Genomic DNA, 56,956 nt, shown 5'->3' on the forward strand with positions numbered 1-56,956 from the left:
TCCGCGCTGAAGGGGGCGAAGTCGAAGAGGCCGATCTGCTGGCCTGGTATCAGGAGCGGGTGCCGAAATGGCAGATCCCCGACCGCATAATTTTTATCGATGCGTTGCCGGTTAGCGCCACCGGTAAGGTGCTGAAGAATCGCCTTCGTGACGAGTACGGCCAGATTTTAATGCGCGAGGAAAGATGACCACCGCTGAGTCTGTGCATTGTCTACAGCATCAGGCGGGTAGGGGGAAAAAGGCGGAACCAGGGTTCCGCCTTACGGGGTTAGCGCCCGGCTTTCAGTTTCTGGTAATACTCTTCATAAATGGCGCTGGCGCTGCCGACGTCATTTTGCCATTCGCCTTTTTCGATAGTGGCGGCATCCGGATACAGCGATTTATCGTTGGCGACTTCCGGGCTGAGCATTTTGCGCGCTGCCAGGTTTGGCGTCGGATAGCCGATAGTTTCGGCTACCTGTTTCGCGACATCAGGGCGCAGCAGGAAGTTAATCAACTTCAGCGCGCCGTCAACGTTTTTGGCATTCGCCGGAATCGACAGGCTATCCATCCAGAAAATGCCGCCTTCTTTTGGCCAAATCACTTCCAGCGGGGTACCTGCCTGACGCGCGACATAAGCGGAACCGTTCCAGACCATGCCAAGGTTCACTTCGCCTTCCATATACGGGTTTGCCGGGTTATCGGAGTTGAACGCCGCGACGTTTGGCATCAGCTTTCTCAGTTCGTTATAAGCCGCTTCAATCTCTTTTGGATCGGTGGTGTTGCCGGAATAGCCCAGTTTGCGCAGCGCCATCTGGAACACCTCGCGGGCGTCATCGGTCAGCAGCAGGCTGCTTTTATATTCCGGTTTCCACAGGTCGGCCCAACTGGTTACGGTTTTCGGGTCGATAGCATCGCTATTGACGCCGATTGCCGTCGCGCCCCAGATGTAGGGAATCGAGTAGTCGTTATTTGGGTCGAAAGGTTTGTTCAGCATCTGCGGATCGAGGTTGCTGAAGTTACTCAGCTTGCTCTTATCAATCTTTTGCAGCATGCCTTCTTTGCGCATTTTGTCGACGAAATAGGTTGATGGCACCACCAGATCGTAAGCGCCGTCTTTATAGGTTTTGAGCTTGGCGTACATGGTTTCATTCGACTCGTAGGTCGAATAGATCACCTTGATGCCGGTCTCTTTGGTGAACTGTTCCAGCAGGCCTGGCGGCACGTATTCGGTCCAGTTATAGAAGTAGAGCGTTTTGCTATCGTCCGCCTGCGCGGCGCCCATGCCCAAAGCCAGAGCGCCCGCAGCGAGCAGGTGGCGTGACCATTTTTTCATTTTAACGTCCCCTGAGTTTTATCACGTGCAATTAACTGACTGGCGATAACCATCACCAGCGAAAGAACCAACAGAATCGTCGCCAGCGCGTTCACTTCTGGCGAAACGCCGACCTTCACCATGGAGTAGATCTTCAGCGGCAGGATTTCATAACCCGGACCGGTGACAAACGAAGAGACCACCACGTCATCCATCGACAGGGTAAAGCTCAACAGCCACCCGGCCGCTACCGCCGGCAGCGCCAGCGGCAGGATGATTTTGCGCAGAATGGTCATCTCGCTGGCGCCGAGATCTTTCGCCGCTTCCAGCATGCGCACATCAAAGCCTTTCAGGCGAGAGAACACGGTCACCACCACGAATGGCAGGCAGAAGGTGATATGCGAAAACAGCAGCGACCAGAAACCCAATTGAATACCGATCAGCATAAACAGCACCAGCAGGGAGATAGCCATCACGATATCCGGGGACATCATCACGACGAATAGCATTCCGCTGACGAACGGCTTACCGCGAAAACGGTAGCGATACAGCGCCACGGCGGTGAGCGAGCCGATAAGCGTGGCGAAGGTTGCCGACAGCACCGCCATGGTCAGCGAGTGCTGGGCGGCCTGCAGCAGGCTATCGTTATTCATCAGCAGGCTATACCAGTCGGTGGTGAAGCCTTGCCAGTTAATACCAAAGCGTGAACGGTTAAACGAGTTAACGATCAGAATAATAATAGGGATGTAGAGATACGCGTAAATGGCGGTCATAAAGCCGCCGCGCAGCAGTCGACCGATCATTCCAGCTCCACCTTTTTATTCAGCAGACGCGCCGCGCGCCAGTAAATCAACAACATCAGCCCCATCACCAGCGTTAAGGTAATACTGGTCGCCGCGCCGAACGGCCAGTCGCGGATATTAAGGAACTGACTCTTGATAACGTTGCCGATCAGCAGGTTTTTGGCGCCGCCCATCAGGTCTGAGACGTAAAAGAGCCCCATTGCCGGCAGCATCACCAGCAGACAGCCGGCGATAATTCCCGGCATGGTCAGTGGAATAATGATGCGGATAAAAGTCTGCAGCTTGCTGGCGCCGAGATCTTTTGCCGCCTCCAGCAGCGGGCGATCCAGTTTCTCAATGCTGGAGTAGAGCGGCATCACCATAAACGGCAGCAAAATATAGACCAGGCCGATGATCACCGCTGACGGCGTGTACATAATGCGTACCGGCGTATCGATAACCCCCAACCACAGCAGGAACTCGTTCAGATAGCCTTTGGTACTGAGGAAAATCTTCAGCCCATAGATACGGATTAGCGAGTTCGTCCAGAACGGGACGATCAGCAGGAACAGCAGCAGCGGGCGTATCTTTTGCGGCAAGCGCGCCAGGAACCACGCGAACGGATAGCCCAACGCCAGGCAGGCGAGGGTCGCCATCAGCGCCATATTCAACGAATGCAGCAGCACATCGTAATAGAGCGGATCCAGCAGCCGCGAGTAGTTATCCAGCGTGAAGACCATTTTGACGAAGTTCGCATCGTCGCGGGTCAGGAAGCTGGTGGCGATGATCATCAGGTTGGGCAAAAAAACGAACAGCACAAGCCAACCCACGATAGTGGCGATCACCACATTCTGGAATTTACTGGTGTTCTTCATCGGCCAGCACAACCTCCCAGCTTTCTACCCAGTTAATCGCCATTTTCTGGTCGAGCGAGTGGTCAAAGTCCGGATCGTCTTCATTGAAGAATTCGCTGACCATGACCATCTTGCCGTTTTCCAGCTCAACAACCGACTCAAGGGTCATCCCCTTGTAGTTGCGCTCGCGCACGTAGCCGATAAGGCCGTCAGCTTCGCTGCCGTGATGAATTTCATCCACGCGGAGATCTTCCGGACGGAGCAGTACGTTCAGCTGTTGCCCTTTTTCAACGGCGAAGTTGACGTAGATATTGCACTCGCGGCCTTCGACGCAGGCGCGTACGCGCTGTTCATCCAGACGTTCAATGACGGTCGCGTTGAAAATGTTGATTTCACCTATAAAACTGGCGACGAACAGATTCTTCGGCTCTTCGTAGATTTCACGCGGAGTGCCGTCCTGCTCGATTTTGCCATCGCGCATCACCACAATGCGGTCGGACATCGTCAGGGCTTCTTCCTGGTCATGGGTGACGAAAACAAAAGTGATGCCGAGCTTGCGCTGTAGCGCTTTGAGTTCGTTCTGCATCTGCTTACGCAGCTTGTAGTCGAGCGCCGAGAGGGATTCATCAAGCAGCAGCAGACGCGGTTTGTTGACCACCGCCCGGGCGATGGCGACACGCTGCTGCTGGCCGCCGGAGAGTTGGTGGGGCTTACGCTGGGCAAACGCCTCCAGCTGTACCATTTTCAAAGCGTCCATCACCCGCGGGGTGATTTCTGCCGCCGGGGTTTTCTGCATCCGCAGGCCGAAGGCGACGTTTTCAAACACGGTCATGTGCGGGAAAAGCGCATAGCTTTGGAATACGGTATTGACGTGGCGGTTTTCCGCCGGAACATGGGTGATATCCTGGTCTTCAAGGTGGATACGTCCGACATCGACGCTTTCCAGACCAGCGATTAGACGAAGAACGGTTGTTTTACCGCAGCCAGAGGGGCCAAGCAGGGTGAGAAATTCACCATTATTGATGGTTAAGTTGAGATCGGAGATAACGGTCTTACCATCAAAGCTTTTGCGAATTCCCGCCAGTTGTACCAGCGGAGAAAGCGAACGCGGTTGTATATTCAATTTTTGACTCTGTCCCATGTAGACGCAACGGAAAAGGGATCGCTGCGGGGTTTGTGATTAACCACCTTTGGGGTTGCACATAATTAATAAGGGCCAGCATTTTACGGCAAACGATTGTAATCGCCAATCATTGTTGTACCGCGGTGTACCACCTTTACACATAATGCATGTGAATGTATTAAATTTTGGTTTACGGGCTAAAAATGACCTGACGCAATATTTGTCTTTTCGCCCTTATTGATAATGTTGTCACAAAAAAAGAGGGTGGCCACATGGATAAATTGCTTGAGCGTTTTCTGCAGTATGTTTCTTTAGATACGCAATCGAAGCCTGGCGTGCGTCAGGTTCCCAGTACCGAAGGGCAGTGGAAGCTGCTGCGTTTGCTGCAGAGCCAGTTGGAAGAGATGGGGCTGGTCAACGTGACGCTAAGTGAAAAGGGCACGGTGATGGGGACGCTGCCGGCCAACGTCGCAGGCGAAATCCCGGCCATCGGTTTTATTTCCCACGTTGATACCTCGCCGGATTTCAGCGGCAAGAACGTGAATCCGCAAATTGTCGAAAACTACCGCGGCGGCGATATCGCCCTCGGCATCGGCGATGAAGTGTTGTCGCCGGTGATGTTCCCGGTCCTGCATCAGCTGTTAGGCCAGACCCTGATTACCACCGATGGTAAAACGCTGCTCGGCGCCGACGATAAAGCGGGCATCGCAGAGATCATGACGGCGCTGGCGACGCTGCAGGCGAAAAAGATCCCTCACGGCGATATTCGCGTTGCCTTTACGCCGGATGAAGAAGTCGGCAAAGGCGCGAAGCACTTTGACGTCGCCGCGTTTGATGCCCGCTGGGCGTACACCGTGGATGGCGGCGGGGTCGGCGAACTGGAGTTTGAAAATTTCAATGCCGCCTCGGTGACCATCAAAATTGTTGGCAATAATGTGCATCCCGGCACGGCTAAAGGGGTGATGGTTAACGCTTTATCGCTGGCGGCGCGTATTCACGCCGAAGTGCCGGCCAGTGAGGCCCCGGAAACCACCGACGGTTATGAGGGTTTTTATCACCTGACCAGCATCAAGGGCAGCGTCGACCGGGCGGAGATGCACTACATTTTGCGCGATTTCGATCGCAAGCAGTTTGAAGCGCGCAAACGCAAAATGATGGAGATCGCCAAAAAGGTCGGTAAAGGGCTACATCCGGATTGCTACATCGAACTGGTGATCGAAGATAGTTATTACAACATGCATGAGAAGGTGATTGCCCATCCGCATGTAGTGGACATCGCGCGTCAGGCGATGGTGGACTGCGATATCGAGCCGCAGATAAAGCCAATCCGTGGCGGTACGGACGGCGCCCAGCTCTCTTTCATGGGCTTACCGTGCCCGAACCTATTTACCGGCGGCTACAACTATCACGGTAAGCACGAGTTTGTCACTCTGGAGGGCATGGAGAAAGCCGTGCAGGTGATTGTGCGGATTGCGGAGCTGACGGCAAAACGTTAAAGCCAGATCCCGGTCCTGTAGGCCCGGTAAGCGCAGCGCCACCGGGCAAAAAGAGTCCATATAAACTGAAGAGGAGGGAACCTCTGATGTCAAATTATCGCCGTAGTTATATCCCCGGCGGCTGCTGGTTCTTCACCGTAAACCTGCAAAATCGCCACAGCGATCTGCTGACACGACATATTGATCATCTTCGTGCCGCGATAGCCTGTGCTAAACGTAAAAGACCTTTCCAGATTAACAGTTGGGTTGTGTTACCTGAACATATGCACTGTATCTGGACGTTGCCGGAAGGCGATTCCGATTATTCCGGTCGTTGGCGGGAGATTAAAAAGTCTTTTACGCGTGCGTTAGCGCAAAGCCAGATTTGGCAGCCGCGTTTTTGGGAACATGCCATCCGTAATGATGAAGATTATCGGCGTCATATGGATTACGTTTATATCAATCCAGTGAAACATCGGCTTGTTGGATGCGTGAGGGATTGGCCATATTCAACGTTCCACCGCGATGTGAGGAAAGGGTTATATCCTGAAGATTGGGCTGGGGATACGGTCGAAATAGATGCCGGAGAGCGGCGGTAATATGCCGGATGGCGGCTACGCCTTATCCGGCCTACGGTACCGATGCCATTTGTCGGCCCAGTAAGCGTAGCGCCACCGGGCAGGGTGTGGGTTGATGTGGTTTGTCGGCCCGGTAAGCGCAGCGCCACCGGGCAGGGTGTCGACTCAGTCCTCGAAGAACCAGTATCCGCTGTTGACCAGCGCCGCTAGCATGGCGAGGAAAGATGGGTCTTCCAGCGCATCGCCGAAATGTTCGGCGCGCAGCGACAGATGTGTTGCCAGGGCGTCTAGCGCCGGGCGGTGCGGAGAGTCGATTTTCTCGCCGTTGACGAACACTTCGCCATCGATCCGCAGCACGCGCAGGCCGCCAAGGCGGGCGAGCTTATCGCCCTGCTGCAGCGCATCGTAAATTTCATCCGGCTGGTATGGCGGCTCCGGCGGCGCTACGTCAAGCTCGTGGCGGGATTGGGTAATGAACTCGCCAAACCACTGCTTAAAGTGTTCAGGTTGGTTAATCAGCCCCAGCATCATCTCCCGCAGGCGATCCAGTTCAACCGGCAGAATATCGGCCGGATGGTCGCGGGATGGCACGTCCGGATCGGCATAGCGCTGGCTGCCCAACTCTCGTTGCAAAATATAGTCAGCAAAACCGCTGAACAGCTCGCGGGCATTCGGCGCACGATAGCCGACCGAATAGTTAAGAGAATTTTCCAGAGAATAGCCTTCATGTGGGAATCCTGGCGGAATGTAGAGAATATCGCCAGGTTCCATCTCTTCATCGATGATGGCCTCGAATGGATCAACCTGTAGCAGATCGGGATGCGGGCAGTGCTGCTTCATCGGCACCTTTTCGCCCACGCGCCAGCGTCGGCGGCCGGTGCCCTGAATAATAAACACGTCGTATTGATCAAGGTGTGGACCCACACCGCCGCCGGGAACGGAGAAAGAGATCATCAGGTCATCGATACGCCAGTCCGGCAGGGCGCGGAAGGGATGCATCAATGCCGCCGTCGGCTCGTGCCAGTTGTTCACCGCTTGCACCAGCAGCGACCAGTTGTTCTCGCTAAGATGATCGTAGCTTTCAAATGGACCATGGCTGACCTGCCATTTTCCGTCCTGATGGCTCACCAGGCGGCTGTCGACCTCGCTCTCCATGGCCAGGCCGGCCAGTTCATCCGGGCTGATTGGGTCGATGAAATTGGCGAAGCCGCGCTTTAACACTACCGGGCGTTTTTGCCAGTAGCGTTCGATGAAGTCGGGCCAGTTAAGCGTTAATTGATAGTCCATATTTATATTCCACAGCAGGTGTCTGTCTGGGATTATAACGGATGCGGCGCCGCGGCGATGCAGGCGCCGTTAAAAAACTGTTGCGTTAGCTCTCTTTATCATCAGGAAGCTGGCGGCCAAAGATAACTTCCATGCAGGCGCCGCCGAGCAGGCTGTCGCCGGTCAGGATATCGCCGTCGTACTGTTCGACGATATCGCGGGCGACAGACAGGCCTACCCCCTGACCCGGACGCAACGTATCGGCGCGCTGGCCGCGATCGAACACCGCCGTGCGTTGGTTGCGGGGGATACCGGGGCCGTCGTCCTCCACCAGAATATGCAACTGGTTGTCGTTGGTCTGGCGTACCGAGACTTCGACAAACTCCAGACAGTACTTGCAGGCGTTATCGAGAACGTTGCCCATCACTTCCATAAAGTCGTTCTGCTCGCCGACAAAGCTTATCTCCGGCGAAATATCCAGCGTGATGTTGACCCCTTTACGCTGGTAGACCTTATTTAAAGCAGAGGTCAGGCTATCCAGCAGCGGGGCGATGGGGTGCAGTTCCCGGCTGAGAAGCGCATTGCCGCTGCGCATGCTGGCGCGGTGGAGATAGTAGCCGATTTGCTGCGAGATGCGGCTAATCTGCTCCAGCATTACCGGCTCAGCTTCGCTGACGCTGATTTTCTCGCCGCGCAACGAGCGCAGGGTACTTTGCAGCACCGCCAGCGGCGTTTTCAGGCTGTGGGTTAAGTCAGTGAGGGTGGTTCGGTATTTGTCATAGCGGTCACGCTCGCTTTTCAGCAGGCGATTGAGGTTACTGACCAGGCCGGTAAGTTCACGAGTGGTGTGAGAATCGAGCCTCTCGCGATGATGTTCTTCCAGCTCGCGGACCTCTTTCGCCAGGGATTCGATAGGGCGTAAACTCCACCAGGCGGCAAGCCACAGCAGCGGAATGACCAGCAACAGGTTGGCCGCCAGCACGTAAATAAACCAGCTCCACACCATATAAGAGCGTTTTAGCTCCACCGGAATGGTGTCGACCACCACAATACTCAATTGCGGCATCGTCGCGGTGGCTGGATAGAGATTAATCGCCACCGAGTGCGTCATCTCCGAGGAGTCGTCTTCCTCGCGGATGGCGTCAAGCTGTTCGCGCATTTCATCATTATTGCGCAGCAGCAGACTACTGCTGCCAACATCGGCTTCTATTTCATGAAAGCCGTTGCTTTTCAGCCATTCAGGTTGGATCCGCTTCACCAGCCACGGGACGTCATGCTGCGCCCACAGCAGTTTACCTTTGGCGTCGTAAATCAGCGTCACCGTCGGGCTCTGCATGTTCAGGTGTTCGGGGATATCGACATCGATGTGGTTATTTTCCCACTTCGCCAGCATGTAGAACAGGTTGCTCTCGCCGCGCAGCAGGCGGAAGGTGGTTTTATCAAAGCTCACGCTGTAGCCTACCAGCGCAACCATGCCGTACGCCAACGACAGGATCAGTACCACGGCGGCGGTCGCCAGCAGAAAGCGGACGCGCAGAGAGAGCGGAAGAATATGTCGTAACACGCTTTTCATCCGCGCAGTTCGAATAAGTAGCCCTGGCCGCGCACGGTGGTGATCACGTCCTGCGGATATTGCGCCTGGATTTTCTTACGCAGCCGCCCCATCAGCACATCGATGGTGTGGCTTTCGCGGAGTTCGGCATCCGGGTAGAGCTGCAGCATTAGCGAATCTTTGCTCACCACTTTGCCGCGGTTACGGATCAGCGTTTCCATGATGGTGTACTCAAAGGCGGTGAGCTTGATCGGCTGTTCATTGACCGATAACTCGCGGCGCGATAAATCCACCTGGAACGGCGGGATCGAGATAACCTGCGAGGCCAGACCACTATTGCGACGCAGCAACGCCTGCATGCGGGCGGCGACCTCTTCGATATGGAAGGGTTTGGTGACGTAATCATCGGCGCCAGCGCTCAGCACCTCAACTTTATCCTGCCAGCCTTCACGGGCGGTCAGCACCAGTACCGGTACCGATACGTCGTGACTGCGCCAGCGGCGGATTAGCGACAGACCGTCTTCATCCGGTAGGCCGAGGTCAACGATGGCGACATCCGGGATGTGCTCGCCCAGGTAGTAGTCTGCTTCCTTTGCATCTTCCGCAGCATCCACCTGATGCCCCAATTCCTGTAGCTGGACCTTGAGGTGATGGCGCAGCAGAGCATTATCCTCAACGACGAGTACGCGCATGCCCATTCTCCATTTCATTTTCGATTTTAATAGTTTAACGCCATTATGTGGGGCTGGGGGTAAACATTATTTAAACCAGGCGGGAGAGCGCGTTTTTCTGCGTGGAAAGTGGGGGATTGCCAGGTAGCATGCGCGAAGAGATTGCCCATGCTACCTGAGTCAGGCCGGTTACTTCAGCTCGTCGACCATGGTGGTCGCGCGGCCGATGTAGTTAGCCGGGGTCATCGCCTTCAGGCGGATTTTTTCTGCTTCCGGCAGCGGCAGGCCGTCGATGAACTGCTGCATGCCTTCGGCATCAACGCGCTTACCGCGGGTCAGTTCTTTCAGCTTCTCGTACGGTTTTTCGATACCGTAGCGGCGCATGACGGTCTGGATCGGCTCAGCCAGCACTTCCCAGTTGTGGTCCAGTTCGTCCAGCAGACGATCCTGGTTCAGCTCCAGTTTGCTCACGCCTTTCAGCGTGGATTGGTACGCGATCAGCGCATAACCGATACCTACGCCGAGGTTACGCAGCACGGTGGAGTCAGTCAGGTCGCGCTGCCAGCGGGAAACCGGCAGTTTGCTGGCCAGATGCTGCATCACGGCGTTCGCCAGGCCGAGGTTGCCTTCGGAGTTTTCGAAGTCAATCGGGTTCACTTTATGCGGCATGGTCGAAGAGCCGATTTCGCCGGCGATGGTTTTCTGTTTGAAGTGGTTGAGCGCAATGTAGCCCCACACATCGCGATCGAAATCGATCAGGATGGTGTTGAAGCGCGCCATGCAATCGAACAGTTCGGCAATGTAGTCGTGCGGCTCGATCTGGGTGGTGTACGGGTTCCATTGAATGCCAAGCGAAGTAACGAACTCTTCACTGAACTGATGCCAGTCAACTTCCGGATAGGCAGCGATGTGGGCGTTGTAGTTACCGACCGCGCCGTTGATTTTACCGAGGATTTCCACCTGATTCAGCTGACGGTACTGGCGCTCCATACGGTAGGCGACGTTGGCCATCTCTTTGCCCATGGTGGACGGGGTAGCCGGTTGACCGTGGGTACGAGAAAGCAGCGGCACGTCACGGTATTGGGTCGCCAGATCTTTAATCGCGTCAATCAGCTTGCGCCAGTACGGCAGCACCACTTCGTCACGTGCGGTTTTCAGCATCAGCGCGTGCGACAGGTTGTTGATGTCTTCAGAAGTACAGGCGAAGTGAATGAATTCTGACACCGCGTGCAGCTCGGCGATATCGGCGACTTTTTCCTTGAGGAAATATTCTACCGCTTTCACGTCGTGGTTGGTGGTGCGTTCGATGGTTTTGATACGCTCCGCGTCCTCTACGCTGAAGTCGGCAACGATTTTATCAAGGAAACCGTTTGCGTCGGCAGCAAAAGCAGGAACTTCCTTGATCGCTGCGTGCGCGGCCAGTTTTTGCAGCCAGCGGACTTCTACCTGTACACGGAATTTCAGCAAACCGAATTCGCTGAAGATACCGCGCAGCGCGCTGACTTTATCGCCGTAGCGGCCGTCTACGGGGGAAACGGCGGTCAGTGAGGATAATTCCATAAATCATAACTCCGGGGTTAAATGAGCAAGAATTTGTTTTGCCTGGTTAACCAGACGATTGCGAGAAAACATGAGCTGCAGACGTCCGCCGCCAACCTGATGCCAGAGCACGGCGGAACGAATGCCGGCGAGCAGGGTAGAGCGTACCTTCGCCTGAACCTGCGGGCTTTGCAGCACGGCAGGGGAACCTGTGACCTGAATGCGCGGCCCCAGCGGACTGATGACGTCAACGTAAATGCCGGCCATCGCGCTGAGCAGCGTTTCAGATTGTAGATCAAAATGTTCTAACTGACGGCGCAGGCCGCCGATGCGGTTGCCGAGGGTATCCATCGCCCCTTTGCTGGCGGCGAGTTTACGTTCCAGCACCATCAGGCTTAATGTGTAGCGGGTGAGCTCCGCGTTGAGGCCCTGACGGCTGCTGGTATTCAGCACGCCGAGCAGAGTCTCAAGCCCGAGACGAAGATTGGCTTCACTCCCACCGAATACCGCCAGCGTTGAATCCGGGTCGAGATCGATGATGCTGTTCAGCGAAACGTGCAGGGCGTCGCTGTCGCAATGCCCCTGATGCGCCAGTTGCTGAACCAGCCGCGCCGCCTGGCATACGCCCGCCAACGCCAGAGTGATGTCATAATAATTCTTCGCCACGCTTACTCCTTGTAACCCGCCGGGCGTTAATCAGGCATCCGGCGGAAAATGGTCGATCAAGACGCCAGCGGCAGACGCTGTTCGATAATTCCGCCGCCGAGACACACTTCGCCGCTATAGAAAACAGCCGACTGTCCCGGCGTCACGGCGGCGACGGGTTCATCAAAGATAACCTCGATGCGGTCGTCATCCAGCGCCTTCACGGTGCAGGGGATGTCGGTCTGGCGGTAGCGGGTTTTCACCGTGCAGCGAAGGGTGCCCTGCAGCGGCTGACGATCGACCCAGTGTAACTGCTGGGCAATCAGGCCGACGGACATCAGACGCGGGTGATCGTGACCCTGGGCGACGATCAGCACGTTGTTTTCCACGTCTTTATCGACCACATACCACGGATCTTCGCTACCTTCTTTGGTGCCGCCGATGCCGAGCCCTTTACGCTGGCCGAGGGTGTGATACATCAGCCCCTGGTGTTCGCCGATCTCATCGCCATCGACGGTGATGATTTTGCCCGGCTGCGCAGGCAGATAGCGGCCCAGAAAGTCGCGGAATTTACGCTCGCCGATAAAGCAGATGCCGGTAGAGTCTTTTTTCTTCGCGGTGATAAGATCCAGCTCTTCGGCGATTTTACGCACCTGCGGTTTTTCCAGCTCACCGACCGGGAACAGACTTTGCGCGATTTGTTCGTGGCTGAGGGTGTAGAGGAAATAGCTCTGGTCTTTGTTACCGTCGAGCCCGCGCAACAGTTGGCTTTTGCCGTTGACATCGGCGCGGCGCACGTAGTGACCGGTGGCGATGTAGTCAGCGCCGAGGTCTTCTGCGGCGAACTCAAGGAAGGCTTTGAATTTGATCTCTTTGTTGCACAAGATATCCGGGTTCGGCGTACGGCCTGCTTTATACTCTTCGAGGAACAGCTCGAAGACGTTATCCCAGTATTCTGCGGCAAAGTTGACGGTATGCAGTTCAATACCGAGCTTATCGCAGACGGCTTGCGCGTCGGCGAGGTCGGCAGCGGCGGTGCAGTATTCCTCACCGTCGTCTTCCTCCCAGTTCTTCATGAACAGGCCTTCCACCTTATACCCTTGCTGTTGCAGAAGGTAGGCGGAAACAGAGGAATCGACGCCGCCGGACATGCCGACGATCACTTTTTTTGGACTTTCTGACATTGGAATACTCACCACATTGAACTTCAAGGCGGCGTATTCTAGCACGCGTCAACCGTTCAGGCACCCCCTGTGAACGGCCAGTTAAATTCCGCAATCAGCGACAGCGGATGCCGCGGATCCTGCTGATAGCTGCGAATGCTTTCCGCCACCAGCGGCGAGCGCAGGTTTTTAGCGTTAAGAATTTCCTCAGCGCTGAGCCACAGACAGCGATCGATGTCGCTGTCGTGCGGTTCAGTAGCGCACGTATCGTTAAGCTCAATGGCAAACAGGAAGCGCAGGAATGGCGTATTATCCGGGGCCTGCCACTGGTGCATGCGGATGAAGTGCTGCGGCGCGGCGCGAATACCGGTCTCTTCCCACAGTTCGCGCTCGGCGGCCTGCGCCAGGGTCTCATTGGCCTCAAGATGACCGGCTGGCTGGTTCCATAGCGCTTTGCCGTTAATCGTCTCTTCAACAATCAGGAATTTGCCTTTGGCGTGTACCACGCAGGCGACGGTGACGTGCGGTTTAAACATCGAGCTTCCTTATGAATGCGGTTATTCGGTTTGACGCCACTCGCCGTTGGCTAAACCATCAAGCGTATAGCCGCCCATGGCGTAGCGAATTAGCCTTAGCGTCGGAAAACCGACGTGGGCGGTCATCCGGCGAACCTGACGGTTGCGTCCCTCATAGAGGGTGATTTTTAGCCAGCGAGTGGGAATCGATTTACGCTCGCGAATCGGCGGATTGCGCGGCCAAAGCCAGGCGGGTTCATCCACCAGCTCCACGCCGGCGGGTAGGGTGGGTCCATCGTTTAGCGTCACTCCGTCGCGCAGCGCGCGGATCGCTTCTTCTGTAGGTTCGCCTTCCACCTGAACGAAATAAATCTTGCCGGTGCGCTTGCCGGGCTGGGTCAGTTTTGCCTGTAGCGCGCCGTCGTTGGTCAGCACCAGCAGACCTTCGCTGTCGCGGTCAAGGCGACCGGCAGCGTAAACGCCGGCGACAGGGATAAAATCCTTCAGCGTGCGACGCCCGGACTCGTCGGTAAACTGCGGCAACACATCGTAGGGTTTATTGAACAAGATCACAGTTTTAAGCTGGCGTTCTTTACGTTGTCTGGTCACTTGTTGTGTGCTGAATCGCTCAACGCGATGTTTTCTAAATGAAGTTTTCTGCATGGTATTTTCAGGCTCTCTCAATTGCCGCATTATAGCCTAATTACGAATGCCTTTCATGGACGCAAACATTCAGGTAGTATTGACATGCTCATTACAAATTATTAACAAAAAATTGCTCAAACCGATTCGCAATACAGGCAGGAAGGCAACACGGACGCGAATCTCCGGTTAGCGGGGCAACCCGGTACTCAGGAGTAGGCCGACTAAGCCAACACCAGGCTCGCGTGAAGAGGGAAGAGCAGAACCAGAAGCGCTCGAAGGAGAGGTTAATGGAAAGCAAAGTAGTAGTTCCGGCGGAAGGTCAGAAAATCACCCTGCAAAACGGCAAACTGAACGTCCCTCATAACCCGATTATCCCGTTCATTGAAGGCGACGGTATCGGTGTTGACGTTACCCCAGCGATGCTGAAAGTGGTTGATGCCGCCGTTGAGAAAGCCTATAAAGGCGAGCGTAAAATTTCCTGGATGGAAGTTTACACCGGTGAAAAATCTACCCACGTTTACGGCCAGGATGTCTGGCTGCCTGCTGAAACCCTCGATCTGATTCGTGATTACCGTGTTGCTATTAAAGGTCCTCTGACGACGCCAGTTGGCGGCGGCATCCGTTCTCTGAACGTGGCGCTGCGTCAGGAGCTGGATCTCTACGTTTGCCTGCGTCCGGTACGTTACTATCAGGGCACCCCGAGCCCGGTTAAACACCCGGAGCTGACCGATATGGTTATCTTCCGTGAAAACTCCGAAGATATTTATGCGGGTATCGAGTGGAAAGCAGACTCTGCCGAAGCTGACAAAGTTATCAAATTCCTGCGCGATGAGATGGGTGTGAAGAAAATTCGCTTCCCGGAACATTGCGGTATCGGCATCAAGCCGTGCTCTGAAGAAGGGACCAAACGCCTGGTACGCGCCGCTATCGAATATGCGATCACTAACGATCGTGATTCCGTGACCCTGGTGCACAAAGGCAACATCATGAAGTTCACCGAAGGCGCGTTCAAAGACTGGGGTTACCAGCTGGCTCGCGAAGAGTTCGGCGGTGAGCTGATCGACGGCGGCCCGTGGGTGAAAATCAAGAACCCGAACACCGGCAAAGAGATCGTGGTTAAAGACGTGATCGCCGATGCGTTCCTGCAGCAAATCCTGCTGCGTCCGGCTGAATACGATGTTATCGCCTGTATGAACCTGAACGGCGACTATATCTCTGACGCCCTGGCGGCGCAGGTTGGCGGTATCGGTATCGCGCCGGGCGCCAACATTGGCGACGAGTGCGCGCTGTTCGAAGCCACCCACGGTACCGCGCCGAAGTATGCCGGCCAGGATAAAGTGAACCCAGGTTCCATCATCCTGTCTGCAGAAATGATGCTGCGCCACATGCAGTGGTTTGAAGCCGCAGACCTGATCGTTAAAGGCATGGAAGGCGCCATCGCCGCCAAGACTGTGACCTATGACTTCGAACGTCTGATGGAAGGCGCTAAACTGCTGAAATGCTCTGAGTTCGGCGACGCGATCATCAAAAACATGTAATCCATTTTTCTGGATTAATGCGAAACGGGAGCCTAAGGGTTCCCGTTTTTATTTGTTGTGTACCGGGTTATCCATAATTAAATAACAGTGAGCTATTCATGCCCGCTGCCGCTTGCTACGGTAAATCATCCATTGGCTGTATTTATTGCCATATTTTTCCTGGTTTTTTCAGGTTATTATTATTAGAGGTGATATTATGAAAAAGATTATTCTGACCCTGGTATTAGCATCAGCAAGTATTTCTGCCTTCGCGGGTTACCATCCGGTCGCAAGGACCGCAGCTGTAGCCTCAGCCGATCATCCGGTGGCGGTCGCGGCGGCAACCAGTGATAATGGCAACCATCCGGTGGCGCGCACCGCGGCTGTCGCCACAGCGGACCATCCGGTGGCGGTGGCGGCGGCAACCAGCGATAACGGTCGCCATCCTGTGGCGCGTACCACGGTTGTCGCTTCAGCGGATCATCCGGTCGCGGCGGCGGCAGTGACCAGCCATTAATAATCATCTTCCCGGCGCCACGCCGGGATTTTGCCCCCGCCCACCTCAGCGCATCGATTTCCTTTCCTGCTCCGTTTTACGCTATATTGGCGCTATTATCGTAAATTATCTATTTATCACAGGTAACATCTGCCATGGCTTTGATCCCCAAAAACTACGCCCGCCTGGAAAGTGGCTATCGCGAGAAGGCGCTTAAAATTTATCCATGGGTATGCGGACGCTGCTCGCGCGAATTTGTCTACTCCAACCTGCGTGAACTGACGGTACATCACATCGATCACGATCATACCAATAACCCGGAAGATGGCAGCAACTGGGAGCTATTGTGCCTCTATTGCCACGATCATGAGCACTCCAAGTACACTGAGGCCGACCAGTACGGTACCAGAGTGGTGGCCGGTGAAGATGCGCAAAAGGATGTCGGTGAAGCCACCTACAATCCTTTTGCCGATTTAAAAGCCATGATGAACAAGAAGAAGTAGTCACGCTTCGTCGTAATTGCACACCGCCTGGCGGTTAATTAACACCCAGGCGCAGGGCTAAAGCCTGCGGGTAGGGATCAAAATAGTTTTGCGTCTGCAGATAGCGATCAGGATACTCGGCCAGGTAATGCTTAAGCAGCGTAAGGGGCGCCAGGATTGGGAGCAGCCCCGCGCGATAATGCAGTATCACGTCACGCAGCTCGCCGCGCTGGCGGCTATTCAACCGTTCGCGGAAATAGCCCTGAATATGCATCAGCACATTGGTGTGGTTTTTCCTGGAGGCGGTGTTTTTCAGGATCGCCATCAGCTTATCGCGGTAGGCGACGAAAAAGGCATCCAGGTCTTGCCATTGATGCATCGACGCGACGAAAGGGCCAATTTCTCGATAGCCGGCATGATGATGCGCCAGTAGCTGCAGTTTATAGCGGCTATGAAAATCCATTAACGCCCGACGGGTCAGGCCATTGCCCCGCAGCGTATTCAGTTCATGCAGGGCGAAAAGACGCTCGACAAAATTCTCTCTTAACTGCGGGTCGTGCAGTCGTCCATCCTCTTCTACCGGCAACCACGGATAGGCTTCCATCAACGCGTGGGTAAACAGGCCGGTTCCTTCTTTGCGCCCGCGGTTGCCTTTTTCATCATACAGGCGCACGCGTTCCATGCCGCAGCTCGGTGATTTGGCGCAGACGATAAAACCTGCTAATTCGCCAAGCCCAGGCAGGTAACCGGCGGTAAAGTCCGCCATTTTGCCCGTGACATCGTCATGCGGCTCGCTGCTAAAACGCATCTGAATCTCACCTTCGTCGGTCCGCACCAGGCGCAGAGCCGGACGAGGAGAGCTGAGACCGATGGCCATTTCCGGACAAATGGGTTTGAAGGTTACCCACGGCGCCAGTTCATCCATCGCAAATGGCAATCGTTTATGTCCGCCATCAAAGCGCACGGACGAGCCGGTTAAACAGCCGCTGATGCCAATGACAGGTTGCTTATTCATGGCGTACTCCTCGCTTTGTTCTCACTGGATGGGCCATCGCGCAAAAACGTTTAGCCCGATACATTAAACTTACACAATCACGTATTTTTGTCCAAGTTTTTGGCGTGCTTTTTTAGCGGAGAACATGGCGTAGGGGAGCAAAGCTTTTTTACAAGAAGATAACGTCCAGAGAAATAACCAATTGACGCCAGAGATCTATCTGTCTCTGGCGTGCGGCGGTGAGCTGGCCCGTGGTCACCAGCAACCAGTGGCGTTGAGGAAATATTTCCGGGGCCAGCGCGGTGGACGGCATCGGTAGCACATCGATGCGATGACCTTGTCCGGTACGCATGAGCGCTTCCAGCCAGATTTCACATGGGTCGCTCAGGTGCCAGCCGGTAATCAGAGAGTTATCGCCCGGCGCGCGTTTATCGCCTTCAAGACAAAAAGAGGTGTAGGAGATAATGATGCCGTCGAGGATCTCACGTAGGGTCTGCATCGCCGGCACATTAGCCGATACTTTACTGCGTAACGGGCGCAATACGTTGGAAACCAGCTCAGGGCGGGGATTTTCCCGACCGGCATCGTAGATCAGCTGGCGCAGGGATTCGATTTTTCCCTCTTTCAGCCGCTGCAGCATATTGTCCTGCAGGACAAGCCAGTTATCACCAGGGCCGGCGTCAGGACGGGTCAACAGCGGTTTAACCTGGCTTACAGGCACGCCTTTTTTTACCCAGTCGAGAATTTTTAGCGCCAGTTGGACATCATCATCGTTATAGAGGCGGTGGCCTCCATCGGTACGTTCGGGTTTTAGCAGGCCGTACCGGCGTTGCCAGGCCCGCAGCGTGGTCGCATTGATGCCGCAAAGACGGGAAAATTCGCCGATGGAGTAGGACATTCCGTATACCTGATAACAGAGATTGTTTTTAATATACTACGAATTACGGTCGGTTGAATGCCATGCTGCTGGTAATAAAGCGCTAGTCTTATGCTTTAAAATCAATACTGGTATTTTTAAACGTCTGATAAGCGTCATCATCCGGCGCGGCGGGAATGTCTGCTTGCATAAATGCGGCTACAACAGTGTTGCATAGTTCTTCATCACCCTTTTCCACGGTAGCGGAATTTACGGTGCCATCACGCTGCAGCGACAAACGAATCCGACAGGTTTGCCCGGGATACTCCACGGAATCAGGCATTTTTGCCCTGATGGCGGTCATTATCTGTCGGGCGTAGGTAGCCCGACTTGATGGTTTCGACGAAGGGAGGCTGGCGAACAGATCGTCTACTTCAGTGGCGCTCGCCGCCGCGCGCGGCGTGGGCTGATGATGGTGACAACCTGCCAGCAGTAAAGGGAACAATAACAACACCAACGGCGATTTGTTCAGCATGGTAACGCGTCCTTGTTTGTTTGGTATGGGCCAATCATAACGGTAGGCGCTACGCCCTGATAGCTGCTAAACATAGGTGCTTCTACTGTTCGCTCGCCGATTCCCTGAGGACGATTATCACGACGGTTATTACGACTGTTAGCGTAAATGCTGTGTTTCTGCGCCGCAGATACTGCGTCGCCAGGCGCCGGGCGCCTGACCATACTGGCGCTTGAAGCTGCGGTTAAAGGATTGCTGGGAGTCGAAACCCAGTGCGATCGCCACGTTTAAAATAGGCTCGTCGCTGTTGGCTAAGCGTTCGACCGATCTTTGTAGCTTATGCATGCGAATATATTCAGCGAGAGGGTAACCGGTGTGCTCCTTGAAGATCCGCTGCAGGTGCCATTTCGAATAGCCCGCACGCCTGGCAACGGTCTCAATATCCAGACGGCTCTCGAGATTGTTGTCGATCCAATCGAGTAGATCGTGAATAACCGCAGCAGTGTTCATCTTGTTGCTCCACGCAGATAATAAAAGCATCTTTAATTGTTGCATTTAAGGTGGCCCGTTTTAGCATTAATTGCAAGTTTTATTGTTGCAATTAATCCCCTGCCTGAAATGGGCTTTTTTCGATCCAGAAGAATAGCACATAAAGTGCAACAATTATTCTTGCACTTAGTTTAGCGCCTTCCTACAATCGCCGCGATAGTGTATTCGCAACTGTTACAGTTTTGTGGCGATGAACGACACAAATGGCCTCAAGCCTGCCCGGACAAAGGAAGTGGCGCAGCGTCTCCCGCAGCGTCTTGCCCGGCGGCGACAATTACCGGAATAAAAATAATGAGCCTGCAAAAAACCTGGGGAAAACGTCATCTGACTGCAGTAGGTATGGTGCTACTCTCGGCGCTGCTCACCGGCTGCGATGAAGGCGTCGCGCAAAACGCCGCGCCGCAAGCGCCTGCCGTCAGCGCCGCTGAGGTGGTGGTGAAATCCATTAGCCAGTGGGATAGCTTTAATGGCCGGATTGAGGCGGTGGAAAGCGTGCAGCTACGTCCCCGCGTTTCTGGTTATATTGATAAAGTGAATTACACCGACGGTCAGGAGGTGAAGAAGGGGGAGGTGTTATTCACCATTGACGATCGAACCTATCGCGCGGCGCTGGAACAGGCGCAGGCAACCCTGGCGAGAGCGAAAACGCAAGCCAGCCTGGCGCGAAGTGAAGCAAACCGTACCGATAAATTAATCAATACCAATCTGGTTTCCCGTGAAGAGTGGGAGCAGCGCCGCTCCGCTGCGGTCCAGGCGCAAGCGGATATTCGCGCCGCCCAGGCGGCGGTTGATGCCGCGCAGCTTAATCTGGATTTCACCAAAGTGACCGCGCCCATCGACGGCCGCGCCAGCCGCGCGTTGATCACCAGCGGTAATCTGGTCACCGCTGGCGATACCGCCAGCGTGCTCACCACGCTGGTGTCGCAAAAAACGGTTTATGTCTACTTTGACGTGGATGAGTCGACCTATCTTCACTACCAAAATCTTGCCCGTAGCGGGCAAGGGGCCTCCAGCAGTCACCAGGCATTACCGGTTGAGATCGGCCTTGTGGGCGAAGAGGGCTACCCTCATCAGGGTAAAGTGGATTTTCTGGATAATCAGTTAACGCCGAGCACTGGTACGATCCGCATGCGCGCGCTGCTGGACAATTCGCAGCGTCTGTTCACGCCAGGGCTCTTTGCCCGTGTCCGCTTGCCGGGCAGCGCTGAATTCAAAGCCACGCTTATCGACGACAAAGCGGTACTGACCGATCAGGACCGTAAATATGTCTATATCGTTGATAAAGAGGGTAAAGCCCAGCGTCGCGATATTGCGCCGGGGCGGTTGGCTGCCGGTTTACGTATCGTCAAGCAGGGGCTGAACCCTGGGGATAAAGTCATCGTCGATGGTTTGCAAAAAGTGTTTATGCCGGGAATGCCGGTTAACGCGAAGACCGTTGCCATGACCACCAGCGCCGCCCTCAACTGATCCCTTATCTGAGAATCCGCCATATGGACTTTTCCCGCTTTTTTATCGACAGGCCGATTTTTGCCGCCGTGCTGTCGATTCTGATTTTTATCACCGGCTTGATCGCCATTCCGCTGTTGCCGGTCAGCGAATATCCTGATGTCGTACCGCCTAGCGTGCAGGTGCGGGCGGAATATCCCGGCGCCAACCCGAAAGTGATCGCCGAAACCGTGGCGACGCCATTGGAAGAAGCCATCAACGGCGTCGAAAATATGATGTACATGAAGTCCGTCGCAGGCTCTGACGGCGTATTGGTCACTACCGTCACTTTCCGTCCGGGAACCGACCCCGATCAGGCGCAGGTTCAGGTGCAAAACCGGGTCTCGCAGGCCGAGGCGCGTCTCCCGGAAGATGTGCGCCGTTTAGGCATCACCACCCAGAAGCAATCGCCAACGCTGACGCTGGTGGTGCATCTGTTTTCACCCGGCGGTAAGTACGATTCACTGTATATGCGTAACTACGCCACGTTGAAAGTAAAAGATGAACTCGCGCGTTTGCCCGGCGTCGGGCAGATCCAGATTTTTGGCTCGGGTGAATATGCGATGCGCATCTGGCTGGATCCCAATAAGGTTGCGGCGCGCGGGTTAACCGCATCGGATGTGGTGACGGCGATGCAGGAGCAAAACGTTCAGGTTTCCGCCGGACAGCTGGGCGCCGAGCCGCTGCCGAAAGAGAGCGATTTTTTGATCTCTATTAACGCCCAGGGGCGTCTGCATACGGAAGAAGAGTTTGGCAATATTATTCTGAAAACGGCGCAAGACGGTTCGCTGGTGCGCCTGCGCGACGTGGCGCGTATCGAAATGGGCTCGGGTAGCTATGCGCTACGTTCCCAGCTTAACAATAAAGACGCGGTCGGGATTGGTATTTTCCAGTCGCCGGGGGCGAATGCTATCGATTTGTCTAACGCCGTACGCGCGAAAATGAACGAACTCTCCACCCGTTTCCCGGAAGATATGAAATGGGCGGCGCCGTACGATCCGACCGTGTTTGTGCGCGATTCGATTCGCGCGGTGGTGCAAACGCTGCTGGAAGCGGTAGTGTTGGTGGTGCTGGTGGTGATTTTGTTCCTGCAGACGTGGCGTGCGTCGATTATTCCGCTTATCGCGGTGCCGGTATCGGTGGTGGGCACCTTCAGCATTCTTTATCTGCTGGGCTTTTCGCTGAATACCCTGAGTCTGTTCGGGTTGGTACTGGCGATCGGTATCGTCGTGGATGATGCCATCGTGGTGGTGGAAAACGTCGAACGAAACATCGAAGAGGGGCTGGAGCCACTAGCGGCGGCGCATCAGGCGATGCGCGAAGTCTCCGGGCCGATTATCGCTATCGCGCTGGTGTTGTGCGCGGTGTTTGTGCCGATGGCGTTCCTCTCCGGGGTAACGGGGCAGTTTTATAAGCAGTTTGCGGTGACGATTGCGATATCGACGGTGATCTCCGCCATCAACTCCCTGACGCTCTCGCCAGCGCTGGCTGCGCTGCTGTTAAAACCGCACGGCGCGGCGAAAGACTTCCCGACCCGGCTTATCGATCGCTTGTTCGGCTGGATTTTCCGTCCGTTTAACCGTTTTTTCCATCGTAGCTCAAACGGCTATCAGGGGCTGGTAGGCAAAACGCTCGGGCGACGCGGCGCGGTGTTTGTGGTCTACGTCCTGCTGCTCTGCGCCGCTGGCGTGATGTTTAAAGTCGTACCCGGCGGGTTTATTCCGACGCAGGATAAACTGTATTTAATTGGCGGCGTGAAAATGCCCGAAGGCTCTTCACTGGCGCGCACCGACGCCGTGATCCGCAAAATGAGCGAAATCGGTATGAATACCGAAGGCGTGGATTATGCGGTGGCTTTTCCGGGGCTTAATGCACTGCAGTTCACCAATACGCCGAATACCGGGACGGTCTTTTTTGGTCTGAAACCGTTCGATCAGCGAAAACACACCGCAGCGGAAATTAATGCCGAGATTAATGCCAAAATCGCGCAAATTCAGCAGGGCTTTGGTTTCTCGATTCTGCCGCCGCCGATTTTAGGGCTGGGTCAGGGTTCCGGCTATTCACTGTATATTCAGGATCGCGCCGGTCTGGGTTATGGCGCGTTGCAAAACGCAGTGAATGCGATGTCGGGTTCGATTATGCAGACGCCGGGGATGCATTTCCCGATCTCGACCTATCAGGCGAACGTGCCGCAGCTGGATGTGCAGGTCGATCGAGATAAAGCGAAAGCGCAGGGCGTGTCGTTGACCGACCTTTTCGGGACGCTGCAAACTTATCTGGGGTCATCGTATGTGAATGACTTTAACCAGTTTGGGCGTACCTGGCGCGTAATGGCTCAGGCTGACGGGCCGTTCCGCGACAGCGTGGAAGATATTGCTAATTTACGCACCCGCAATAATCAGGGCGAAATGGTGCCGATTGGCAGTATGGTGAATATTAATACCACCTACGGACCGGATCCGGTGATTCGCTACAATGGTTATCCGGCGGCGGATTTGATTGGCGATGCCGATCCCCGCGTGCTCTCGTCCACCCAGGCGATGACGCAGCTGGCAGGCATGTCTAAGCAGATACTACCGAATGGGATGAATATTGAGTGGACGGATCTCAGCTTCCAGCAGGCCACGCAGGGCAATACGGCGCTGATCGTCTTCCCGGTCGCGGTACTGTTGGCGTTCCTGGTGCTGGCGGCGCTATATGAAAGCTGGACGCTACCGCTGGCGGTGATCCTTATCGTCCCGATGACCATGCTCTCCGCGCTGTTTGGCGTCTGGCTGACCGGCGGCGACAATAACGTATTTGTGCAGGTGGGGCTGGTGGTGCTGATGGGGCTGGCGTGTAAAAACGCGATTCTGATTGTCGAGTTTGCCCGCGAACTGGAAATTCAGGGCAAAGGGATTATGGAAGCGGCGCTGGAAGCCTGTCGTCTGCGCTTACGCCCGATTATCATGACCTCGATTGCCTTTATTGCCGGGACGATTCCGCTGATTCTTGGCCATGGCGCGGGGGCGGAAGTGCGCGGCGTCACCGGGATCACGGTGTTCTCCGGTATGCTCGGCGTGACGCTGTTTGGGCTGTTCCTGACGCCGGTGTTTTACGTGACGCTGCGAAAACTGGTGACGCGCGGCGAACCGGTTAGGGACGTCCTGCCTGAGTAGGTCGCTGCTAATAACAAAAAACCGCCTTTTCGTTTAAGGCGGTTTTTTTTTGCAACAAGAAAAGTTAATGCGCTTCTTTATAGCGGGCAGTCAGCTCAGGCAGCGGATCGCAGCCGCTGGTATCGGCTTTTTTGACCTCTTCCAGGGCGCTTGCCACGGTATGGCGAGCTAACACCGCGAGCGACGCCTGCTCGGCTTCATCGGCTACGGACTTAAAGTACCAGCAAGCGTTGGCGCTGATCACGCAGCGAGCCGGGACATCAGGGCGGGACGCCCACAGTTTTTTATCTTCAATAACGGAAAGATAGATATCACGCAGCGTGATTTGATCGGCAGGACGGCCAAGATGAATAGAGCCGTTGCGGCCAAGCGTGGAGACGATGATGCCGTCGCGGGTGAGCGGAACCATGAGTTTACGGATAAAGCTCGGGTTGGCTTCCAGGCCGTAGGCCAGGATCGCACTCGTCGAACGTTCACCCAATTGCTCCGCCATCGCTACGCTGAGAACCATCTGCAAAGCTGTCGGGAAGCGGTAATCTAACATTTTCTTGTCCTGGGTTGCGGTGAATCTTGTTCTTTTTGGCACCGCAGAGGTAAATAATCAGTGAGTAACACTATAACAAATACGGTAATTTTTTTGAAGCAATCTTAGCCAGGCCCCTCGCTTCCAGCCGCCAGCAGCGGCACGACGACATCGCTGATGGGGGTGGCAACGCCCAGCGTTCGGCCATAGCGCTGTACAACTCCGTTGCGAATGTCCCATTCCAGCGGACGATTGGCCTGACGGTCGGCAAGTATTGAGGTGCTTAAATCCGCCGGCGCCTGATGAAACCCATCAACAATTTCCTGCGGCACGCTATCGGCGAGTACCGCCCCTGCTGCGCGGGCCACCGCCAGACACTCGTGTAGATAGGCCAGCGCCAGCCCGGTGATGTCCTGGCGCGAAAACATCCCGGCGCGGCGATTCGCCAGCACCATCAGGCCAGCGACGGCATTTTGCAGAAGTTTCCGCCAGGCGACCGATGTGAAATCTGCCGTCAACTCAACCGCGCAGCGGGTACCGTCGAGAACCTCGGCTATTTTCTGCCCTTGCGGCGTATCGGGTAGCGTCAGGCGCGGTTTGGCGCGTAACCATACCGAAGCATCCGCCTCTCGTTGTGCCGGAAACCAGACAACCGAAGGCAATACCTTTGCGCCGTTAACATAAGGGTCAAGCAGGCTTTCTTGTTCGACACCGTTCTGTAGTGCGCAGACCACCGTGTTTTCATCGCACAGCGCGTTAAGCCAGAGCGCGCAATCCGCTACCTGGGTGGTTTTCACCGCCACAAACAGCAGCTTAACCGGGCGTTCAAGCGTATGCGGATCGGTCAATACCGGCCCTGGAATGATCACTTCGCCGTCATCCCGGCGTAAAATCAACCGCTGATGCGCGGTGCGCCCGCAGAGCAGCGGTTTGCGGCCCGCTTCATGCAGTACGGCGGCAATGGTCGTGCCGATAGCGCCAGGACCTAGCAACGCAATGGAGGGTAGATTAGGCATCATGCATTCTCCTGAATGAACCGTACTCATTAATGAATCAAATTTTCGGCAAAAGCCAGGATCAATTGCCGATATCAGGCAACACTTAGAGCAAAGGCATGGTCTACGCTGACATTGTGCTTTAAACTGCGCGCTGCAAAATTGAGTAGATAAACGATTAATCAGGCGGTAATGGCGATGAACGGTACGATCACAACGTGGTTTAAAGATAAAGGTTTCGGATTTATCAAAGATGAAAATGGTGATAACCGCTATTTTCACGTGATTAAGGTCGCCAATCCGGAGCTGATTAAGAAAGATGCGGCGGTCACGTTTGAACCTACGACCAATAATAAAGGCCTATCGGCTTACGCGGTGAAGGTCATCCCGGAAAGCAAACATCTGTATATTGCCGGTGAGCGCCTGAAGCTGACATCGATTAAGTCTTACCTGGTCTACAGTGAGGAAGTGCCAGCAGATACGCATATCGACAAGGAAAATGCGGTGCTCTCCGTGGGGCTGCTGATGAACAGCATCAAGCCCAAAGCGAGCGTGAAGCCGGGTGAAATGCGTACGCTGAAAAAGCTGGCGATCACTACCTTTCAGGGCACCACGCTCATCTTCTCTGAAGATGAAATCGACATCGACGCCACGGTGAAGCTCCTGAAAGTCTGACCCTGATTTACCGTATCCAAAACATCATTCAAACGATTGTAGAAACGACGATGACAAAACTTACCTTACAAGAGCAGATGCTGAAAGCGGGTCTGGTCACCAGTAAAAAGATGGCTAAGGTCCAGAGAACGGCGAAAAAGTCACGTGTTCAGGCGCGTGAAGCCCGCGAGGCCGTTGAGGAAAACAAAAAAGCCCAGCTTGAGCGCGACAAGCAGCTCAGCGAGCAGCAAAAGCAAGCGGCTTTAGCAAAAGAGTATAAAGCGCAGGTTAAGCAGCTGATCGAAATGAACCGAATCACGATTGCGAAAGGCCATATCGCTTTTAACTTTACGGATAATAATCTCATCAAAAACATTGATGTGGATAAAACCACCCAGGCGCAACTCATTAGCGGCCGTCTGGCGATTGCCCGCCTTGCTGTTGATAATAACGGTAAATATGAATACGCGATTATTCCCGCCAGCGTGGCGGATAAAATCGCCCAGCGCGACGCCGAGAGTATTGTGTTGAACAGCGCCCTGAGCCAGGAAGCAGAGGACGAAGACGATCCGTACGCTGACTTTAAAGTACCTGATGATTTGATGTGGTAATCAGGAGCAATGCGTTGCTGCCATTCATTGTGCGCCTTTCGTCATGGGGCGGGGGCGCAATTTCAGATACCGATCACAATTTTCCCGTTTATAAATATCCTTTCTGTCACTGAATGTTATCATCCAGCCGGTAAATACCTTTCAACTCTACCGAGGCTTTGATGCTGGAGAATGTAATCATCTGATAATCAGTTTGCCGACCTTTCAGGCCGGGCTGGTTATCACTGCGCTGAAATCGAATGCGGACACCGCTGCGTGTTTGCACGTTTTGCACATGATGATTAAACAGGTTTTCCAGTATGAATTTATCCCGTCAGGAACAACGTACCTTACACGTTCTCGCGAAAGGCGGACGTATTGCGCACATTCGCGATACATCAGGCCGCGTCATCGCCGTGGAGTGCTATAGCCGCGAAGGCCTACTGCTCAGCGACTGTACGCTCGCCGTTTTCAAAAAGCTCCGCACTAAAAAACTGATTAAATCCGTTAACGGCCAACCATACCGCATCAACACCAGCGGGCTGAATAACGTTCGCGCCCAGCCGGATAACCGCTAAGGAGAGTGACATGACCACAACTATCGATATCCCACGTATCTTTACCATCAGCGAAAGTGAACATCGTATCCATAACCCCTTCACGGCGGAAAAATATGCCACGCTTGGCCGCGTACTTCGCCTGCAGGCAGGGGCGCAGATCCTCGACCTTGGCAGCGGTTCTGGTGAAATGCTCTGCACCTGGGCGCGGGACCATGCTATCGGCGGTCTGGGCATTGATATGAGCCCATTGTTTACCGCGCAGGCTAAACAACGCGCCGCAGCGCTTGGCGTTAGCGATCGCGTCACTTTTCTCCGTAGCGATGCGGCAGGTTACGTTGCCGAACGGCAATACGATGTAGCGGCCTGTATCGGCGCGACGTGGATTGCCGGCGGCGTCGCTGGAACCGTGGCGCAGTTAGCCCGCAGCCTTAAGCCTGGCGGTATGCTACTTATCGGGGAACCCTGGTGGCGTAAGGTACCCGCCACAGAAGAAGAGGCGCGCGCCTGCGGCGTTTCTGCGGTGGCCGATTTGTTGCCGCTTCCAGCGCTGGTCGCCACTTTTGGCGAACTGGGCTATGACATTGTTGAGATGGTGCTGGCTGACCGCGAAGGGTGGGACCGTTATGAAGCCGCTAAATGGCTGACGATGCGCCGTTGGCTGCAGGCGAATCCCGACGATGAATTTGCGGCTGAGGTACGTGCGGAGCTCAATGCCTCACCGCTTCGCCACGTCACTTATACCCGGGAATATTTCGGTTGGGGCGTTTTTGCGCTGATGCAGAAATAGCGATCGTTATATTTGGTCAATTTATTTGAACTATTCTGTTAAATAAACGCCATTTATACATTTTGGTTAAGGGGTAGAGTAGGGGGAACCACCAACAGACGCGGAATATTATCTCCGCGTCTGCTGAATGTTTTGCCAAATCAGGGTCTATCCTCATGAAAAAGATTGGATTTTTGTCATTTGGCCACTGGACGCCATCGCCGCAGTCGGCGACCCGTTCCGCTGCCGACACGCTTTTACAATCCATCGATCTGGCCGTTGCCGCCGAAGAGTTAGGCGCGGACGGCGCCTATTTTCGGGTGCACCATTTCGCCCGCCAGCTCAGTTCACCGTTCCCGCTGCTGGCCGCTATCGGCGCGAAAACTAAAAAGATTGAGATTGGCACCGGCGTTATCGATATGCGCTACGAAAACCCGCTATATATGGCGGAGGATGCCGGCGCTGCAGATTTGATAGCCGGTGGGCGTTTACAGCTTGGCATCAGCCGGGGCTCGCCGGAACAGGTGATTGATGGCTGGCGTCATTTCGGTTTTCAACCGCAGGATGGCGAGTCCGACGCTGACATGGCGCGGCGCCACACTGAGGTCCTGTTGGACGTGCTGCGCGGCGAAGGTTTCGCTAAACCCAACCCGCAACCGATGTTCCCCAACCCGCCGGGATTGCTGCGTCTCGAGCCGTACTCCGCCGGACTACGTGAGCGTATCTGGTGGGGCGCTGGCTCTAATGCCACGGCGATGTGGGCGGCGAAGCTCGGTATGAACCTGCAGAGCTCGACGCTGAAAGATGATGAGACGGGCGAACCATTCCATATCCAACAGGCGAAACAGATCCGCGCTTATCGTCAGGCCTGGACGGAGGCGGGGCACACGCGTACGCCGCGGGTATCGGTCAGTCGGAGTATTTTTGCCCTGATGGACGATCGCGACCGGATGTATTTTGGCTCCAGCCGGGATAACAGCGACAGTATTGGTTTTCTTGATGAGAAAACCCGCGCCATTTTCGGCCGCAGCTATGCCGCTGAACCCGATAAGCTCATCGAGCAACTGAAACAGGATGAGGCGATCGCAGAAGCGGATACTTTATTGCTGACGGTGCCGAATCAGCTGGGCGTGGATTATAACGCTCACGTGATTGAGTCTATTCTGAAGCACGTTGCACCGGCAATGGGTTGGCGTGATTAAAAGAATGCCACGCGGGGCATTAATTGATGCTCCGCGATGACATAAAAATATTAGCTTTGTTTATCTTTTGAACAAAAAGTGTGATCTTGATCAAGCCATACCCGCGCGGACTTAAAGAATATTGCAATGCTGTAACAATATTATTCATGGCGAGGGATTTATGGCAATTAAGGACTTTTTTGTACAAACTGCACCAGGTCGGCGTCGCTATGGCGTCGCATTATTAGTTGGGGTTATTGCCGGAATTATGTCGGCATTCGTTAAGTGGGGGGCGGAAGTACCTCTGCCGCCGCGAACATTTTCCGGTGGGCGTGATGAATTTAATCCTCCTTATCTCTTTTTACGCGACTATCTTGGCATTGACCCTACACATACCGTGTACACCTTCTCTGAGCATATCATCAATCCGGTAATGGTCACGCATATCATCTTTTCGCTGGTGTTCGCGATTGGCTATTGCGTGGTGGCGGAGATATTCCCAAAAGTTAAATTATGGCAGGGAGTATGGGCCGGGATTGTCGCCACCATTGCGGTACACTGGATTTCATTTCCGCTATTAGGACTTACGCCGTCGTTATTAAACATTCCGGCTGATGAATATATTTCTGAACTGCTTGGCCATATTTTTTGGTTCTGGGCAATTGAAATGATTCGTCGCGATCTGCGTAACCGAATTACCCACGAGCCTGACGCAGAAATTCCGTTAGATGCGCGATTCAGATAATTTAAAGCCTCGCGAGTTATAAAACCTGCGAGGCTTTGAAATGAAAAATCCGCGCCGGAGCGCGGATTTTATCGTCCGGGATTAGACGTTGAACAAGAAGTTCATCACGTCGCCATCTTTAACGATGTAGTCTTTCCCTTCCGCACGCATTTTACCGGCTTCTTTCGCGCCTTGTTCACCTTTATAAGCAATGAAGTCTTCATAGGCGATGGTCTGGGCGCGGATAAAGCCTTTTTCGAAGTCGGTGTGGATTTTACCGGCAGCCTGTGGCGCGGTAGCGCCAACCGGAATAGTCCATGCGCGAACTTCTTTGACGCCGGCGGTGAAGTAGGTCTGCAGGTTCAGCAGAGCGTAGCCTGCTCGGATTACACGGTTCAGGCCCGGCTCTTCAAGGCCCAACTCGGCCATGAACTCGTCACGCTCTTCGTCGTCCAGCTCGGCAATGTCGGATTCAACGGCAGCGCAAACCGGAACCACTACGGAACCTTCTTGCTCAGCGATAGCGCGAACCTGGTCGAGATACGGGTTATTTTCAAAACCGTCTTCGTTAACGTTGGCGATATACATGGTTGGCTTCAGGGTCAGGAAGCTCAGATAGCGGATGGCGTCTTTCTCTTCTTTGCTCAGATCCAGCGCGCGCAGCATGCCCGCTTTTTCCAGCTGCGGCAGGCATTTTTCCAGCGCGGCCAGCTCAATCTTAGCGTCTTTATCGCCGCCTTTGGCTTTCTTGGACACGCGGTGGATAGCGCGTTCGCAGGTATCGAGGTCAGACAGCGCCAGCTCGGTGTTAATTACGTCAATATCTTCCGCCGGATCAACTTTACCCGCGACGTGGATAATGTTGTCATTTTCAAAGCAACGCACTACGTGGCCGATGGCTTCGGTTTCACGAATATTGGTCAGGAACTGGTTACCCAGACCTTCGCCTTTGGACGCGCCTTTAACCAGACCGGCAATATCAACGAATTCCATGGTCGTCGGCAGGATACGCTGCGGCTTGACGATCTCAGCCAGTTTGTCCAGACGCGGATCGGGCATCGGTACGACACCGGTGTTCGGCTCAATGGTACAGAACGGGAAGTTGGCCGCTTCAATACCTGCTTTGGTGAGCGCATTGAACAGGGTGGATTTGCCGACGTTGGGCAAACCGACGATACCGCATTTGAATCCCATGATTTAAATCACCTTAATCTTTGGATAATCAGTCTGTTATGAATAACAGACTGTAGAAAAGTAAATAGCTTCGCCTATTATACACGGTGTGCGGCAAAAATTCCGCACGTCGGACGCTTATTGCGCTTTAAAGGCGTGTAAACGGTTGGTAGCTTTGGTTAAACCGTCTTTCAGCCACACCTCGGTACAGCGCGCCGCTTCATCAACCGCTTCGTCAATTAGCTTCTGTTCGCTGGCCGGTGGTTTACCCAGCACAAAGCCGACAACTTTATTTTTATCGCCCGGATGGCCAATTCCGACGCGTAAGCGGTGAAAGTTTGGGTTATTACCCAGCTTGCTGATAATGTCCTTCAGGCCATTATGGCCGCCGTGTCCGCCGCCAAGTTTGAATTTAGCGACGCCGGGGGGTAAATCGAGCTCGTCGTGGGCGACCAGAATTTCATCCGGATTAATACGGTAAAAGGTAGCCATCGCGGCCACGGCTTTGCCGCTGAGATTCATAAAGGTGGTCGGCACCAGCAGACGCACGTCTTCCCCCGCCAGGTTCAGGCGCGAGGTATAGCCGAAGAATTTGCTCTCTTCTCGCAGCGGCGCGCGGTGGCGCTCCGCCAGTAAATCTACGTACCAGGCGCCGGCGTTATGGCGCGTTGCCGCGTATTCCGCTCCGGGGTTAGCCAGGCCGACAATCAGTTTTATCGTCACTTTTTATTCCTGCATAGGCGTACTTTGCCGCGTAGTGTACTGCCTGCGTCGGCGCTTGACAAAATTCTGCCAGCGAAACGCTACCGTTGCTGATAATTTCCACTTTGAACCATTAGAATTTGATGTTGTTCAGTGGCTTATTTGTAAACTTTTGTTGATCAGATGTTCCCGAATGTGATCACTCACGCAATCACTCATATCCCTATTGTCTATACTTAACCTATAAATTTTGGGGATATTCCCATGTAGCCCAAGGTCCGGAGGTGACATATGAAACGCAGAAACGCTTCGTTACTCGGTAACATACTGATGGGTTTAGGGTTGGTTGTGATGGTGGTCGGCGTTGGTTACTCTATTTTAAACCAGCTTCCACAATTTAACCTGCCGCAATTCTTTGCTCATGGCGCGGTGTTGAGTATTTTCGTCGGCGCCGTTTTGTGGCTGGCGGGCGCTCGCGTTGGCGGTCATGAAAGAGTCTCCGACCGCTATTGGTGGGTACGCCACTACGATAAACGCTGCCGTCGCGACCAGCATCGTCACAGCTAACTGAATTCAGCTCGCCGGATCTCCCTTCCGGCGAGCCTCTCCTTTATTGCGTTAATTCAATGTCCGCCAGCGCCGCGGTACGGTCCGGGTAGAAGCTCAGGCGTCCCGGAATCGGCTGGACGCCTGCGCGCGCTAAAGTACGCAGCGGCTGGAACTCAAGGTTCGATACCCGCAGCTCGCAGCCTTCCGGCAGGCGCTTCACAAAGCGCAAGAAAGCGTCAAGACCGCCGGCGTCCAGCACCGGCACCGCATCCCACTTCAGCACCACCACGCGCTTGCCTGCAATCCGGCTTTCCAAATCGGTGAACAATCCTTCCGCCGCGGCGAAGAACAGCGGGCCGATCACCCGTAGCACCAGTACATCGTCCGGCACTTCAACGTTGACCGGCGCCAGTCGCGTCATGCGCGCGATGCGGCGCATAAACAGCAGCGAAGCCAGCACGATACCGACGCTAATGGCGATGACCATATCGAACAGCACGGTCAGCGACATGCACATCAGCAGCACAACGATGTCGTCTTTTGGCCCGTGGCGTAGCAGGTTAATCACCTTATGCGCCTCGCTCATGTTCCACGCTACCATCAGCAGCAGAGCAGCCATGGCCGACAGCGGCAGCCACGAGAGCAGCGGGGCGAGGATTAGCAGCGCGAGGATCACCAGCAGGGCATGGATCACCGCGGAAATCGGCGAGGTCGCGCCGGCGCGCACGTTAGCCGCGGAGCGAGCAATCGCCGCGGTGGCGGTAATGCCGCCAAAGAATGGCGCGATGATATTGCCCAGGCCCTGGCCGACCAGCTCGCTATTCGCTTTGTGTTTGGTGCCGGTCATACCATCGAGCACCACCGCGCAGAGCAGTGATTCAATGGCGCCCAGCATCGCCATAGAGAAGGCGGCAGGCATCAGCGCGCGCAGCGACGACCAGCTCAGGGTGAACTCCGAGCCCGGCATATCCCACGGCAACACCAGCTGCGGCAGCAATTGCGGGATACCGTTGCCCTGGCTGCCATCGGCGAGGATATAGTGGAACTGCGAGCCGATGGTCGCCACCTGTCCGCCGAGCAAATTAACGATGCCCATCACCGCACAGCCCGCCAGCAGCGCCGGCAGGTGCCCCGGCAGGCGGATGCCCAAACGCGGCCAGAAAATCAGAATACCCAGCGTCACGATACCGATGGCGGCATCGCCAACGTTAATTGTCGGCAGCGCCATCACCAGCGCGCCGACTTTCTGCAGATAGTGCTCTGGGACATGCGCCATCTGCAGACCAAGGAAGTCTTTAATTTGCATGGTACCGATGGTGATGCCGATACCGGAGGTAAAGCCAAGGGTGACTGAAAGCGGGATATATTCAATCAGACGGCCAAAGCGGGCGAGGCCGAAAAGGATTAAGAAGATACCCGACATTAGCGTCGCCACCAGCAAGCCGGCCAGGCCAAACTGTTGTGACACCGGATAGAGGATCACCACGAAGGCCGCGGTGGGGCCGGAAACGCTAAAGCGCGAACCGCCGGTCAGGGCGATGACAATCCCCGCCACCGCCGAGGTGTAGAGTCCATATTGAGGCGCTACGCCGCTGCCAATTGCTAACGCCATCGCCAGCGGGATAGCGATGATCCCGACGGTTATCCCGGCGATGAGATCGCGGGTAAAGCGCGATGCGGTGTACTTTTCTTTCCAGCAAGCGTCGATGAGGGCGCGGAAAGGCATCACATGTGAGGAAAATAATCTATTCACAATAATGTTTCATCCATGAGCGCATCATCTGTCAACTGAATGGCAGGTGAAGGAGGCATTAGTCATACAAATATGAACCAGAGACAAAAAAACCCGCCGCAGCGGGTTTTTCGGCTGGGCTCGATTAGTGCTCGAACATAGCGGAAATGGATTCTTCGTTGCTGATACGACGAATCGCTTCGGCCAGCATACCTGACAGGGTCAGGGTGCGGACTTTGTCCAGCGCTTTGATTTCCGGCGTCAGCGGAATGGTATCGCAGACGACGAATTCATCAATCACAGAGTTTTTAATGTTCTGGATAGCATTGCCGGAGAAGATCGGGTGAGTCGCGTAGGCGAAGACACGTTTCGCACCGCGCTCTTTCAGCGCTTCCGCGGCTTTACACAGGGTACCGCCGGTATCGATCATGTCATCAACCATCACGCAGTCACGGCCAGCGACGTCGCCGATGATATGCATCACCTGAGAAACGTTAGCGCGCGGGCGGCGTTTATCGATGATCGCCATGTCGGTATCGTTCAGCAGCTTCGCGATAGCGCGAGCGCGAACCACGCCGCCGATGTCCGGAGAAACCACGATCGGGTTGTCCAGATTCAGCTGCAGCATATCTTCGAGCAGAATTGGGCTACCGAATACGTTATCAACAGGAACATCAAAGAAGCCCTGAATCTGTTCAGCGTGCAGGTCAACGGTCAGTACGCGGTCAACGCCGACACTGGACAGGAAGTCAGCGACGACTTTAGCGGTGATTGGCACACGAGCGGAACGTACGCGACGGTCCTGGCGGGCATAGCCGAAGTAAGGGATAACAGCGGTGATACGACCTGCAGAAGCGCGACGCAGGGCATCAACCATAACAACCAATTCCATCAGGTTGTCATTGGTGGGAGCACAAGTGGACTGGATGATGAAAATATCACCACCGCGTACGTTTTCGTTGATTTGTACGCTGACTTCGCCGTCGCTAAAACGACCTACAGCGGCGTCGCCAAGAGAAGTGTACAGGCGGTTGGCAATACGTTGTGCTAGTTCCGGGGTGGCGTTACCAGCAAAAAGCTTCATATCAGGCACGAGAAGAACCTCAGGCATGCGTCCAGTGGTGGATGAAACGGGCCATTAAACTGTGCGGGCCGGCGCCATCTCATCCAGGCGGTGTATTAAAGAGCACGATGCAACGTCTGGAACAGGGTGACGTTGTCACCGATACTCTGTTTGCCCGGCAAACTTGCCGTTATTCATGCAAAAAGCAGAATTACTTCAGTAGGGCTTGCTTCAGCGGCGAGACATTTATTCCTCGCGCAACAAAGCCTTGCAGCCATTCCGGGGCTTTTTCCAGCACCTGACGAGCGGCGGATTCGGTGTCAAATTCAGCAAACACACAGGCTCCTGTGCCAGTCAGGCGCGACGGCGCGTATTCTAACAGCCAGGAAAGCGTTGCATCAACCTCACGAAAACGTTTTCTTGCGATAACCTCGCAATCGTTGCCGAATTCACAGTTTAGTAAGGTATTAATTGACCTGCTCGGGGTATTTCGTGGTAACTCCGGATCGCGAAAAATGATCGGCGTCGGGATACTCACGCCCGGGTGGGCGACCAGATACCATTTTTCCGGCGGATCGACCGGGGTGAGAATCTCGCCAACCCCTTCGGCAAACGCCGCGTGACCGCGAACGAAAACCGGGACATCGGCGCCGAGCTGTAGCCCAAGCGTCGCCAGTTGGTCTTCGCTAAGCCCGCAGCCCCACAGATGATTGAGGGCTACCAGCACCGTCGCGGCGTTAGAAGAGCCGCCGCCTAAGCCGCCGCCCATCGGCAGGCGTTTGTCGATGCTGATATCCGCGCCGCTGCCTGCGGGGAGTTGACCGTGAGACTCCGCCGCTGCTATCAGCAATCTGGCGGCGCGGATAATCAGGTTCTCTTCATCCGGCACGCCGGCGACCGGCGTTAACAACCGCAGTTTCCCGTCGCGGCGCGGTTCAATGGTCAGCGTGTCGCCATAGTCGAGAAACTGAAACAACGTCTGCAGCGTGTGATAACCATCGGCGCGTTGACCGGTGATATACAAAAACAGATTCAATTTTGCGGGGGCGGGCCAGCGACTCATCATTTCACAATCCAGTTATCCATTTTCAGCTTGATGCGCTGGCTGCCGTTGTTGAGTTCCATATTAGACGGCAGGGCGGGTTTGGTGTCGCTGGTGTAGCCGCTGTAGGTCACGTGCCAGGTTTTACCGTTCTGCGTGTAGTTGAGTTCGCGCAGGCGGTACTGGTCATCCAGCGAATAGTCGGTGGCATCGCCCGGCAGGCCGATAATCCACTGACGCAGGCTGTTAAGCGGGATCGGCATGCCGGTCAGGCGGCCAATCATCTCTTCGGCATCGGTGGCGTTGTAGGTCTGGCCTTTGTTGTCAATCAATTGGACGCCGCCCGGCTGCGCGGTTAATGACAGTTCGGTGCTGCCAAGCGGGTTGGTCAGCAGCAGGCGGTAGCGGTCCTGGCCGGTTTGTTGCCAGAAGAAACGGGCATACACTTTCTGCTCATCGGAAAGATAGGCAAACGCCCCGCGGGTCTGGAACTGGTTAAGGTTGCGGACATCCTGCTGGTGCTGGCGCCATTGCGGGGAGTCCGGGCTTTTGCCGGGCCCTTGCGGCGGAGTATTGATTGCACAGGCGGTCAGAACGAGGCTTGCCAACGGCAGCAGGCGGAACAGTCGATTCATAATGATGACAAATCCTTGATGTCTACAGTGAAATGCGGCGACTGATGGTTCGCACACCGATTTGTGTAGCGGGTTGCAATATTAACCCTTAATGCTAGCGTCGCTGGCCGATAGCGTCTACGTTCAAGTTGTCTGAAATCAAAAAATTACCGTTAGTGGCTATTAAGCCCTGACTATTACTCCAAAAGGGGAGCGTCTCTTTTATTGAGTACGCGCATCCTGTATGATGCGCTCAGACTAACCTTAGCAACGCTGGTACTATTCCCTCACCATGACCCTTTTAGCTCTTGGCATCAACCACAAAACAGCTCCGGTAGCGCTGCGAGAACGCGTAACGTTTTCGCCGGATACGCTCGACAAGGCGCTGGAGAGCTTATTGGCTCAGCCGATGGTGCAGGGCGGGGTGGTGCTATCAACCTGTAATCGCACGGAGCTGTATCTCAGCGTTGAAGAGCAGGACAACCTGCAGGAAGCGCTGATCCGCTGGCTATGTGACTTCCACGGCCTGAATGAAGAAGACCTACGTAAAAGTCTTTATTGGCATCAGGATAACGATGCCGTCAGCCATCTGATGCGTGTCGCCAGCGGCCTGGATTCACTTGTGCTTGGCGAGCCGCAAATCCTCGGGCAGGTGAAAAAAGCGTTTGCGGATTCCAGCCGCGGCCATCTGAACGTCAGCGAACTGGAGCGTATGTTCCAGAAATCGTTTTCGGTAGCTAAGCGTGTACGGACCGAAACCGATATCGGCGCCAGCGCCGTTTCTGTTGCTTTCGCCGCCTGTACGCTGGCGCGACAAATTTTTGAATCGCTCTCCAGCGTCACGGTGTTACTGGTTGGCGCGGGGGAAACTATCGAACTGGTCGCCCGCCATCTGCGCGAACATAACGTTCGCAAAATGGTGATTGCCAACCGCACCCGTGAACGCGCCCAGGCGCTGGCGGATGAAGTCGGCGCGGAAGTTATCGCCCTCAGCGATATCGACGAGCGTTTAAAAGACGCCGATATTATTATCAGTTCTACCGCCAGCCCGCTGCCGATCATCGGCAAAGGGATGGTCGAGCGCGCGCTGAAGGCGCGCCGCAATCAGCCGATGCTGCTGGTGGATATCGCGGTGCCCCGCGACGTCGAGCCGGAAGTCGGCAAGCTGGCCAACGCCTATCTGTACAGCGTTGATGACCTGCAAAATATCATTCAGCACAATCTGGCGCAGCGTAAGGCCGCGGCGGTGCAGGCGGAATCGATCGTCGAGCAGGAAACCAGCGAATTTATGGCCTGGCTGCGCGCCCAAAGCGCCAGCGAGACTATCCGCGAATATCGTTCCCAATCCGAGCAGGTTCGCGAGGAGCTGACGGCGAAAGCGCTTGCCGCGCTGGAGCAGGGCGGCGATGCGCAGGAAATTATGCAAGATCTGGCCCGTAAGCTGACCAACCGCCTGATCCACGCTCCAACCAAATCTCTTCAGCAGGCTGCCCGTGACGGGGATGATGAACGCCTGCATATTCTGCGCAACAGCCTCGGGCTGGAATAGCGCACATTTCTCTATTTAAAGACAGGGTGAATTCACGCCTATGAAGCCTTCTATTGTTGCTAAACTGGAAGCTCTGTACGAACGCCATGAAGAAGTTCAGGCGCTGCTTGGCGACGCCGCCACCATTGCCGACCAGGACCGTTTCCGCGCGCTGTCGCGCGAATATGCGCAGCTTGGCGATGTTGCCCGCTGCTATACCGACTGGCGCCAGGTGCAGGACGATATCGAAACCGCGCAGATGATGCTCGACGATCCGGAAATGCGCGAAATGGCGCAGGAAGAGCTGCGCGATGCCAAAGAAAAAAGCGAAGCGCTGGAACAACAGCTGCAGGTGTTGCTGCTGCCGAAAGATCCGGACGATGAACGTAACGCTTTTGTCGAAGTTCGCGCCGGTACCGGCGGCGATGAAGCGGCGCTGTTCGCCGGGGATCTCTTCCGCATGTACACCCGCTACGCCGAAGCCCGCCGCTGGCGGGTCGAAATCATGAGCGCCAACGAAGGCGAACATGGCGGATTTAAAGAAGTGATTGCCAAGATCAGCGGCGATGGCGTCTATGGGCGGCTGAAATTTGAATCCGGCGGCCATCGCGTCCAGCGCGTTCCGGCGACCGAATCCCAGGGGCGTATCCACACCTCAGCCTGTACCGTGGCGGTGATGCCGGAGCTGCCGGAAGCCGAAATGCCGGATATCAATCCGGCGGACCTGCGTATTGATACCTTCCGCTCCTCGGGCGCGGGCGGTCAGCACGTCAACACCACCGACTCCGCTATCCGTATTACCCACTTGCCGACCGGTATCGTCGTTGAGTGTCAGGACGAACGTTCACAGCATAAAAACAAAGCCAAGGCGCTGTCGGTGCTGGGTGCACGTATTCGCGCCGCCGAAGTCGCCAAGCGTCAGCAGGCGGAAGCGTCTACCCGCCGTAACCTGCTGGGCAGCGGCGACCGCAGCGACCGCAATCGTACCTACAACTTCCCGCAGGGGCGCGTGACTGACCATCGTATCAACCTGACTCTTTACCGTCTGGATGAAACCATGGAAGGCAAACTGGATATGCTGATCGAACCGATTGTGCAGGAATTCCAGGCTGACCAGCTGGCGGCGCTTTCCGAGCAGGAATGATGACCTTTCGACAGTGGCTTACTCAGGCAATAGCCCGGCTCGGCGCGAGCGACAGCCCGCGTCGCGACGCCGAGATCTTACTGGGGCACGTCACCGGCAAAGCGCGGACCTGGATCCTCGCTTTTGACGAAACCGTATTGACGGCGGAACAGTTGGCGGAGCTGGAAGCATTGCTGGCGCGCCGCGCCAACGGCGAGCCGGTGGCTCATCTGGTTGGTCAGCGCGAGTTCTGGTCGCTGCCGCTGTTTGTCTCGCCGGCGACGCTGATCCCGCGGCCCGACACCGAATGCCTGGTCGAGCAGGCGCTGGTACGCTTGCCGCAGACGGCCTGCCGTATCCTGGATCTTGGCACCGGCACCGGCGCTATCGCCCTGGCGCTGGCCAGCGAGCGGGCGGACTGCAAGGTCACTGCCGTTGATTTTATGCCTGACGCCGCGGCGCTCGCCGCGCGCAATGCCGCCCATCTCGCTCTCAACAACGTGACCGTGCTGCAGAGCGACTGGTTTAGCGCGCTCAAGGGGCAGAGGTTCGCGATGATTGTCAGTAATCCCCCCTATATCGATGAAACCGATCCGCATCTTGCCGAGGGCGATGTCCGCTTTGAGCCGAGAACGGCATTGGTCGCCGCCGACCAGGGGCTGGCCGATTTAGCGCATATCATCCGTGAAGGGCGTCAGTACTTGTTACCCAACGCTTATATGCTACTGGAGCATGGCTGGAAGCAGGGCGAGGCGGTACGCGCATTGTTTAATGAAGCAGGTTATCTCGATGTCGAGACCTGCCGCGATTATGGCGATAACGAACGTCTGACTCTCGGGCGTTGGCCGCACAAGGAGCAAGCCGGCGAATGAATTTATTTACTGCAGTACTCTATTTGCATATTGCCTGCGTGGTGACATCCGTCGGGCTTTTCGTGCTGCGTTACTGGTGGACCTACAGCGGCAGCGCGATGCTCAACCAGCGCTGGGTGCGTATCGCGCCGCATTGTAGCGATACGCTGCTGTTTCTCAGTGGCGCGGGATTAATGGCGATTACGCACTATCTGCCGTTTACCGACGATGGCGCATGGCTGACTGAAAAGCTGTTTGGCGTTATCATTTACATCGCATTAGGATTTATTGCGTTGGGCCGACGTCGCCCACGCCGCCAGCAGACCCGGTTCATCGCCTTTCTGCTGGCGCTGGTGGTGTTGTTCTTCATCGTTCAACTCGCCATCACAAGAATACCGTTACTGGGGTAAGGCATGAGGTCATTAGCTGATTTCGAATTTAACAAAGCGCCATTATGCGAAGGCATGGTCCTCATTTCTGAATTGATCCGCGACGACTTTCCGACGCACTTTGTGCAGGATGAGCTGCAGCGGTTGTTAACACTGGCGCAGGAAGAGATTGCCACCTCCTGGGATCAGGAGCGTCAGCTCGACCGGCTGCTGGAATTGTTCTATCACGAGTGGGGCTTCGGCGCGTCGCAGGGCATTTATCGTCTGTCCGATGCGTTATGGCTGGATAAAGTGCTGGTGAATCGCCAGGGGAGCGCCGTGTCGCTGGGGGCGATTCTGTTATGGATTGCCCAGCGTCTGGATTTACCGGTGGTACCGGTTATTTTCCCCACGCAGATGCTGCTGCGCGCCGACCCGGAAGCCAGCGAAGAGATGTGGTTGATTAACCCATTCAACGGCGAGACGCTCGATGAACACACCCTGGAAGTGTGGCTGAAGGGGAATATCAGCCCGGTGGCAGAACTGTTCAATGAAGATCTCGATGAGGCCGATAACGCCGAAGTGATCCGCAAACTGCTCGATACGCTGAAATCGGCGTTGATGGAAGAGCGGCAGATGGAGCTGGCCCTACGCGCCAGCGAAGCGCTGCTGCAGTTTAATCCCGAAGACCCGTATGAAATTCGCGACCGCGGGCTTATCTATGCCCAACTGGAGTGCGATCACGTGGCGCTGCTGGATCTCAATTATTTCGTTGAGCAGTGTCCGGAGGATCCGATTAGCGAGATGATCCGTGCGCAGATCAACACGATTTCACATAAACAAATTACATTGCATTAGTCTGGAACCATTCCGGTTACACCCTGATAAGGCGATCTTATGAAACAAAAAGTGGTTAGCATTGGTGATATCAACGTAGCAAACGACCTGCCGTTCGTGCTGTTTGGTGGAATGAACGTGCTGGAGTCCCGCGATCTTGCGATGCGTATCTGCGAACATTATGTGACCGTCACGCAAAAGCTGGGCATTCCGTATGTGTTCAAAGCCTCTTTTGATAAAGCCAACCGTTCTTCCATCCACTCCTATCGTGGGCCGGGTCTGGAAGAAGGGATGAAGATTTTCCAGGAGCTGAAGCAGACCTTCGGCGTGAAAATCATCACCGACGTCCACGAAGCCAGCCAGGCGCAGTCGGTGGCCGATGTGGTTGACGTAATTCAGCTGCCAGCGTTCCTCGCGCGTCAGACTGACCTGGTGGAAGCGATGGCTAAAACCGGCGCTGTCATCAACGTCAAGAAACCGCAATTCGTCAGCCCGGGCCAGATGGGCAACATCGTTGATAAATTTATTGAAGGCGGGAACGACAAAGTGATCCTGTGCGATCGCGGCGCTAATTTCGGCTACGACAACCTGGTCGTTGATATGCTCGGCTTCGGCGTAATGAAGAAAGCGTCCAACAACTCGCCGGTCATCTTTGACGTGACCCACGCCCTGCAGTGCCGCGACCCGTTTGGCGCTGCTTCAGGCGGTCGCCGCGCTCAGGTGACGGAACTGGCTCGCGCCGGGATGGCGGTGGGTATCGCCGGTCTGTTCATTGAAGCGCATCCGGATCCGGATCACGCGAAATGTGACGGCCCGTCCGCGCTGCCGCTGGCTAAACTGGAACCGTTCCTGAAGCAAATGAAAGCGATCGACGATCTGGTGAAAAGCTTCGACGAGCTGGATACCAGCAACTAAGTTTCGCTGAGCTGTAAAAAAGCCTGCCGGTTTCGCCGCCGACAGGCTTTTTTTTGGGCTTTATTACTGATTACCCGGTCAGGCAAATATCGTCATCAGGTAGGCGGCGAACAGCGCCAGATGTGCCGCGCCGTTAAGGACATTGGTGCGCCCGGTTGAGAACGAAATATGGCACAGCACCAGCGATGCCACCATCACCACCATTTCCGGCGCTCCCAAACCGAAGCGGAGTTCATTGCCGGTAAGGAAAGCGATAAGCGTGACGACAGGCACCGTCAGGGAAATCGTCGCCAGCACCGAACCGAAGAACAAATTCATCGCGCGCTGTACCTGGTTGTTCAGCACCGCTTTCAAGGCGCCGAGTCCTTCCGGCGAGAGAATCAATAGCGCCACCAGGAAACCGGTAAAGGCCACCGGCGCGTTCATGCTGGTCAACAGCGTTTCCAGTGGATTAGCGTTCATTTTGGTAACGGCGATAACCGCAACCAGGTGTACCAGTAACCAGGCCGTGTGCCAGCCGCTGCTATGCGCCGAGGGCTTACCGTGATGCGGGTCGTCATCGTCGCTGTCATCTTCATGCTCGTACACAAACAGGCTCTGGTGCGTTTTGGTCTGAATGAGCAGGAATACGCCGTACATGGCGGCGGAAATCAGCGCCACCAGTAGCGCCTGGCCGGTGCTGAAATTGGCGCCCGGTAACGCCATCGGGAATACCAGTACGATAATCGCCAGCGGGAAGAGGGCGATCAGATACTGCTTGATACCAAACAAATTCATATACTGCGTGGCGAATTTACGTCCGCCCAGCAGTAAAGAGAAGCCGACCAGACCGCCGGTGACGATCATAATGATTGAATATAACGTATCGCGCATTAGCGTTGGCGCGGCGTCGCCGGTCGCCATTAATGCGGAAATGAGGCTCACTTCAAGAATGACCACTGACAGGCTCAAAATTAATGAACCATAGGGCTCGCCGAGGCGGTGAGCAAGAACGTCGGCATGGCGAACCACGCTAAATGCGCTACTCAGAATCCCGACCAGCGCCAGAATATTAATCGCAACGACCACTGGTAGTGATTGACTGCTTCCCCAGAGAAACAGCACCACCAGTGCTAAAACCGGAAAAACGAGGGAGGTCTCCTTGTGGCGGGTCTTAACCGCCTCATGTGCATGTGTCATGAACCATCTCCATTTATGCAGGTGTTATAATTATAGATAACGTAAGTTGATAAAATAACAGACATTGATAGGTTTAATTTGTATTTTTACTTAAATTTACCACTCTTGCATAAGAAATGCGTTGGTCTGCTAAAAAAGGCTGTTACGTATGTTTTATACATATTTTTCAGACGATTACTAAAATTCATTTCTCAATATTCCTGTCATTTGCCAACCCGGGAATTGTGTTCCAGACTTAGCTTTTACCCTGATTCTGGAGGTCATTATGCCTTACCGTAGTAAACAAGAACTTCCCGATAGCGTTCAGCGCGTCTTGCCGGAACACGCGCAGGAAATTTATAAAGAAGCTTTCAATAGCGCGTGGGATCAATATAAAGATAAAGCCGACCGTCGCGATGATGCCAGTCGTGAGGAGACGGCGCATAAAGTCGCCTGGGCGGCGGTGAAAAATGATTATCAAAAAGGCGATGACGACAAATGGCATAAGAAAAAGTAATCACTTTTGCGATCTAATTTTTTGTCAGCCCCCTTGTCAACGCTCCGTTAATTGCATATTGAGTAATAAAGCTGGATAATAATTCAGCAATATTCACGGATGGCACAGATTATCGCCGGGAAGCAGGCAGTGGCGGAGGTAGTAGAAAGTGTTAACTCGTGATTTCTTAATGAATGCGGATTGTAAAACGGCGTTTGGCGCGATTGAGGAATCGCTGCTGTGGTCGGCTGAGCAGCGGGCGGCCTCGTTGGCGGCGACTCTGGCCTGTCGTCCGGATAACGGTTCGGTGTGGATTTTCGGCTACGGTTCGTTGATGTGGAACCCGGCGCTGGAATACAGCGAATCCTGCACCGGTACGCTGCCGGGTTGGCATCGCGCGTTTTGCCTGCGCCTGACCGCCGGTCGCGGCAGCGCACATCAGCCGGGCAGGATGTTGGCGTTGAAGGAAGGCGGGCGTACCACCGGCGTGGCCTATCGTCTGCCGGATGAGACGCTGGAGCAAGAGTTGACGCTTCTGTGGAAGCGGGAAATGATCACCGGCTGCTATTTGCCAACCTGGTGCCGTCTTGAGCTGGACGATGGGCGTACGGTGAATGCGCTGGTGTTTATTATGGATCCGCGCCACCCACTGTATGAATCTGATACCAGCGCACAAACCATCGCGCCGCTGATAGCCCGCGCCAGCGGGCCGCTCGGCACCAATGCCCAGTATCTCTTTTCGTTGGATCAGGAATTACGCAAGCTTGGCATGCGCGACGCCAGTCTTGACGATCTGATTATCCAGGTGCGACATCTGGTCGGCGAGGCGAGCCAACCTGGGCTCGCATAAAACGCCCGGTCTACCGGGCGTGGAGATTCAGGCGGGAACGTAGCTAATGGAGTGCTCGAGGGACTGACTATGGCTGTCGATCAGCACGTTCCAGGTGCCGCTGTAGGGCACGGTGAGATAAGCGCTGTCCCTGTCCTGCACGCTAAAAATATCGGCGTGGCTGTCGCCGGCGGCCTTGGCGCTCATTAAGTGAATATGACAGCGCTCTGAACAGCGCACCACCAGCGTATCACCGCCGAATAACGTTAAACTTGCTTTTACCATTGCCATTTTCATACCCCGTTTCTGTCTCTGAATTCATCAACCCGCGCGTGATATCGTTCACACTTTGCTCGTTGCATAACACCAAAGGGGGAGCATGTGGATGATGATTTCGATCAACAAAATGGATAACGATTAAACAAAAATGACAATCTTCCTGAAAGCGTTCAGCTGGCGTACTTTTGCATCAGCAATGCCCACCAGCCTGACATTTAATCCTGTTAATGACGGTTAATTCAGAAGGTCAGCACTTTATCCGCCGCCAGCGTCCACTGCGCCAGCTCGACCAGCGTTCCCACTTCCACGCCATCTACTAATGGCAAATGGGTGATCCCGCGTCCGTCCGTACAGGTCTTGCAGAGTTTTACCGGCACATTCTGCGCGGTGAGGATCTCCAGCATCTGCTGGATGTTATAGCCTTCCGCCGGTTTCTGTCCGCGAAGCCCGGCGGTCACCGCATCGGACATTAAAAACAGCTTCAGATCGAGGTCTGACTCCTGCTCACGCAGGGCGATAGCCAGGCGCAGGCTATTAAACAAGGATTCACTGCCGTAAGCGGCTCCGTTGGCGACAATCACAATACGTTGCATAAAGACTCCTTTTATCAGGCATGGTTATTGCTTAGCTTTATCTAAAGACGTAATTCGGGAGGGGGTATGAATAATACGACCGGCATGACGCCTGAAGCAATCGGCTGGTTTCATTATGCGCGCCAGCTACAAAAACAGCAGCTCCGCAAGCTAACGCAGCAAGGGACGCTGGCGAGCGAAATAAGTGGGTTGGTCCATATGCTGCAGTGCGAGCGCGGCGCCTCCAATATGTGGCTCTCTTCCGAGGGCCGCTTGTATGACGCCGAGCGTCGGGCTGGCGGGGCGCTGGTGGACGCTCGCTTAAGCGCTTTTTATGCCGCGCTGCAACCGGCGCGGGAATCCGCCAGCAGCGCGCTGTGTTGGCGTATAGCCAGCGCGGTGTGGTATCTGGCACAGCTTCCGGCGCTGCGAGCGGCGGTGCAAGGCCGCGCGGTGGACGCTCAGGAGGCCACTCAGCGCTTTAGCCGTATTATTCGCCATTTATTGAATATTGTGCCGCAGTTGAATGACAGCATAGACGATCCGCAGATCGCCGGGCGCATGGTCGCCCTGTACAGCTTTATGCAGGGTAAAGAGCTGGCGGGCCAGGAGCGCGCGCTGGGAGCGTTGGGCTTCGCGCGCGGCCAATTTAACGGCGAGCTCCGTCAGCAGTTGGTTGACCGCATTGACGGTCAGCAGCCCTGTTTTGACAGCTTTCAGGCGCTCTCCGGTCTGCCGCGGGCGCTTGAGCTGCTGCAGGGTTGCGAAGCCGGGCGCGAGATTGAGCAACTGCGGCGCATAGCCTGTACCCGCCAGCCCTCGGCGGACGAAGGGGCCGCGGCGCAGCGCTGGTTTAGCCTGCAAACTGAACGGCTAGAGCAGATGCGCAGTCTGGAGGAGGCGTTGATTGCCGACCTGCTCAGCGCGACCCGGCAACTGCTCGAACGTGGAGAAGACGATATGCCGCCGCTGCAATGGCCTGAAGAAGAGTGCGGCGATAGCCTGACTTTGCGCCTGGATAAGCAACTGCTGCCGCTGGTCCGCCAGCAGGCGTGGGAACTTGAGCAACTCTCCGGCCAACTGGCCTCGCTGCAAGCCGCGTTTGAGGAGCGCAAGATTATAGATAAAGCGAAAGCGCTGCTGATGAGCCATCAGGGAATGCAGGAAGAACAGGCCTGGCAGGCGTTGCGTAAAATGGCGATGGATAAGAACCAGCGGATGGTCGAAATCGCCCGCGCGCTGCTGACGGTGAAAGCTCTGCTGCCGGACTCATCGTCAAATTGAATGCACAATCAGCGGGCAGGCATTGCCTGACGATGGTGCAATAGTTGACGCGGAGAGCGGTAAAACAACGTCTGGCGGGCAATAACACAAATTGGCATCCGCTTTGCATTACTGAACTTGAGTGAATCAACAATTGAGACAACGGACCAATGGCGGTCTGAAGGTCTCTGGATAAAGGCGTCCTGCGGTGCGAAAGCACTGCCGGGCGCTTTTTTTTGCGCGTTCTGGAGCGGCTATGGGCGATAAAGTTTTCATTTCACGACGGCGCTTTTTGCAGGCCGGGGCGGCGCTGAGCGGCGCTATGCTGCTGCCCGGCGTGATGCAGGCGGCGTGGGCGGCGGGTTCCGATAAGCCGGAGTTGGCCACCGTGCGGGTCGGATTCATCCCGCTAACCGACTGCGCGCCGCTGGCGATTGCGGCATTGAAAGGATTCGATAAAAAGTATGGCATCAGCCTGCAGCCAAGTAAGGAGGCCAGCTGGGCGGCGGTGCGCGATAAGCTGGTTGCCGGCGAACTCGATGCGGCGCATATCCTCTACGGCATGCTGTATGGCCTTGAGCTAGGTATTGCCGGCAAACCGCAGCAGATGGCCAACCTGATGACCCTGAACCGCAACGGTCAGGCGATCACCCTCTCTAGTGACCTACAGGCGCAAGGCGTGAGCGATGGTCATGGGCTCAAGCGGCTGATCGACCAAAAAGCGCCGGGCAGCTACACCTTCGCCCACACCTTTCCTACCGGCACCCATGCGATGTGGCTCTATTACTGGCTGGCGAACGCCGGTATCGACCCCTTCGCCGATGTGCGCATGGTTGTCGTGCCGCCGCCGCAAATGGTGATGAACATGCGCATCGGCAATATGGTTGGCTTCTGCGTTGGCGAACCGTGGAACGCGCGAGCGATCAACGATCGCATCGGCTTTACGGCGGCAACCAGCCAGCAGATCTGGGCGGATCATCCGGAAAAAATCCTCGGCGCGCGCAGCGATTGGGTGGCGCGCTATCCAAATACCGCAAGGGCGCTGGTGGCGGTGCTGCTGGAGGCCCAGCGCTGGATTGAAGCGTCTGCCGACAACACCCGCGAAACCGCGCGGATCCTCGCCAGACGGGCGTGGCTCAACACCAAAGAACAGTACCTTAGCGGGCGCATGCTTGGCGAATACGACAATGGCATCGGCAAACGCTGGCGCGACGCTCATCCCATGCGCTTCTTCCAGCAGGGGGAAGCCAGCTATCCGTGGCTCTCCGACGGCATGTGGTTCTTAACCCAATTCCGCCGCTGGGGCCTGCTGAAAAGCGCGCCGGATTATCAGGCGGTAGCGCAGCGTATCAACCGCATCGACCTGTGGAAAGAGGCGGCCCAGGCCGTGGGCGGCATCACTGCGCCAACGCAAACGTTACGCAGCAGCACGCTGCTGGACGGCAAAGTGTGGAACGGCGCCGACCCGGAAGGGTACGCCGCCAGTTTCGCCATTCAACATAAGGGGGCATGAGATGAAACCAGCCATTAACACGCAGCCGCGTGCGCAGACCTCAACCGCGCCGGGCGAAATCATTGTCCTGCCGCCGCTGCAGGTGCGCAAAGCTACGCCGTCCGCCAGGCGCTGGCTGAACGCCGCGCTGCAGCGTCTACTGCCACCGCTGCTGGGCCTGGCTCTGCTGCTGCTCGGCTGGCAGCTGGCGGCGATTGGCGCGAAAGGCTTCCCAACGCCGTTGAGCACTCTGGATTCGGCGCTGACGCTGTTTTCCGACCCCTTCTACCGCGACGGACCGAACGATATGGGCATCGGCTGGAACGTGCTGGCTTCGCTGCAACGGGTTGCGGTGGGCTTTGGTTTGGCGGCGCTGGCCGGTATTCCGCTGGGCTTTCTTATCGGCCGCTCGCTGTTCTTTGCGCGAATGTTTAATCCGCTCATCGCGCTGCTGCGCCCGGTGAGTCCGCTGGCGTGGTTACCGATTGGCCTGCTGCTGTTCCAGAAGGCGGAACCGGCTTCCAGCTGGACCATTTTTATCTGCTCTATCTGGCCGATGGTCATTAACACCGCGGAAGGCGTCAGGCGTATCCCGCAGGACTATCTCAATGTGGCTCGCGTGCTGCAGCTGTCGGAATGGACGGTGATGCGCAAAATCCTCTTTCCGGCAGTGCTGCCCGCGGTATTAACCGGCGTGCGGCTGTCGATAGGCATTGCCTGGCTGGTGATCGTCGCCGCCGAGATGCTGACCGGCGGGTTGGGTATCGGGTTTTGGATCTGGAATGAATGGAACAACCTCAATGTGGAAAACATCATCATCGCCATCGTCATTATCGGCGTTGTCGGCCTGCTGCTAGAACAGGGGCTCATATTGCTCGCCCGCCGCTTCAGCTGGCAGGAAAAATAAGGAGTCGCTATGAAACCATTAATTCAGGTACAGGCCGTCAGTCAACGCTTTAACACCGCCAGCGGCGAGTTCCTGGCGCTGCAGAACGTCTCTTTTGATATTCACGAAGGGGAAACCATTAGCCTGATTGGCCACTCCGGATGCGGCAAATCCACGCTATTGAATTTGATTGCCGGGATTACCCAGCCCACTGAGGGCGGGCTGCTATGCGATAACCGTGAAATTTCCGGCCCGGGACCGGAGCGGGCGGTGGTGTTCCAGAACCATTCGCTGCTGCCATGGCTGAGCTGTTTTGACAACGTGGCGCTGGCGGTGGATCAGGTGTTTCGCCGTACCATGAGCAAGGCAGAGCGCCGGGAGTGGATCGAACACAATTTACAGCGAGTACAGATGGGGCACGCGCTGCACAAACGGCCGGGGGAGATCTCCGGCGGTATGAAACAGCGGGTTGGCATCGCGCGCGCGCTGGCGATGAAGCCAAAAGTGTTACTGCTTGATGAGCCTTTTGGCGCGCTGGACGCGCTCACCCGAGCCCATCTGCAGGACGCGGTAATGCACATCCAGCAGGAACTGAACACCACCATTGTCGTGATCACCCACGACGTCGATGAAGCAGTGCTGCTTTCCGACCGGGTGTTAATGATGACCAATGGACCGGCCGCGACGATCGGCGAGATCCTTGACGTTAATCTGCCGCGTCCGCGTAACCGGGTCCAGCTGGCGGAAGATAACCACTACCACCACCTGCGTCAGCAGATCCTCCATTTCCTCTACGAAAAGCAGCCGAAAGCGGCCTAAGGCGGAATGATGCGGCGACTGGTAATTATCGGCAACGGTATGGCGGCAACCCGGCTGGCAGAGAAGCTGGCGGCGCGCGCGCAGGGGCGTTTCATCATCACGCTTATCGGCGATGAACCGCAGCCGGCCTACAACCGCATTCAGCTCTCGCCGGTACTCGGCGGGGAAAAAACGGCGGCGCAAATCCAACTGCTGCCGACGGAGTGGTACGCACAGCATGGTGTCCGCGTGCGGCTTGGCGAGGCGGTCAGCGAAGTGGATGTCGCCGGGCGGAGGTTGCGCGTCGGCGGCGACTGGCTGGGATGGGATGAACTGGTGTTCGCCACCGGATCGCAGCCGTTTATCCCGTCGCTGCCGGGCATTGAGCGCCCGCAGGTATTCGCCTTTCGCACCCTGGCGGATGTTAAAGACATCCTGGCAATCCCCGGCCCGGCGGTGGTAATCGGCGGTGGCGTATTGGGCGTGGAGGTCGCGGCGGCGCTGCGCCGTCACGGTGGGGAAGTGACGCTACTCCATCGCGGTAGCGGTTTGATGGAGCCGCTTACCGATGCTTTCGCTGCGGAACAGTTAAAACAACAGCTTGAGGCACGCGGCATCCGCTGCGAGCTGGAGAGCCGAATTGCCGCTATTGACGAGCAGCATGTGCGGCTGGAGGACGGGCGCGCTTTTGCCGCCAGCCGGGTGGTGTTGGCCACCGGAGTGCGGCCGGATATCCGTCTGGCGGCGCGCAGCGGCGTAGCCTGCCAGCGGGGGATTATCGTCGACCGCCGGATGGCGACCTCGGTGCCGGGGATCAGCGCTATCGGCGAGTGTTGTGAGATTGACGGCCAAACCTGGGGGCTGGTGGCTCCCTGCTTGCGCCAGGCCGATGTGTTAGTTGAACGCCTGTGCGGGGTTCCCGGCGAAGAATTCAGCTGGCAGGACGGCGGCACCCGGCTGAAGGTCACCGGTATCGAGTTTTTTAGCGCCGGTGAACAGCGGGCCGGCGAGCAGGACCAGATCTACAGCAGTTGGGACCCCATCGATCGCCACTACCGTCGCCTGTTGGTCCGCGATGGCCGGCTGCACGGCGTGCTGCTGCTGGGCGACTGTCAGCATGCGGCGCCGCTTACCGCGCTGCTCGGCAGCGATAAGTCTCCTTCAGCGGAGTGGCTTTTTGACCCTTCTATAACGCAGCCGCGGGCTGCAGGAAAAATTACGATGACTAAACCTGTATTAGTGCTGGTCGGACACGGCATGGTCGGCCACCATTTTCTTGAGCAATGCGTGAGCCGGAACCTGCACCAGCAGTACCATATCGTGGTTTTTGGCGAAGAGCGCTATGCCGCCTATGACCGGGTTCATCTCTCGGAATATTTCGCCGGGCGCAGCGCAGAGTCGCTATCGCTGGTAGAGGGAGACTTTTTTAACCAGTACGGGATTGAGCTGCGGCCAGGAGAGACGATCGCGGAAATCGATCGTCCGGCGCGAATCGTGCGCGATGCCCACGGCCATGAAACCCATTGGGATAAGCTGGTGCTGGCGACCGGCTCCTATCCCTTCGTGCCGCCAATCCCCGGTAACGATGAAGAAGGCTGCTTCGTCTATCGTACGCTTGACGATCTTGACCGCATTGCCGCCCGCGCCGCCACTGCGCAGAGCGGGGTAGTCATTGGAGGCGGGCTGTTGGGGCTGGAAGCCGCCAACGCGTTAAAACAGTTGGGGCTTAAGACCCATGTGGTGGAGTTCGCCGCCAACCTGATGGCGGTGCAGCTGGATAACGGCGGCGCGGCGATGCTGCGGGAGAAAATTCTCGATCTTGAGGTTGGCGTGCACACCAGCAAAGCGACAACGGCGATAGTGCGCACCGCCGACGGGCTGCAGCTTAACTTCGCCGATGGCGGCACGCTGCAGACCGATATGGTGGTCTTTTCCGCCGGGATCCGCCCGCAGGATGCGCTGGCGCGCGGCGCAGGCCTGGCAATCGGCGAACGCGGCGGTATCGGTATCGATGACCACTGCCGGACCTCGGACGCAGATATATTGGCGATTGGCGAATGCGCGCTGTGGGACAACAAAATTTATGGCCTGGTGGCGCCGGGCTACCACATGGCGCGCACCGCGGCTGCGCAGTTGGCCGGCGAAACCGCCCGCTTTAGCGGCGCCGATATGAGCACCAAACTCAAACTGCTCGGCGTGGATGTAGCGTCGTTTGGCGATGCTCACGGACGTACAGCTGGTTGCCAGAGCTATCAATGGACCGATGGTCCGCGGCAGATCTACAAAAAGATCGTTGTCAGCGCTGATGGCAAAACGCTGCTGGGCGGCGTATTGGTGGGCGATGCCGGTGACTACGCGACGCTGTTGCAGATGATGCTGAACGGCATGGCGCTACCGTCTCGTCCGGAAAGTCTGATCCTCCCGGCCATGGATGGGGCCACGACGAAAGCGCTGGGGGTGGCTGCGCTGCCGGATAGCGCGCAGATTTGCTCTTGCCATAACGTCAGTAAGGGAGACATTTGCCAGGCGGTCAGCGCCGGAGCGGGCGACATGGCGGCGATAAAAAGCTGCACTAAAGCGGCGACCGGCTGCGGGGGCTGTAGCGCGCTGGTCAAACAGGTGATGGAACACCAGCTTGCCGGGCAGGGCGTCGAGGTTAAAAAAGATATCTGCGAGCATTTTCCGTGGTCGCGGCAGGAGATCTATCATCTGGTACGAGTCAACCACATCCATACCTTCGATCAGCTCATTAGCCGTTACGGGCAGGGCCACGGCTGTGAAGTGTGTAAACCGCTGGTGGCGTCGGTACTGGCCTCCTGCTGGAATGAGTATCTGCTGAAACCGGCGCATCTGCCGCTGCAGGACACCAACGATCGCTACTTCGCCAATATTCAGAAAGACGGTACTTACTCGGTGGTGCCGCGGATGGCCGCAGGCGAAGTGACACCGGACGGGCTTATCGCTATCGGCCAGATCGCCAAACGTTACCAGCTGTACAGTAAAGTGACCGGAGGACAGCGTATCGACCTGTTTGGCGCGCGGCTGGAGCAACTGCCGGACATCTGGCGCGAGCTGGCGGCGGCGGGATTTGAAACCGGACACGCCTACGGCAAATCATTACGCACGGTAAAATCCTGCGTCGGCTCGACCTGGTGCCGCTATGGGGTTCAGGATTCAACGGGGCTGGCGGTAAGGCTTGAACATCGTTACAAGGGGCTGCGCGCGCCGCATAAAATCAAAATGGCGGTCTCGGGCTGTACCCGCGAATGTGCCGAAGCGCAAGGTAAAGACATTGGGGTTATTGCGACTGAAAAGGGCTGGAATCTTTACGTCTGCGGCAACGGCGGGATGAAACCGCGCCATGCGGACCTCTTTGCGAGTGACCTTGATGACGCCAGCCTAATCCGTACCGTCGATCGGTTGTTGATGTTTTATATTCGCACCGCCGACCGCCTGCAGCGCACCAGTAACTGGATGGATAACCTTGAAGGCGGCGTGGCGTATCTACGCGAGGTGATCTTGCACGATAGTCTCGGAATCGGCGATGAGCTGGAGCAGGAGATGGCGCGGGTGGTGGATAGCTACCAGTGCGAATGGCAGACCACCCTGAACGATCCACAGCGGCTGGCGCTATTCCGTTCCTACGTTAACAGCGATGAGGCCGATGAGGCGGTGCAGCGGCAAATCCTGCGCGGTCAGCCGCAGCTGGTGGCGCCGCAAGGGCTTGGGCAACCGGCCCTGCCGTCGCGGCCGTGGCAGGCGATCTGCGATCTGGACGCGATCCCGCCGCAGGCGGGGATCGGCGCGCGCCTCGGCGAGCGGCAAATTGCGCTGTTCCGCTTCGGCGAGCAAGTTTATGCGCTGGATAACCAGGAACCCGGCAGCGAGGCCAACGTGTTATCGCGCGGCATTTTAGGCGACGCGGGCGGCGAGCCGATCGTTATTTCGCCGCTGTATAAACAGCGGATTCGCTTGCGAGATGGTCGCTTGTACGACAGCGGCGAGCCGTCGGTGCGCGCGTGGCCGGTGAAGATCGAACAGGGCAAAGTGTGGGTCGGCAACCAGGCATTGCTGCTGCGCGCGGAGGCGAGCTGATGAGCGAAACCCGAACCACCTGTCCATACTGCGGCGTCGGCTGCGGAGTTATCGCCCGCGTTGAACCCAGTGGAACCGTCACGGTTCGCGGCGATGAAAACCATCCCGCTAACTTTGGCCGCTTGTGCGTAAAAGGGGCAGCGCTTGGGGAAACGACCTCGCTTAGCGGGCGGTTATTACACCCTGAAGTCGATGGCCGGGCGGTCGGCTGGCCGCAGGCGCTGGCGGAGGCGGGTTCACGTCTGCGCGACATTATTGAGCGCTACGGCCCGCAGGCGGTGGCGTTTTACGCCTCCGGTCAGCTGTTAACTGAGGATTATTACGCCGCCAACAAGCTGATGAAGGGCTTTATCGGCGCCGCCAATATCGATACGAATTCGCGGTTATGTATGTCATCGGCGGTCACCGGCTATAAGCGGGCGCTCGGCGCGGACGTCGTGCCGTGCAGCTATGAAGATGTCGAGCAGAGCGATCTGGTGGTGCTGGTGGGCTCCAACGCCGCCTGGGCGCATCCGGTTCTCTATCAGCGGTTGGCGCAGGCGAAACGCGATAATCCGCGGTTGCGGATCGTGGTGGTGGATCCGCGACGCACCGCGACCTGCGATATTGCCGACGATCATCTGGCGTTGGCGCCCGGTAGCGATGGCGGGCTATTTGTCGGCCTGCTAAATGCCATTGCCGCCAGCGGTGGAATGGCGGCGGGTTTTCGCGACCAGCGGCAGGCGCTGACCATCGCCGCGCAATGGAGTGTGGAAAAAGCGGCCGCTTTCTGCGGCCTGGCGCCGGAGCAAGTGGCTCGCTTTTATCGTGATTTTATCGCTGCGCCTCGCGCCATCACGCTGTACACCATGGGAATTAATCAGTCCGCCAGCGGCAGCGATAAGTGCAACGCGATTATCAATGTCCATCTTGCCAGCGGGAAGTTTGCCCGCCGCGGCTGCGGGCCGTTTTCGCTGACCGGTCAACCCAACGCCATGGGCGGGCGTGAAGTGGGGGGGCTGGCGACGATGCTGGCGGCGCATATGAATTTTGAGCCGCAGGACCTGCAGCGATTAGCGCGCTTTTGGGGCAGCGAGCGACTGGCGCAGACGCCAGGGCTAACCGCCGTCGAACTCTTCGCCGCGATTGGACGCGGCGAGGTCAAAGCGGTGTGGATTATGGGGACCAATCCAGTGGTCTCACTGCCCGATAGCCACGCGGTGAGCCAGGCACTGTCCAGGTGTCCGCTGGTGATGGTCTCCGATGTCGCCGCCAATACTGATACGGGGCGCTTTGCCCATATCCGCTTTCCGGCGCTGGCATGGGGCGAAAAAAACGGTACCGTGACCAACTCGGAGCGGCGAATTTCGCGTCAGCGGGCTTTTTTGCCGCCGCCGGGGGAGGCGAAAGCCGACTGGTGGATCATTTCCCGTCTCGCCGCCGAATTAGGTTATGCCCGGGCTTTTTCATGGCAACATCCGCATGAGGTGTTTTGTGAACACGCGGCGCTCTCAGGATTTGAAAATGACGGTCAGCGGGCGTTTGATATTGGCGGGCTGGCGGACCTCAGCCGGGAGGCGTGGGATGCCCTGGCGCCGGTGCGCTGGCCGGTGAGCCGCAGCACCGCGCCCTGGCGGTTAACGGAGGGCTGGCACGGCGACGGCAGGTTGCGGATGATGCCGGTGTCGCCGCAGCCGACCCGGGCGCAGACCGAGGCATTTTATCCATTAATCCTCAATAGCGGACGTATTCGCGATCAGTGGCATACCATGACCCGCACCGGCGACATACCGCGGTTGATGCAGCACATTGCCGAACCGGTCGTCGAGGTGGCGCCTGCCGATGCGCGTCGCTTTCAATTACGTGAGGGAGAACTGGCTCGCGTCTGGTCACGCCACGGCGTGATGATTGCGAAGGTGATAGTCAGCGAAGGGCAGCGCGCCGGTTCGCTCTTTGTGCCGATGCACTGGAATAATCAGTTTGCCCGCCAGGGACGGGTCAATAATTTACTGGCGGCGGTCACCGATCCGCATTCCGGGCAGCCGGAGAGCAAGCAGTCGGCGGTGGCGATAGCGCCGTGGCGGTCGGCATGGCAAGGAGAGCTCTTATCTCGCGAGTCCTTAGCGTTGCCATCCTCGCTGCACTGGCGGCGACGGGCGGTGGTAGGGCTTAGCCATTTGTCGCTGGCCGCGGATACCGGCCCGCAAAGCTGGCTGACCGAGTGGTGTCGCAAGCAGGGATGGCAGTTGCAAATTGCCGAGGGCGGCGGGCTGTGGAACCTACTGGCCTGGCACGACGGGCAATTGATGCTCGGCTGCTGGAGCGATATTAAGCCGCCGCAAATCGATGCTGAATGGCTGTATACGGCGTTTCGGACGCCGCCGCAGACCGCCGGCCTACGCCATGCGTTGCTCAGCGGCCGTAAGGGCGGCGACAGCGCGCCGCGTGGGCAGACTATCTGTAGTT

General features: G+C 56.2%; 56 protein-coding genes (2 of these 56 running past the window's edge). 29 read left to right on the forward strand and 27 right to left on the reverse strand.

What is annotated here, in order from left to right; all coding sequences use genetic code 11:
• Positions 1-188 carry the 3' portion of a long-chain fatty acid--CoA ligase gene (locus AC2CGP_RS15570; RefSeq protein ID WP_042892242.1) on the forward strand. The gene continues 1,441 nt to the left of window position 1, outside the view, so only the last 188 of its 1,629 coding nucleotides appear in the window; its start codon lies beyond the left edge, outside the window; its stop codon occupies positions 186-188.
• 80 nt (positions 189-268) lie between these two features.
• On the opposite strand, the gene potD is transcribed toward AC2CGP_RS15570, so the two are convergent.
• The 4 genes from potD to potA are packed head-to-tail and all read right to left on the reverse strand — an operon-like array spanning position 269 to position 4,071.
• Positions 269-1,315 carry a spermidine/putrescine ABC transporter substrate-binding protein PotD gene (gene potD / locus AC2CGP_RS15575; protein ID WP_015367153.1) on the reverse strand — a complete coding sequence of 349 codons (1,047 nt, stop codon included), beginning with the start codon at positions 1,313-1,315 and terminating at the stop codon, positions 269-271.
• Positions 1,312-2,097 carry a spermidine/putrescine ABC transporter permease PotC gene (gene potC, locus AC2CGP_RS15580; RefSeq protein ID WP_012968557.1) on the reverse strand — a complete coding sequence of 262 codons (786 nt, stop codon included), beginning with the start codon at positions 2,095-2,097 and terminating at the stop codon, positions 1,312-1,314. Before potC ends, potD begins: the two co-directional genes overlap by 4 nt.
• The gene (potB, locus tag AC2CGP_RS15585) at positions 2,094-2,951 is read right to left on the reverse strand and encodes a spermidine/putrescine ABC transporter permease PotB (RefSeq protein WP_047053791.1); all 858 of its coding nucleotides are present in this window, start codon (positions 2,949-2,951) and stop codon (positions 2,094-2,096) included. Before potB ends, potC begins: the two co-directional genes overlap by 4 nt.
• Positions 2,935-4,071 carry a spermidine/putrescine ABC transporter ATP-binding protein PotA gene (potA, locus tag AC2CGP_RS15590; protein WP_015705060.1) on the reverse strand — a complete coding sequence of 379 codons (1,137 nt, stop codon included), beginning with the start codon at positions 4,069-4,071 and terminating at the stop codon, positions 2,935-2,937. The genes potB and potA overlap by 17 nt, the downstream gene beginning before the upstream one ends.
• A gap of 254 nt (positions 4,072-4,325) precedes the next feature.
• On the opposite strand from potA, the gene pepT reads away from it, so the two are divergent.
• Complete coding sequence (gene pepT / locus AC2CGP_RS15595) at positions 4,326-5,549, forward strand: peptidase T (protein WP_015367150.1); 1,224 nt, start codon at positions 4,326-4,328, stop codon at positions 5,547-5,549.
• An 86-nt stretch (positions 5,550-5,635) separates the two neighbouring features.
• Positions 5,636-6,127: an REP-associated tyrosine transposase gene (locus AC2CGP_RS15600; protein ID WP_475702341.1), complete on the forward strand. Its 492-nt coding sequence runs from the start codon at positions 5,636-5,638 to the stop codon at positions 6,125-6,127.
• Between the two features lie 144 nt (positions 6,128-6,271).
• Here AC2CGP_RS15600 and AC2CGP_RS15605 read toward each other — a convergent pair whose 3' ends face one another.
• From AC2CGP_RS15605 to rluE, 8 genes are all read right to left on the reverse strand, one after another.
• Positions 6,272-7,393 (reverse strand): ribosomal protein uL16 3-hydroxylase, encoded by a 1,122-nt coding sequence (locus AC2CGP_RS15605; protein WP_015367148.1) that lies wholly within the window; start codon positions 7,391-7,393, stop codon positions 6,272-6,274.
• Positions 7,394-7,478: 85 nt separating this feature from the next.
• On the reverse strand, positions 7,479-8,945 hold the full coding sequence (gene phoQ / locus AC2CGP_RS15610; protein WP_015705063.1) for a two-component system sensor histidine kinase PhoQ: 1,467 nt from the start codon (positions 8,943-8,945) through the stop codon (positions 7,479-7,481).
• Entirely contained in the window at positions 8,942-9,616 is a 675-nt protein-coding gene (gene phoP / locus AC2CGP_RS15615; RefSeq protein ID WP_015367146.1) for a two-component system response regulator PhoP, read from the reverse strand. Before phoP ends, phoQ begins: the two co-directional genes overlap by 4 nt.
• 168 nt (positions 9,617-9,784) lie before the next feature.
• On the reverse strand, positions 9,785-11,155 hold the full coding sequence (purB, locus tag AC2CGP_RS15620) for an adenylosuccinate lyase (protein WP_015367145.1): 1,371 nt from the start codon (positions 11,153-11,155) through the stop codon (positions 9,785-9,787).
• Between the two features lie 3 nt (positions 11,156-11,158).
• Positions 11,159-11,800 carry a high frequency lysogenization protein HflD gene (hflD, locus tag AC2CGP_RS15625; protein ID WP_015367144.1) on the reverse strand — a complete coding sequence of 214 codons (642 nt, stop codon included), beginning with the start codon at positions 11,798-11,800 and terminating at the stop codon, positions 11,159-11,161.
• A 56-nt stretch (positions 11,801-11,856) separates the two neighbouring features.
• Positions 11,857-12,963: a tRNA 2-thiouridine(34) synthase MnmA gene (mnmA, locus tag AC2CGP_RS15630; RefSeq protein ID WP_015367143.1), complete on the reverse strand. Its 1,107-nt coding sequence runs from the start codon at positions 12,961-12,963 to the stop codon at positions 11,857-11,859.
• Positions 12,964-13,019: 56 nt separating this feature from the next.
• Positions 13,020-13,478: an NUDIX hydrolase gene (locus AC2CGP_RS15635; protein WP_015367142.1), complete on the reverse strand. Its 459-nt coding sequence runs from the start codon at positions 13,476-13,478 to the stop codon at positions 13,020-13,022.
• 21 nt (positions 13,479-13,499) lie between these two features.
• The gene (gene rluE / locus AC2CGP_RS15640) at positions 13,500-14,150 is read right to left on the reverse strand and encodes a 23S rRNA pseudouridine(2457) synthase RluE (RefSeq protein ID WP_032705674.1); all 651 of its coding nucleotides are present in this window, start codon (positions 14,148-14,150) and stop codon (positions 13,500-13,502) included.
• 239 nt (positions 14,151-14,389) lie between these two features.
• Between rluE and icd the strand changes: the two genes are divergently transcribed.
• The 3 genes from icd to yajD all read left to right on the forward strand — a co-directional run bounded on the left by icd (position 14,390) and on the right by yajD (position 16,618).
• Positions 14,390-15,640, forward strand: a complete 1,251-nt coding sequence (gene icd / locus AC2CGP_RS15645; protein WP_015705065.1) for an NADP-dependent isocitrate dehydrogenase — start codon at positions 14,390-14,392, stop codon at positions 15,638-15,640.
• Positions 15,641-15,836: 196 nt separating this feature from the next.
• Entirely contained in the window at positions 15,837-16,136 is a 300-nt protein-coding gene (locus AC2CGP_RS15650) for a hypothetical protein (protein WP_063443233.1), read from the forward strand.
• A 134-nt stretch (positions 16,137-16,270) separates the two neighbouring features.
• Positions 16,271-16,618, forward strand: coding sequence for an HNH nuclease YajD (yajD, locus tag AC2CGP_RS15655; protein WP_015367133.1), 348 nt, complete (start codon positions 16,271-16,273; stop codon positions 16,616-16,618).
• Positions 16,619-16,652: 34 nt separating this feature from the next.
• On the opposite strand, the gene AC2CGP_RS15660 is transcribed toward yajD, so the two are convergent.
• The 4 genes from AC2CGP_RS15660 to AC2CGP_RS15675 form a co-directional block, all read right to left on the reverse strand.
• Positions 16,653-17,612 (reverse strand): YbgA family protein, encoded by a 960-nt coding sequence (locus tag AC2CGP_RS15660; protein WP_213760084.1) that lies wholly within the window; start codon positions 17,610-17,612, stop codon positions 16,653-16,655.
• 148 nt (positions 17,613-17,760) lie between these two features.
• The gene (locus tag AC2CGP_RS15665) at positions 17,761-18,489 is read right to left on the reverse strand and encodes a MerR family transcriptional regulator (RefSeq protein ID WP_045367215.1); all 729 of its coding nucleotides are present in this window, start codon (positions 18,487-18,489) and stop codon (positions 17,761-17,763) included.
• Positions 18,490-18,577: 88 nt separating this feature from the next.
• Complete coding sequence (gene tolA, locus AC2CGP_RS15670; RefSeq protein ID WP_015367130.1) at positions 18,578-18,982, reverse strand: cell envelope integrity protein TolA; 405 nt, start codon at positions 18,980-18,982, stop codon at positions 18,578-18,580.
• 138 nt (positions 18,983-19,120) lie between these two features.
• Entirely contained in the window at positions 19,121-19,471 is a 351-nt protein-coding gene (locus tag AC2CGP_RS15675) for a helix-turn-helix domain-containing protein (RefSeq protein WP_015367129.1), read from the reverse strand.
• A 330-nt stretch (positions 19,472-19,801) separates the two neighbouring features.
• Between AC2CGP_RS15675 and oqxA the strand changes: the two genes are divergently transcribed.
• Positions 19,802-20,977, forward strand: a complete 1,176-nt coding sequence (oqxA, locus tag AC2CGP_RS15680; RefSeq protein ID WP_126027503.1) for a multidrug efflux RND transporter periplasmic adaptor subunit OqxA — start codon at positions 19,802-19,804, stop codon at positions 20,975-20,977.
• 23 nt (positions 20,978-21,000) lie between these two features.
• Positions 21,001-24,153: a multidrug efflux RND transporter permease subunit OqxB gene (gene oqxB, locus AC2CGP_RS15685; RefSeq protein ID WP_213760083.1), complete on the forward strand. Its 3,153-nt coding sequence runs from the start codon at positions 21,001-21,003 to the stop codon at positions 24,151-24,153.
• A gap of 64 nt (positions 24,154-24,217) precedes the next feature.
• Here the strand turns inward: oqxB and oqxR are convergent, their stop codons facing one another.
• Complete coding sequence (oqxR, locus tag AC2CGP_RS15690) at positions 24,218-24,697, reverse strand: efflux pump transcriptional repressor OqxR (RefSeq protein ID WP_042892257.1); 480 nt, start codon at positions 24,695-24,697, stop codon at positions 24,218-24,220.
• A gap of 104 nt (positions 24,698-24,801) precedes the next feature.
• On the reverse strand, positions 24,802-25,692 hold the full coding sequence (locus AC2CGP_RS15695) for an oxidoreductase (protein ID WP_213760088.1): 891 nt from the start codon (positions 25,690-25,692) through the stop codon (positions 24,802-24,804).
• A 171-nt stretch (positions 25,693-25,863) separates the two neighbouring features.
• Here AC2CGP_RS15695 and AC2CGP_RS15700 point away from each other — a divergent pair, with 171 nt between their 5' ends.
• From AC2CGP_RS15700 to AC2CGP_RS15725, 6 genes are all read left to right on the forward strand, one after another.
• Positions 25,864-26,346 (forward strand): cold-shock protein, encoded by a 483-nt coding sequence (locus AC2CGP_RS15700; RefSeq protein WP_015705072.1) that lies wholly within the window; start codon positions 25,864-25,866, stop codon positions 26,344-26,346.
• A gap of 50 nt (positions 26,347-26,396) precedes the next feature.
• Entirely contained in the window at positions 26,397-26,936 is a 540-nt protein-coding gene (locus tag AC2CGP_RS15705) for a DUF2058 domain-containing protein (protein ID WP_015367123.1), read from the forward strand.
• A 299-nt stretch (positions 26,937-27,235) separates the two neighbouring features.
• Positions 27,236-27,493: a YjhX family toxin gene (locus tag AC2CGP_RS15710; RefSeq protein ID WP_015705074.1), complete on the forward strand. Its 258-nt coding sequence runs from the start codon at positions 27,236-27,238 to the stop codon at positions 27,491-27,493.
• 22 nt (positions 27,494-27,515) lie between these two features.
• Positions 27,516-28,262: an SAM-dependent methyltransferase gene (locus AC2CGP_RS15715; protein WP_213760086.1), complete on the forward strand. Its 747-nt coding sequence runs from the start codon at positions 27,516-27,518 to the stop codon at positions 28,260-28,262.
• Between the two features lie 155 nt (positions 28,263-28,417).
• A complete protein-coding gene (locus AC2CGP_RS15720; RefSeq protein WP_015367119.1) occupies positions 28,418-29,443 on the forward strand; it encodes an LLM class flavin-dependent oxidoreductase in 1,026 nt (341 codons plus the stop codon).
• A gap of 160 nt (positions 29,444-29,603) precedes the next feature.
• Entirely contained in the window at positions 29,604-30,167 is a 564-nt protein-coding gene (locus AC2CGP_RS15725) for a YagU family protein (protein ID WP_042892260.1), read from the forward strand.
• 81 nt (positions 30,168-30,248) lie between these two features.
• On the opposite strand, the gene ychF is transcribed toward AC2CGP_RS15725, so the two are convergent.
• Together ychF and pth are read right to left on the reverse strand one after the other, a co-directional pair.
• The gene (gene ychF, locus AC2CGP_RS15730; RefSeq protein WP_015367117.1) at positions 30,249-31,340 is read right to left on the reverse strand and encodes a redox-regulated ATPase YchF; all 1,092 of its coding nucleotides are present in this window, start codon (positions 31,338-31,340) and stop codon (positions 30,249-30,251) included.
• A 117-nt stretch (positions 31,341-31,457) separates the two neighbouring features.
• Positions 31,458-32,042 (reverse strand): aminoacyl-tRNA hydrolase, encoded by a 585-nt coding sequence (gene pth / locus AC2CGP_RS15735; RefSeq protein WP_015705080.1) that lies wholly within the window; start codon positions 32,040-32,042, stop codon positions 31,458-31,460.
• 270 nt (positions 32,043-32,312) lie between these two features.
• Here pth and ychH point away from each other — a divergent pair, with 270 nt between their 5' ends.
• A complete protein-coding gene (gene ychH / locus AC2CGP_RS15740) occupies positions 32,313-32,588 on the forward strand; it encodes a stress-induced protein YchH (protein WP_015367115.1) in 276 nt (91 codons plus the stop codon).
• A gap of 43 nt (positions 32,589-32,631) precedes the next feature.
• Here the strand turns inward: ychH and dauA are convergent, their stop codons facing one another.
• The 4 genes from dauA to lolB all read right to left on the reverse strand — a co-directional run bounded on the left by dauA (position 32,632) and on the right by lolB (position 37,042).
• The gene (gene dauA, locus AC2CGP_RS15745; protein ID WP_213760081.1) at positions 32,632-34,323 is read right to left on the reverse strand and encodes a C4-dicarboxylic acid transporter DauA; all 1,692 of its coding nucleotides are present in this window, start codon (positions 34,321-34,323) and stop codon (positions 32,632-32,634) included.
• A 124-nt stretch (positions 34,324-34,447) separates the two neighbouring features.
• A complete protein-coding gene (prs, locus tag AC2CGP_RS15750) occupies positions 34,448-35,395 on the reverse strand; it encodes a ribose-phosphate diphosphokinase (protein ID WP_015367113.1) in 948 nt (315 codons plus the stop codon).
• 181 nt (positions 35,396-35,576) lie between these two features.
• Positions 35,577-36,428, reverse strand: a complete 852-nt coding sequence (gene ispE, locus AC2CGP_RS15755) for a 4-(cytidine 5'-diphospho)-2-C-methyl-D-erythritol kinase (RefSeq protein ID WP_484502393.1) — start codon at positions 36,426-36,428, stop codon at positions 35,577-35,579.
• Positions 36,428-37,042, reverse strand: a complete 615-nt coding sequence (lolB, locus tag AC2CGP_RS15760; protein WP_032707781.1) for a lipoprotein insertase outer membrane protein LolB — start codon at positions 37,040-37,042, stop codon at positions 36,428-36,430. The genes ispE and lolB overlap by 1 nt, the downstream gene beginning before the upstream one ends.
• A gap of 271 nt (positions 37,043-37,313) precedes the next feature.
• Between lolB and hemA the strand changes: the two genes are divergently transcribed.
• From hemA to kdsA, 6 genes are read left to right on the forward strand one after another with little or no spacing between them, the layout of a single operon-like run.
• Positions 37,314-38,570, forward strand: coding sequence for a glutamyl-tRNA reductase (gene hemA / locus AC2CGP_RS15765; RefSeq protein WP_015367110.1), 1,257 nt, complete (start codon positions 37,314-37,316; stop codon positions 38,568-38,570).
• Positions 38,571-38,610: 40 nt separating this feature from the next.
• Positions 38,611-39,693: a peptide chain release factor 1 gene (gene prfA, locus AC2CGP_RS15770; protein WP_015367109.1), complete on the forward strand. Its 1,083-nt coding sequence runs from the start codon at positions 38,611-38,613 to the stop codon at positions 39,691-39,693.
• On the forward strand, positions 39,693-40,544 hold the full coding sequence (prmC, locus tag AC2CGP_RS15775) for a peptide chain release factor N(5)-glutamine methyltransferase (protein ID WP_047041640.1): 852 nt from the start codon (positions 39,693-39,695) through the stop codon (positions 40,542-40,544). Before prfA ends, prmC begins: the two co-directional genes overlap by 1 nt.
• Positions 40,541-40,933 (forward strand): invasion regulator SirB2, encoded by a 393-nt coding sequence (gene sirB2 / locus AC2CGP_RS15780; RefSeq protein WP_047076303.1) that lies wholly within the window; start codon positions 40,541-40,543, stop codon positions 40,931-40,933. Before prmC ends, sirB2 begins: the two co-directional genes overlap by 4 nt.
• 3 nt (positions 40,934-40,936) lie before the next feature.
• On the forward strand, positions 40,937-41,749 hold the full coding sequence (gene sirB1 / locus AC2CGP_RS15785; RefSeq protein WP_015367106.1) for an invasion regulator SirB1: 813 nt from the start codon (positions 40,937-40,939) through the stop codon (positions 41,747-41,749).
• A gap of 39 nt (positions 41,750-41,788) precedes the next feature.
• A complete protein-coding gene (gene kdsA, locus AC2CGP_RS15790; RefSeq protein ID WP_484502389.1) occupies positions 41,789-42,643 on the forward strand; it encodes a 3-deoxy-8-phosphooctulonate synthase in 855 nt (284 codons plus the stop codon).
• Positions 42,644-42,721: 78 nt separating this feature from the next.
• On the opposite strand, the gene chaA is transcribed toward kdsA, so the two are convergent.
• Positions 42,722-43,822: a sodium-potassium/proton antiporter ChaA gene (chaA, locus tag AC2CGP_RS15795; RefSeq protein ID WP_015367104.1), complete on the reverse strand. Its 1,101-nt coding sequence runs from the start codon at positions 43,820-43,822 to the stop codon at positions 42,722-42,724.
• Positions 43,823-44,087: 265 nt separating this feature from the next.
• Here chaA and chaB point away from each other — a divergent pair, with 265 nt between their 5' ends.
• Positions 44,088-44,318, forward strand: coding sequence for a putative cation transport regulator ChaB (gene chaB / locus AC2CGP_RS15800; RefSeq protein ID WP_032707785.1), 231 nt, complete (start codon positions 44,088-44,090; stop codon positions 44,316-44,318).
• 148 nt (positions 44,319-44,466) lie between these two features.
• The gene (locus AC2CGP_RS15805; RefSeq protein ID WP_015705085.1) at positions 44,467-45,147 is read left to right on the forward strand and encodes a gamma-glutamylcyclotransferase; all 681 of its coding nucleotides are present in this window, start codon (positions 44,467-44,469) and stop codon (positions 45,145-45,147) included.
• Between the two features lie 27 nt (positions 45,148-45,174).
• On the opposite strand, the gene AC2CGP_RS15810 is transcribed toward AC2CGP_RS15805, so the two are convergent.
• On the reverse strand, positions 45,175-45,417 hold the full coding sequence (locus AC2CGP_RS15810) for a DUF1883 domain-containing protein (protein WP_015705086.1): 243 nt from the start codon (positions 45,415-45,417) through the stop codon (positions 45,175-45,177).
• Positions 45,418-45,644: 227 nt separating this feature from the next.
• Complete coding sequence (locus tag AC2CGP_RS15815) at positions 45,645-45,998, reverse strand: DsrE/DsrF/TusD sulfur relay family protein (RefSeq protein WP_015367099.1); 354 nt, start codon at positions 45,996-45,998, stop codon at positions 45,645-45,647.
• 66 nt (positions 45,999-46,064) lie between these two features.
• Here AC2CGP_RS15815 and nasR point away from each other — a divergent pair, with 66 nt between their 5' ends.
• From nasR to AC2CGP_RS15845, 6 genes are all read left to right on the forward strand, one after another.
• Positions 46,065-47,261: a nitrate regulatory protein NasR gene (gene nasR / locus AC2CGP_RS15820; RefSeq protein WP_015705088.1), complete on the forward strand. Its 1,197-nt coding sequence runs from the start codon at positions 46,065-46,067 to the stop codon at positions 47,259-47,261.
• 235 nt (positions 47,262-47,496) lie between these two features.
• The gene (locus tag AC2CGP_RS15825; protein WP_213760080.1) at positions 47,497-48,753 is read left to right on the forward strand and encodes a CmpA/NrtA family ABC transporter substrate-binding protein; all 1,257 of its coding nucleotides are present in this window, start codon (positions 47,497-47,499) and stop codon (positions 48,751-48,753) included.
• 1 nt (position 48,754) lies between these two features.
• The gene (gene ntrB / locus AC2CGP_RS15830; protein ID WP_015705090.1) at positions 48,755-49,639 is read left to right on the forward strand and encodes a nitrate ABC transporter permease; all 885 of its coding nucleotides are present in this window, start codon (positions 48,755-48,757) and stop codon (positions 49,637-49,639) included.
• A gap of 9 nt (positions 49,640-49,648) precedes the next feature.
• Complete coding sequence (locus tag AC2CGP_RS15835) at positions 49,649-50,437, forward strand: ABC transporter ATP-binding protein (RefSeq protein WP_015367094.1); 789 nt, start codon at positions 49,649-49,651, stop codon at positions 50,435-50,437.
• Positions 50,438-50,443: 6 nt separating this feature from the next.
• The gene (gene nirB, locus AC2CGP_RS15840) at positions 50,444-54,511 is read left to right on the forward strand and encodes a nitrite reductase large subunit NirB (RefSeq protein WP_213760079.1); all 4,068 of its coding nucleotides are present in this window, start codon (positions 50,444-50,446) and stop codon (positions 54,509-54,511) included.
• On the forward strand, positions 54,511-56,956 hold the 5' portion of the coding sequence (locus tag AC2CGP_RS15845) for a nitrate reductase (RefSeq protein WP_213760078.1). 161 nt of this gene lie beyond the right edge of the window; the window shows 2,446 of its 2,607 coding nt (coding positions 1-2,446); the start codon lies at positions 54,511-54,513; the stop codon falls past the right edge of the window. The genes nirB and AC2CGP_RS15845 overlap by 1 nt, the downstream gene beginning before the upstream one ends.

This window comes from Klebsiella sp. SYXHC3 (genome assembly GCF_057196925.1).

Excerpts from the sequence above, each read along its gene's own strand:
- sirB2 (WP_047076303.1), top strand. The coding sequence starts at position 40,541 with ATGAATTTATTTACTGCAGTACTCTATTTGCATATTGCCTGCGTGGTG.
- AC2CGP_RS15720 (WP_015367119.1), top strand. The coding sequence starts at position 28,418 with ATGAAAAAGATTGGATTTTTGTCATTTGGCCACTGGACGCCATCGCCG.
- AC2CGP_RS15815 (WP_015367099.1), bottom strand. The coding sequence starts at position 45,998 with ATGCAACGTATTGTGATTGTCGCCAACGGAGCCGCTTACGGCAGTGAA.
- sirB1 (WP_015367106.1), top strand. The coding sequence starts at position 40,937 with ATGAGGTCATTAGCTGATTTCGAATTTAACAAAGCGCCATTATGCGAA.
- AC2CGP_RS15675 (WP_015367129.1), bottom strand. The coding sequence starts at position 19,471 with ATGAACACTGCTGCGGTTATTCACGATCTACTCGATTGGATCGACAAC.
- nirB (WP_213760079.1), top strand. The coding sequence starts at position 50,444 with ATGATGCGGCGACTGGTAATTATCGGCAACGGTATGGCGGCAACCCGG.
- potB (WP_047053791.1), bottom strand. The coding sequence starts at position 2,951 with ATGAAGAACACCAGTAAATTCCAGAATGTGGTGATCGCCACTATCGTG.
- AC2CGP_RS15710 (WP_015705074.1), top strand. The coding sequence starts at position 27,236 with ATGAATTTATCCCGTCAGGAACAACGTACCTTACACGTTCTCGCGAAA.
- AC2CGP_RS15660 (WP_213760084.1), bottom strand. The coding sequence starts at position 17,612 with ATGAATAAGCAACCTGTCATTGGCATCAGCGGCTGTTTAACCGGCTCG.
- ychH (WP_015367115.1), top strand. The coding sequence starts at position 32,313 with ATGAAACGCAGAAACGCTTCGTTACTCGGTAACATACTGATGGGTTTA.
- AC2CGP_RS15635 (WP_015367142.1), bottom strand. The coding sequence starts at position 13,478 with ATGTTTAAACCGCACGTCACCGTCGCCTGCGTGGTACACGCCAAAGGC.
- potA (WP_015705060.1), bottom strand. The coding sequence starts at position 4,071 with ATGGGACAGAGTCAAAAATTGAATATACAACCGCGTTCGCTTTCTCCG.
- icd (WP_015705065.1), top strand. The coding sequence starts at position 14,390 with ATGGAAAGCAAAGTAGTAGTTCCGGCGGAAGGTCAGAAAATCACCCTG.
- chaB (WP_032707785.1), top strand. The coding sequence starts at position 44,088 with ATGCCTTACCGTAGTAAACAAGAACTTCCCGATAGCGTTCAGCGCGTC.
- AC2CGP_RS15605 (WP_015367148.1), bottom strand. The coding sequence starts at position 7,393 with ATGGACTATCAATTAACGCTTAACTGGCCCGACTTCATCGAACGCTAC.
- phoQ (WP_015705063.1), bottom strand. The coding sequence starts at position 8,945 with ATGAAAAGCGTGTTACGACATATTCTTCCGCTCTCTCTGCGCGTCCGC.
- prfA (WP_015367109.1), top strand. The coding sequence starts at position 38,611 with ATGAAGCCTTCTATTGTTGCTAAACTGGAAGCTCTGTACGAACGCCAT.
- prmC (WP_047041640.1), top strand. The coding sequence starts at position 39,693 with ATGACCTTTCGACAGTGGCTTACTCAGGCAATAGCCCGGCTCGGCGCG.
- chaA (WP_015367104.1), bottom strand. The coding sequence starts at position 43,822 with ATGACACATGCACATGAGGCGGTTAAGACCCGCCACAAGGAGACCTCC.
- AC2CGP_RS15665 (WP_045367215.1), bottom strand. The coding sequence starts at position 18,489 with ATGTCCTACTCCATCGGCGAATTTTCCCGTCTTTGCGGCATCAATGCG.
- AC2CGP_RS15700 (WP_015705072.1), top strand. The coding sequence starts at position 25,864 with ATGGCGATGAACGGTACGATCACAACGTGGTTTAAAGATAAAGGTTTC.
- AC2CGP_RS15650 (WP_063443233.1), top strand. The coding sequence starts at position 15,837 with ATGAAAAAGATTATTCTGACCCTGGTATTAGCATCAGCAAGTATTTCT.
- tolA (WP_015367130.1), bottom strand. The coding sequence starts at position 18,982 with ATGCTGAACAAATCGCCGTTGGTGTTGTTATTGTTCCCTTTACTGCTG.
- phoP (WP_015367146.1), bottom strand. The coding sequence starts at position 9,616 with ATGCGCGTACTCGTCGTTGAGGATAATGCTCTGCTGCGCCATCACCTC.
- ntrB (WP_015705090.1), top strand. The coding sequence starts at position 48,755 with ATGAAACCAGCCATTAACACGCAGCCGCGTGCGCAGACCTCAACCGCG.
- oqxB (WP_213760083.1), top strand. The coding sequence starts at position 21,001 with ATGGACTTTTCCCGCTTTTTTATCGACAGGCCGATTTTTGCCGCCGTG.
- potD (WP_015367153.1), bottom strand. The coding sequence starts at position 1,315 with ATGAAAAAATGGTCACGCCACCTGCTCGCTGCGGGCGCTCTGGCTTTG.
- AC2CGP_RS15695 (WP_213760088.1), bottom strand. The coding sequence starts at position 25,692 with ATGCCTAATCTACCCTCCATTGCGTTGCTAGGTCCTGGCGCTATCGGC.
- AC2CGP_RS15810 (WP_015705086.1), bottom strand. The coding sequence starts at position 45,417 with ATGGCAATGGTAAAAGCAAGTTTAACGTTATTCGGCGGTGATACGCTG.
- AC2CGP_RS15600 (WP_475702341.1), top strand. The coding sequence starts at position 5,636 with ATGTCAAATTATCGCCGTAGTTATATCCCCGGCGGCTGCTGGTTCTTC.
- potC (WP_012968557.1), bottom strand. The coding sequence starts at position 2,097 with ATGATCGGTCGACTGCTGCGCGGCGGCTTTATGACCGCCATTTACGCG.
- nasR (WP_015705088.1), top strand. The coding sequence starts at position 46,065 with ATGAATAATACGACCGGCATGACGCCTGAAGCAATCGGCTGGTTTCAT.
- oqxA (WP_126027503.1), top strand. The coding sequence starts at position 19,802 with ATGAGCCTGCAAAAAACCTGGGGAAAACGTCATCTGACTGCAGTAGGT.
- oqxR (WP_042892257.1), bottom strand. The coding sequence starts at position 24,697 with ATGTTAGATTACCGCTTCCCGACAGCTTTGCAGATGGTTCTCAGCGTA.
- ispE (WP_484502393.1), bottom strand. The coding sequence starts at position 36,428 with ATGAGTCGCTGGCCCGCCCCCGCAAAATTGAATCTGTTTTTGTATATC.
- kdsA (WP_484502389.1), top strand. The coding sequence starts at position 41,789 with ATGAAACAAAAAGTGGTTAGCATTGGTGATATCAACGTAGCAAACGAC.
- rluE (WP_032705674.1), bottom strand. The coding sequence starts at position 14,150 with ATGCGGCAATTGAGAGAGCCTGAAAATACCATGCAGAAAACTTCATTT.
- yajD (WP_015367133.1), top strand. The coding sequence starts at position 16,271 with ATGGCTTTGATCCCCAAAAACTACGCCCGCCTGGAAAGTGGCTATCGC.
- AC2CGP_RS15705 (WP_015367123.1), top strand. The coding sequence starts at position 26,397 with ATGACAAAACTTACCTTACAAGAGCAGATGCTGAAAGCGGGTCTGGTC.
- purB (WP_015367145.1), bottom strand. The coding sequence starts at position 11,155 with ATGGAATTATCCTCACTGACCGCCGTTTCCCCCGTAGACGGCCGCTAC.
- hemA (WP_015367110.1), top strand. The coding sequence starts at position 37,314 with ATGACCCTTTTAGCTCTTGGCATCAACCACAAAACAGCTCCGGTAGCG.
- AC2CGP_RS15825 (WP_213760080.1), top strand. The coding sequence starts at position 47,497 with ATGGGCGATAAAGTTTTCATTTCACGACGGCGCTTTTTGCAGGCCGGG.
- AC2CGP_RS15725 (WP_042892260.1), top strand. The coding sequence starts at position 29,604 with ATGGCAATTAAGGACTTTTTTGTACAAACTGCACCAGGTCGGCGTCGC.
- ychF (WP_015367117.1), bottom strand. The coding sequence starts at position 31,340 with ATGGGATTCAAATGCGGTATCGTCGGTTTGCCCAACGTCGGCAAATCC.
- pepT (WP_015367150.1), top strand. The coding sequence starts at position 4,326 with ATGGATAAATTGCTTGAGCGTTTTCTGCAGTATGTTTCTTTAGATACG.
- lolB (WP_032707781.1), bottom strand. The coding sequence starts at position 37,042 with ATGAATCGACTGTTCCGCCTGCTGCCGTTGGCAAGCCTCGTTCTGACC.
- AC2CGP_RS15835 (WP_015367094.1), top strand. The coding sequence starts at position 49,649 with ATGAAACCATTAATTCAGGTACAGGCCGTCAGTCAACGCTTTAACACC.
- mnmA (WP_015367143.1), bottom strand. The coding sequence starts at position 12,963 with ATGTCAGAAAGTCCAAAAAAAGTGATCGTCGGCATGTCCGGCGGCGTC.